This window comes from Streptomyces diastaticus subsp. diastaticus (assembly GCF_011170125.1).
GTDB classification, from domain to species: Bacteria; Actinomycetota; Actinomycetes; order Streptomycetales; family Streptomycetaceae; genus Streptomyces; species Streptomyces diastaticus.
Map to the genome: position 1 here is coordinate 1,824,851 of NZ_BLLN01000003.1, position 57,671 is coordinate 1,882,521.

Here is a 57,671-nt window from a genome sequence, read left to right on the forward strand (position 1 = left end):
CCCCGCCCTCCCGATCCGCCGCGTGACGAGCGTCACCACGGGTGGGGGGATTGCGGCCGCACCGCCCCGCCTCTTCCCCTGCGACAACACACGTGTGTGGCCGGGACCGGCGGACGGCCGCGGCTGAGCGAAGAGGAGAAGGCATGAGCACCATCAGGGAGTTGCTGGTCGAGCTCACGGGCACCACCGAGTACGCCGAGACCCTCGGTGACGACGCCGAACTGGCCGGCAGCGGCATCGACTCGGGCGACCTGGTGCGCCTGGTCCTGCTGGTCGAGCAGCGCACGGGGGTGGAGATCACCGGGGACGACATGGAGGAGCTGCGCACCATCGCCGACTACGAACGGTTCGTCGCCGAGCGCACGACGGCCGGGACGGCCGGCGGTGCCTGATGTGGCTGACCCAGTTGGCGGAGCGCAACCGCCAGTGCCACCCCGGCCGCACCGCCTTCGTCGACGAGCGGCGCAGCGTCACCTGGGCCCAGTTCCACGACCGCACGGTCGAACTGGCCCACGGTCTGGCCGCTCTCGGCATCGGACGCGGTGACCGGGTCGCCATCCTCGCCCAGGACCGGATCGAGGTGCTGGAGAGCTACTTCGCCCTCGCCCGGCTCGGCGCGCTGTTCGTGCCGCTGAACCACAGCCTGGCCGTCCCCGAGGTCGCCGGCATCATCGAGCGCGTCGGCGCCGTCGCCGTCCTCGGGGAGTCCGGCCTGCTCGACCGGCACACCACGCTCCCCGCCTCGGTGCGCGTCCGGATGGCGCTGGACGAGCCCGCCTTCGAGGCCCTCGGGACCGTGGACGAGCCCGGGGACCTGCCGGAGGTCGCCGACACCGACCCCATCGCGATCCTGCACACCTCCGCGACCACCGGGCAGGCCAAGGGCGTCACCGTCGACGGCGCCTCCTTCCGCGCCATCGCCCTCGGCTGGCTGGTCCTCGCCCGCCCCACGGACGACATCGTGATGGTCAACTGCTGCCCGCTGTACCACGGCAGCATGGTCGTCTCCCTGACCTACATGGCCGCGGGCGCCACCATCGTGCTGATGCCCGGCTTCACTCCGCAACGTGCCCTCGCGGCGGTGGAGAAGAACCGGGCCACCCACATGTGGATGGTCCCGCAGATGGTGCGGTTCATGCTCCAGGCCAAGGGCTCCCACCGCACCGACCTCGGCTGTCTGCGGGAGATCCTGTACGGCGCCGCGCCCATGCCGCTGGACGTGTACGCGGAGGCCGTCGAACGGCTCGGCTGCGGCTTCCGCCAGGTGTACGGCATGACCGAGGTCGGCGGCCCCTTCGTCACCCTCGGCCCCGACGAACACCCCGAGCCCGGTGACGTCACCGCGCGCATCCCCTGCGGCCGCGTCATCCCCGGCATGTCCGCCCGCGCCGTGGACCGGGACGGGCAGGAGGTGCCGGTCGGCGAGATCGGCCAGATCGTGGTCCGCGGCCCCGGCGTCATGCAGGGGTACTGGAACGACCCGGAGGCCACCGAGGAGGTCACGGCCGGCGGCTGGACCCTCACCGGCGACCTGGGCTTCATCGACGAGAACGGCCGCGTCCACCTCGTGGACCGCACCAAGGACGTCATCATCCGGGCCGGGCAGAACGTCTACCCCTCGGAGATCGAGCGCGCCCTGATAACCCACCCTGGCGTCCGCGACGCGGCCGTCGTCGGCGTGCCCGACGAGGACTACGGCGAGGTCCCGCTCGCCCACGTCGTCGTCGAGGAGGGAACCACCACGACCGCGCTGCTCGCCCATGTCCGCGAGAACCTGGCCCCGTACAAGCGGCCCCGGTCCTTCACGTTCATCGAGCGGGTGCCCCGCAACCCCGCCGGGAAGATCCTGAAGAAGGAGCTGCGCGTCTGACAGCCGGGCCGTCCCGGCGGCGGGGTGCCTCTCCCGAGCGCGCGCCAGGGCACCCCGCCCGGTGCGCGCTCGCGCGCGGACGGCGCACAGCTCCCCGCCACGTACCACGAGGGCCGGCGTCCCGTCCGGGAGCCGGCCCTCGTGCGTCCCGGACGGTGCTACTCGGCGGCGTTGACCAGGACCGCCATGTTGCCCGCGGGATGCTTGTTGTCGTGGATCAGCTGATGGGCCAGTCCGATCTCCTCGAAGCCGAACGTGCGCGACAGGCACGGGTCGATCACGCCCTGGTCGATCAGCCGCGTGACCTCGCGCGCCTCCCGGGCGCTCGCGACGTGCGAACCCTGCAGCCGCTTCTGGCGCATCCACAGGAACCGCAGGTCGACGTCGCCGTTGTAGCCGGTCGTGCCGCCGCAGATCACGACCATGCCCGCGTTGTCGGCCATGTAGACCGAGGTCGGGATGGTGTCGGCGCCCGAGTGCTCCAGGACGATGCGCGGCGCCCGGCGCTCCCCGAGGACCTCCCAGAAGCGGCGTCCGAAGGCGCGGGCGCCGTCCAGCCACGTCTTCATCGCCTCCTCGTCGGTGGTGTCCGGCAACCGGCCCCAGTGGTCGAACTCACGCCGGTCGATCCACCCCTTCGCCCCGAGCCGCACGCAGAACTCGCCGCGCTCCTCGCTGGAGACGACGGCCACGGGCACACCCCCGACGTGGCGCACGAGCTGGATGGCGATGCTGCCGAGGCCACCCGCGCCGCCCCAGATCAGTACCGGGTCACCGGGCCGCACGGTGTGCGGCTCCCAGCCGAAGAGCTGACGGTAGGCGGTCGCCGCGGTGGCCATGTAGCAGGAGGCCGCCGCCCACGACAGCCGCCGCGGCTTGGGGTGGCACATGTACTCGTCGACCACGGCGAACTGCGCGAACGAACCGTAGTTCTCCTCGTACCCCCACACCCGCTGCGTGGAGGAGGTCACCGGTTCGGCCCCCAGCCGGATGTCCTGGGCCGTCTCGTCCCAGCGGCAGGCCAGGACGACCACCTCGGCACCGGGCTCGACGCTCCGCACCCCGTCGCCGACCGCCCACACGACGCCCGACAGGTCGGAGCCGCCGATGTGGAAGTCCTCGGTGGCGCCCTGCTTCTGGCGGGCCGCGATCACGTCGAGCGGTTCGCCGAGCGCCGCCCACACGTTGTTGTAGTTGACGCCGGCCGCCATCACCTTGACGAGTACCTGCCCGGGGCCCACGGGCGGTACGTCCACCACCTCGGTGCGGAAGGCGTCGACGGGCTGTCCGTAGCGTTCCTGGCGGATCAGCGAGGCGTACATCCGCTTGGGCACGGTGCCGAGGGCGGGCGCGTCGCCGAGTTCGTAGAGGTCCTTGAGCACGGTCACGGGGAGTCCTTCTGGAGCGGGGCGGACGGGAGACGGGTCCGGGGCAGCGGGTCAGCCGGAGGCCGGGCGAAGGGCCTTGGCGACGACCTCGCCGATGCGGGCGATCGGGTCGGGTTCGGTCATGTCGTAGTGGCCGCAGGGCACGGCGTGGTCCTCGAACGCGCCGCGCACGTACGGGCGCCAGGCGTCGGCCTTGCCCGCCGCGAGCGACAGGTCCCTGGCGTCGGCGGCCGGGACGAGGTCCTGGGTCGCGCTGAAGAACAGCGCGTCGCCGCGGAAGACACCGGGCGTGAACTCCGGTGCGATCCGCAGGTTGTTGCGCATCACGGCGGCGATGGAGGCCGCCTCGTCGCGGGAGACGGGGGAGGAGCCGGCGCGGTGCGCCTCCCCGACCCGGTCGAGCACGTCCTCGACACCGGGCGGGCCGTCGGCACCGGCGGGCAGGCCCGCCACCCGCGACAGCAGACCGGCGACCTGCCTCTCCGCGGTCCCGGCATCGTGCTCGCCGGCGTGCGGCAGCGGGGCGTCGAGCAGCGCCAGCAACTCGACCTCCTCGCCCTGTTCCTGCAACGCGCAGGCCATCGCGTGGGCGACGAAGCCGCCGTACGACCACCCCAGGAGCCGGTACGGGCCGTCGGGCTGGACGGAGCGGACGAGGCCGAGACAGCCCTCGACCATCTCCCGGGCATCGCGCGCCGGCTGCCGGGTGCCGTCCAGACCGGCCGCCTGGATGCCGAACACCGGCTGGTCCGCGCCGAGATGGGGCAGCAGGCCGGTGTACCGCCAGGACACGCCGGCGCCCGGGTGCACACAGAACAGCGGCCGCCGGTCCCCCTCGGCGCGCAGGGGCAGCAGCGGCGCCAGCGCGGCCGGGCCCGCGACGGCGTCCTGCCCGTCCTGGGCGGCCGCGAGCAGGCCCGCCACGGTCGGGGCGGCCAGCAGGGAGGCGGCCGGTACGTCCAGCACGCCCTGCCGGCGCAGCCGCCCGACCAGGAGCACGGCGCGCATCGAGTCGCCGCCCAGGTCGAAGAAGTTGTCGTGGACCCCGATGCCGCCGATCCCGAGGGATTCCTCCCACAACGCGGCGACCGCCCGCTCACGCGGGGTGCTCGGAGCCACGTGCGCGGTCGCCAGGTGCGGACGGGGCGCGAGCCCCGCCCCGCCGCCCGGAGCGGGCGTCCGCGACCGTGGGCCGGACTCCTGTGGGGCGCGGGCCCCGGGCGCGTCGATCCAGTGGCGGTGACGCTCGAACGCGTACCCGGGCAGCGGCACGCGTCCCGCGCTCCGAGGCGGCCGCGGAGCACGGGGCAGCGCGGCGTCCACGCCGGCGCTCCACAGCCGCCCCAGCGCCTCGGCGAAGACGAAACCGTCCGCCGCCCGCGCCTTGGCGTGCCGCATGGTCGTCACGGTCACCGGGTCCTCGCCGTCGAGCCGGGCCCGAGCGAGTTTGGTCAGGCTGTCGCCGGGGCCGATCTCGACGAGGACCGGCCGCTCCCGCTCCCACAGCGCGGCGATGCCGTCGGCGAAGCGGACGGTGCGCCGGGTGTGGTCCACCCAGTGGCCGACACCCGTGGCCTGTGCGGCGGTGGCCCAGTCGCCGGTCACGTTCGTGACGTACGGGATGCGCGGCGGCCGCAGGGTGAGGGTGCGCAGGTGGCCGGCGAAGCTCTCCAGGATCGGGTCGAGGACGTGCGAGTGGGCCGCCGCGGGCATCCGCAGCCGGCGGAACGGCACGTCGCGGCGGGCCAGTTCCGCCTCCAGCCGGTCGACCGCGTCGGTGTCCCCGGCGACCGTGCACGCCGCCGGGCTGTTGACCGCCGCCAGCGACAGCCCCTCGCCCAGCAGCGGGAGGACGGTGTCGGCGGCGGCCGCGACGCCGACGGTGGCACCGCCCGAGGAGGTGATGAGCCGGACGCGCTCGGCCACCACCGGCAGCGCCTCGTCGATCTCCATCACCCCGGCCAGGCAGGCAGCGGTGTACTCGCCCAGCGAGTGCCCGATCAGGGCGTCGGGCCGGACCCCCGCCTCCATCAGGGTGCGGGCCAGCGCGTACTCGGTGACGAACAGCGCCAGGAAGGCCGCCGTGCTGCCCGGCTCCACCTCCTCGAACAGGGCGGTGCGCAGGTCCGCCCCGAGCACCGGCCGTAGCACCGCGGAACACCGGTCGACGGCGTCCCGGTAGACGTCGTTCTCCTGGTACAGCCCGCTGCCCATGCCGACGTACTGGGTGCCGCCGCCCGGCAGCAGGAACGCCACCTTCGGCGCCTCGTCGGGCACCGGCCGCACGTCGGGCACCGCCGCGCGCAGCGCGTCCACCGCCTCCCGCACCGACGTCGCGGAGACGGCGAGCCGGTGCCGCAGCGCGGGCCGGTCCGAGCGCAGCGCGCCCGCCACGTCGTCGAGCCGCAGCCCGGGACGCTCCTCCAGACGACGGGCGAGGGCGCCGGCCTGGCCGCGCAACGCGCCCGGCGTGCGTGCCGACAGCGGCAGGACGAGCCGGCGCCCGTCCTCCTCGGGACGCGGCGGAGCGGCCGGGACCGGCGGAGCCTCTTCCAGGATGACGTGCGCGTTGGTGCCGCCGACCCCGAAGGCGCTGACCGCGGCCCGCCGGGGACGGCCGGTCGACGGCCACTCCTCCAGCGTGGTCGGCACCCGGAACGGTCCCGACGCGAAGTCGATGAGCGGGTTCGGCCGGTCGAAGTGCAGACTGGGCGGAATCTGGCGGTGCTCCAGCGCGAGCACCGCCTTGACGAGCCCCGCCATCCCCGCCGCCGCGCCCAGGTGCCCGATGTTGGTCTTCACCGAGCCCAGGGCGCAGTACCCGCGCCGGTCGGTGCTCTGGCGGAACGCCTCGGTGAGCGCCGCGACCTCGATGGGGTCGCCGATGCGGGTGGCGGTGCCGTGCGCCTCGACGAGTCCGATGGTGTCGGCGTCGATCCCGGCCTGCGCCTGCGCGGCGAGTACCACCTCCGTCTGGCCCTGCGCGCTGGGCGCGGTGAAGCCGACCTTGCGGCGGCCGTCGTTGTTGACGGCCGTGGCGCGCACGACGGCCCGGACACGGTCGCCGTCGGCCAGCGCGTCCTCCAGCCGCTTGAGGACCACCGCGCCCACGCCGTCGCCGGAAGAGGTGCCCGCCGCGTCGTCGGCGAAGGTGCGGCAGTGCCCGTCGGGTGAGAACGGCCCGCCAGGCACGTGGCGGTAGCCCAGGTGGGCCGAGGGGTTCAGGGAGACCGCCGCCGCCAGCGCGGTGTCGCAGCGGTACTCGACGAGGTCCTGGAAAGCGGAGTGCAGCGCGACCAGTCCCGTGGAGCAGGCCGTCTGGAGCGACAGGCTCGGGCCGGTCAGGCCCAGTTCGTAGGAGACGCGGGTGGCGAGCGTGCCCAGCGAGTTGGCGGTGGCCGCGTGGACCAGCGCCACCGATCCGGGCTGCCCGGCGAAACGGGGGTGCACGTGCGCGGGGTAGTAGCGGCTGTCGCCGCTGCCCGCGTACACCCCGGTCGTGCGGGACGGGTTGTCCTCGCCGGGGCAGCCGGCGTCCTCCAGCGCGTGGTAGGCCGTCTCCAGCAGCAGGCGCTGCTGCGGGTCGACGACCGCCGCCTCGGCCGGGCTGTACCCGAAGAAGCCCGAGTCGAAGCGGTCGATGCCCTCGATCACCGACGCCATCCGGATGAGGGACGGGTCGTCGAGGTCCTCCGGATCACCGCCCGCGGCGAGGAACTCCTCGTCGCTGACGGGCCGTACGGACTCGTGGCCCCGGGCGAGGTTGTCCCAGAAGGCGTCGACGTCGTCGGCGCCGGGGAAGCGGGCCGCCATGCCGATCACGGCGACGGCGGGCGCCTCGTCCTCCGGCGTGGCCTGCGACTCATCCATGGCGTCGGTCCTTCCTCTGCTGTGCGGACCGGCGGGCGCTCCGCGCGGCCCGCTGGCGCTCCGCCTGCTGCTTGGCCCGCTCCAGCCCGGAGTGCGCGGGAGCGGGGGCGTCCGGGGCGGGCCCGGACGCGGCGTCCGGCGCCGCGGGTGCGGCAGTGCCCTGCGCGGAGAGGTGCCGGGCCAGTGCGCGCACGGTGGGATGGGTGAAGAGGTCCACGACGCCCAGCTCGCACCCGAGCGCCTTGTTGACCGCGGTCTGCGCCGCGACGAGCAGCAGCGAGTTGCCGCCGAGGTCGAAGAAGTTCTCGTCCCGGCCCACCCGGTCGCGGCCCAGGACCGTGCACCACACCGTGGCGAGCTCGGTCTCCAGCCGCCGCAGTTCCTCGCCGCCGCCCGTCTCGGCACCCCGGTTGGCGGCGCCGGCCGACCGCAGGACGAACGTGCCGTTTGGGCCGGCGGCCCGCGCGGCCGCGCCGTACAGGGCGCCCAGGTCGGTGCCCTCGTCGAGGGCCACCCGGGCCGCCGTGCGACGCACCTGCCGCACCGGTGCGAGGACGTGCGACCGCACCCAGGGGGCGGTGCGGTCGGCGCCGACGAGCAGGTGCGGAAGGTCCAGCGTGCGCGCCAGGTCGAAGGAGCGCAGCGCCGCCTGGGCGTCCAGTACGCGGTAGCCGCGCGCCTCGGTGAGCGAGGTGAGCTGGTAGCCGAGGCTCATCCCCCGCTCGCGCCACATGCTCCAGGCGAGACTCTGCCCGGGCAGGCCCTCGCGCCGGCGCCGGGCGGCGAGGTCGTCCAGCGCGGCGTTGGCAGCCGAGTAGGCCGCGTTCATCGCGCCGCCGAAGAACCCGTTGACGGAGGAGAAGGTGACGAACGAGGTCACCGGGTGGTCGGCGGCGACCTCGTGCAGGCTCCACGCCCCGTCGACCTTCGCCGCCAGCGCCTCGCGCCACTCCTCGGGGGTGAGTTCCCGCACGGGCCGCTCGTCGAAGGCGCCGGCCAGGTGCAGCACCGACACCAGCGGGATCTCCCAGGCGTCCGCGGCACGCCGCACGGCGGCCCGCACCTGGGCGGCGTCGGTGACGTCGGCGGCCTCGTAGCGGACCTCACCGAGCCGGCGCAGCCGCCGGAACGCCTCGATACGGGCCGAGGCGGGCCCCGCGTCGGCCAGGTGCCGCTCCCAGGTGTCCTCGGGGGGCAGCGCGGTGCGGCCGATGAGCAGCAGCCGGGTGCCGGGCTCCGTCAGCAGGTGCGCGGCCACCTCGCCGCCCACACCCCCCAGGCCGCCGCTGAGCAGGTGGAAGCCGTCGGACGGGGCCGGTGCGGCCCGGGGCGGCGGGTCGGGCAACGGGGCCAGCCGCCGTACGTACCGCCGGTCCCCGCGCCGGGCGACCTCGGCGTCGACCGGGAATCCGGACGCCTCCGCCAGTACCGCCCTGGCCTGCTCGCCCGCCTCGCCGACGGAGAGGTCGAGGTGGACGCCGCGCAGCCAGGGCAGCTCCTCGCGCAGCGACTTGAGCAGCGCGCCGGCGGCGGCGTGCGAGCCGCCCGGCCGGTCGTCGGGTGTCACGGCCTGGGCGTCCACGGTGACGAAGAGCAGGTCCACCGGCCGGCCGGTGCCGGCGCGGGCGGCGAGGGCCCGGGCCAGTACCAGCAGGGACTCGGCACTGCCGGCGGCCGCGCCGTCGCCCGCGCCGTGCATCGCGGCGAGGTGCACCACGGTGTCCGGCGCACGTCCGTCCGCGGCCAGCCGGTCGAGCACCGCCGCGAGGTCCTCGGCGTCACCGGGGCGAACGCGGTAGGCGGCCGCGCCGTTCCGCTCGTACCCGGGGCCTTCCCCGACGACCGTGCACAGTCCGCCGGCGGCGCGCACCACCGCGGCGACCTCCCCGGCCAGCGCGTGGCCGCGTGGCGCGCCGCCCGCGAGGACCAGGACGCGGTGGCCTGCCGGGAGGCCGGCCCGGTGCAGGTTCTCGGCGCGCTGCCACACCGGGCGCAGGAACCAGTCCGGCAGGGTGGCGGCGGTGCCGAGCAGCAGTTGCGTCTCGCGCACGACCCCGTCGAAGTCGCCGGCCTCGAAGGACTTGCGCAGCTTGGTCCGCTGGATCTTGCCGATCTCCGTCTTCGGAACGGCGTCGGTCCCGACCGGGATCAGGTACGCGGGGCTCACCCCGATCTCGCGGGTGACCTTGCCGCCGATCTCCCGCAGGGCGGTGGCCGGGTCCCGGCCCGGGGCCAGGTGGAGGAAGAGCGCCAGTTCGTCGGTGGCGGCCGAGGCGTCGGAGCGGACGGCGACCGCGGCCGTGAAGCTGCGCACCACGGTGGGCAGTTCCTCGACGCACGCCTCGATCTCGTGGCTGTAGTGGTTGACGCCGTTGACGATGATGACGTCCTTGGCGCGGCCGGTGATGTACAGCTCGCCCGCGCGCAGGAACGCCAGGTCGCCGGTGTCGAACCAGCCGTCCTCGGTGAACGACTCGGCGTTGGCACGGGCGTTGTCGTGGTAGCCGCGGGTCACGGAGGTGCCGCGGACCTGGAGCCGGCCGACGTCCCCCTCCGCCAGGAGCGTGTCCTGGTCGTCGACGACGCGCATGGCGAAGCCGGGATAGGGGAGCCCGCAGCTCACGAACGCCTCGTCGTGGCCGGGCGCTTCGGGGGCCAGCACACTGTCGGTCACCACCGAACAGGTCTCCGACATGCCCCAGCCGGGGTGCATGACGTCCTGAGGCAGGCCGAACGGCGCGAGGGCGTGCAGGAACCGGCGTGCCGCGGACGCCACGACGACCTCGCCGGCGTTCATCACCAGTCGCATGGGAGAGAGGTCCCAGTCGCGGTCCTGGAAGCGGTGCGCCTGCTCGGCGAGGAGTCCGAACGCGAAGTTCGGAGCCCAGGTGACGCTCACGCGGTGCTGGTCGGCCAGCTCGGGCCACCGCACTGGGTCCTCCAGGATCCAGGGGGTCGGCGCGTGGATCTGCCGGCAGCCCAGGTAGACGTCGCGCAGGTGGAACATGACCACGCCGGTCACGTGGTCCAGCGGGATCCAGTTCAGGGAGACGTCGCGGGCGCTCAGCCCGTTCATCGCCTCGGTGGCCGCGGCCCGGGTCAGCACGTTGCGGTGGGAGAGCCGCACCGCCTTCGGCAGGCCGGTGCTGCCCGAGGTCATCAGCATCAGGAGGAGGTCGTCGGGCCGGGCCGCGTACCAGTCGCGGTCCTCGGGCTCCTCGCGCAGGGCGTCGGCCGTGGTGAGCCGGAGTCCCGGCCACTCGCGCCGCTCGGCCAGCTCCCGCAGTCCCGGCTCACCTGCGGCCGAGGCCACGATCCACGGCCGGTCCAGCATCTCCCGGATGCCTTCGAGCTTGGTGACGGCGGCCGAGGCGGTGGCGTACGAGACGGGCACCGTCAGCGGGACGGCGACGAAGCCGCCGAGGACGCAGCCCCACAGCACGGCGACGAAGTCCTCCGTGTCGTCGCACTGGAGGATGACCCGGTCACCCGGCCGCAGGCCCCGGCGGCGCAGGCCCGCCAGGACGCGCGAGGCTTCGGGGATGAGGCCCGCGTAGGAGCGCCGGGTCTGCGAACCGTCCGCGCGCACGTGCACGATCTCGCCTTCGGACCGGTCAGCGGCCCGCAGCAGCGCCTCGGCCCAGCCGGGGACCGACGGCTCCGGCAGTGCGGGGCCCTCGCTGAGCGCGGGAACGGCCGCCGGGCGGTCGACGGGCGGCTCGTCCGGCCCGGCCGCCGCCTCGGCGGGCCGCGGGCGGCCCACGTGGAGGCGGCCCAGCTCCTCGGGCACCTCCTCCACCACGACCTCCGCCTCGCGCACGCCCGGCAACTGCGCCAGCCGCTCCCGCCAGGCACCCGCCCCGACCGCGTCGACGACCGGCAGGGCCCGCAACGTGTCCTGGTCCAGGGCGCCTTCGGCCGTTCGGGGCAGATCGCTGACCGCGACGACCCGCGTTCCCGGCGCGGCGGCCGCGACCACCTGCTCGGCCTGGTCGGCCGCGCCCGCACGGCTCGGCACCACGTACACCGTGGCGGGCTCCTCGCCCGGGCCGGGCAGGACGACCGCGTCCCGCACCCCCGGCACCTCCAGGACGGCCCGGGTCAGCGCCTCGGTCCCGGCGGTGGTGTCCGCGGCGGCCGGGGAAGGACGGCCGACGCGCGGCAGGGCGCCCGGCCGCACCTCGGGGTCGGCGCAGACGGCGGCCAGCAGGTCGCGCAGCGCGTCGGCGAACGCCTCGGCGGTGGCCGGTTCGTAGAGTTCCGCCGCGTACTCGACGTGCAGGTCTAGCCCGTCGGCGGTGCCGTCCGGGCCGTGCCGCTCCAGGACGTCGACGAAGAGGTCGAACTTGGCGGTGCCGGTCGTGGTGGGGCGCAGCGGCACCCGTTCCTCGCCGAGCGCGAGTACGGCCCGCTCGTTGTTCTGCAGGGCCAGCATCACCTGGAACAGCGGATGCCGGGCCGGGTGGCGGCGCGGATTCACCTCCTCCACCAGCCGGTCGAACGGCAGGTCCTGGTGGTCCAGCGCCTGAACGTCGAACGCCCTTACCCGAGCGAGGAGTTCGCGGAAGGTGGGGTCGCCCGAGGTGTCGGCGCGCAGCACCAGGGTGTTGGTCAGCAGCCCGACGACCTCGTCGAGCGCGGGCTCCGAGCGCCCGGCCACGGGGGTGCCGAGGACGATGTCGTCCCCGGCGCCCCACCGGTTCAGCAGCAGGGCGAGCGCGCTGTGCAGCACCATGAACAGGCTGGCGTTCTCCCGGTCCGCGAGGCGCAGCAGCTTCCGGTGCACCCCGGTGTCCACGGTCACGGTGACGCTGCCGCCCCGGCCGGACGAGGTCCCAGGGCGCGGGTGGTCCGCGGGGGGCGCGCTCTCCTCGGGCAGGGCCTCCAGCGCCTCGCGCCAGAAGGCGGTGAGCCGCTCCAGCCGGCCCGGCCCCTCCGGGGCCGGCGCGAGCACCCGCCGCTGCCACAGCGCGAAGTCGGCGTACTGGAGTGCCGGCGGGGCCCAGTCGGGCGCGGCGCCGGCGCGGCGCGCGGCGTAGGCGGTGCCGAGGTCCTCGGCGAGCGGACGCAGTGACCAGCCGTCGGCCGCGCTGTGGTGCAGCACGAGCAGCAGGGTGCGCGTGCCGCCGGAGCCGAACAGCGCCGCCCACAGCGCGCTGTCACGGGTCAGGTCGAAGGAGCGCCGCATCGCCGCGGCCGCGTGCGCGGCTCGCTCCTCGTCGGGGCAGTCCACCACGTGCAGCGCGGGCCGCAGGGCACCGGGTGGCAGGACCCGCTGGTGGACGGTGCCGTTCTCCTCACCGAAGACGGTGCGCAGGCTCTCGTGGCGGTCGGCGACGTCTCCGAGGGCGGCCCGCAGCGCGTCCAGGTCCAGCGGGTGGCGAAGGGTCACCGGCAACGGGATGTTGTACGTGGCGGCTTCGCCGTCCAGGCGGTCGAGGAACCACATGCGCTCCTGCGCGAAGGAGGCGGGCACCCGGTCCGGGCGTACCGAGGCGCTGAGCGCGGGCAGCCGCGAGCCACCGCCGCGCCCTTCGGTGAGGCGTCCGGCCAGGGCCGCCGGGGTCGGGGTGTCGAAGAGCACCGAGATCGCGATGTCCGTGCCGGACCGTTCCCGCAGCAGGGCCAGGAGCCGGGTCGCCGACAGCGAGTGGCCGCCGAGGCCGAAGAAGTCGTCACCGGTGCCGACGGAGTCGCCGGGCAGCCGCAGCACCTCCTCGAACAGGCCGCAGACCAGCCGCTGTTCCGGCGTCGTGGGCCGGGCGCCGCCCGCGAGGGCGGCGAAGTCGGGAGCGGGCAGGGCCGCGGTGTCGAGCTTGCCGTTGGCGGTCAGGGGAAGCGCGTCGACGAGAACGCAGGCCGCCGGGACCATGTGACCGGGCAGCCGGGCGGCCAGGTGGGACCGCAGCCCGGCGGGGTCCGTCCGGCCGTCCTCGGCGAGCACGGCGTAGGCGACGAGCTGGGTCAGGCCGTCCTTCGCGGCGCGCGGGACGACCGCGCCGCCGACGACCGCCGGGTGCGCCGTGAGCACGGCCTCGATCTCGCCCGGTTCGACGCGGAAGCCGCGGATCTTGACCTGCTGGTCGGCGCGGCCCGCGTGGACGAGGGTGCCGTCGGGCCGCAGCCGGGCCAGGTCGCCCGAGCGGTACATCCGCGTCCCCGGCGGCCCGAAGGGGTCGGGGAGGAACCGCTCCTCGGTCAGCTCCGGCCGGTTCAGGTAGCCGGGTGCCACCCCCGGCCCGGACACGTACATCTCGCCCGTCCCGCCGGGCGGCACCGGCCGGCCGGCCGCGTCCAGGACGTACACCCGCAGGTCCGCGAGGGGCCGGCCGATGACGCCGCGGCGCCGCGGGTCCTCCAGGTCGGCGCGCTCGAGCCGGTGGAAGGTCACGTGCACGGTCGTCTCGGTGATGCCGTACATGTTGACGAGCGCCGGCGCGTCCAGGCCGTGCCGGTCCGCCCACGGCCGCAGCCGCTCCGCGACCAGCGCCTCCCCGCCGAGGATCACGTACCGCAGGGAGCCCGTGGGCCGGTTCGCCTCGGCGTCCGCCCGGATCAGTTGCCCGAAGGCGGACGGCGTCTGGTTGAGGACCGTCACGCCCTCCTCGTCCAGCAGCCGCAGGAACTCCCGAGGCGAACGGCTCACCTCGTAGGGCACCACGACCAGCCGCCCGCCGTGCAGCAGGGGGCCCCAGAGCTCCCACACCGAGAAGTCGAAGGAGTACGAGTGGAACAGCGTCCACACGTCCTCCTCGCCGAAACCGAAGTGCTCACCGGACGCCTCGAAGAGCCGCACCACGTGGGCGTGCGGCACCGGCACCCCCTTGGGGCGGCCCGTCGAGCCGGAGGTGTGGATGATGTAGGCGGTGTCGTAGGGGTCCGCGGCGCCGGTGCGGTCCGCGTCCGTCAGGTCGTCCGCCGAGCGGCCGGCGAGGCCGGCCTCGGTGCCCGCGTCGTCGACCACGACGACCCGCGCCTCGGAGTCCGGCAGCCGCCCGGCCCCGGCGGTGTCGGTGACCACGGCGACGGGTGCCGCGTCCGCCATGACCAGCCGTAGCCGCTCGGCGGGGTGTCCGGGGTCCAGCGGAAGGTACGCGGCGCCGGTCTTGAGGACGGCGAGCAGCGCCGGGACGAGCCGGAGGCCGCGCGGCAGAGCCAGGGCGACGACCCGGCCGGGCCCCGCGCCCCGCTCGACGAGCAGCCGGGCCAGCCGGTTGGCCTCCGCGTTCAGCTCCGCGTAGGTCAGTGTCTGACCGCCGTACGACAGGGCCGTGCGCCCGGGGCCCTCGGTGACGCGGGCCTCGAAGAGCTGGGGGAGGGTCCGCGTGACGCGGGGCGCGGGCTCGGTCCGCCGGCCGGGCTCCTCGCCGGCCAGCAGCACGGGCGTCTCCCCGAGCGGCAGGTCCTCCGGACAGCTCCGCAGTTCGCGCAGGACCTTGAGGAACCGCTCCAGGAACAGGGCGAGTCCGGATTCCTCGTACAGGTCGGGGTGGGCGTCGAAGGCCAGCCAGAGGGTCTGCGGCTCCGCCCCGGGACGCACCGAGATCTGGAGGTCGTCGACGGCGCCGCCGGAGAGGTGGTGGGAGGTCGAGGGGTGTCCGGCGAAGACGAGGTCCTCGCTGAAGGGGACGATGTTGACGACCGGGCCGTGCACCCGGCGGCCGCTGCCCAAGACCCCGAGGTCGCGGCGGACGGACTCGCCGCGGTAGCGCTGGTGGGTGCGCAGGCCGCGCAGGTCCTCCGCGACCGCCCGGACGAAGGTGCCGAGCGGTGTGCCGGGTGCGGCCGCGATCCGCAGCGGCAGGACGTCGGAGGCCGTGCCGGGGGTGCGTAGCGCCGCGCCGCCCAGCCGGCTCATCGTGGCGAGCCCGAGGACCAGGTCCTCGGCGCCGGTCATGCGGTGCAGGAAGGCGGCGACGGCGGCGACCAGCAGATCGGTCCGAGTGACGCCCAGCTTCTCGGCGGCCTCGGTCAGAGCCCGCGTCTCCGCGGGGGAGAGGACCGCCGTGCGGCGCAGGAACGGGGCTCTGGGCGGCGCGGTCCGCTCGGTGAGCCGCGTCGGCTCGGGCAGTCCCGCCAGTCGCTCCGCCCAGTACGCGCGGTCGCGCGTATGCCGGTCGGAGGCGAGGTAGGCGGCCTCCTCGGAGGCGAGCCGGTCCGACGGCTCGAAGCCGGCGGGCGCGGGCTCCTCCCCTGCCACCAACGCCGTGTAGGTGTCGGCCACACGACGCGCCACCAGCTTGTAGCTGTAGCCGTCCAGCAGGATGTGGTGGGCGCGCAGGAACCAGATGACACGGTCGGGGGCGAGCGTCAGCAGGGCGTGCGAGAAGAGCGGCCCCGTCTCGATGTCCACCGGCGTCGCCAGATCGCGGCGTATCCACTCCTCGGCGGCGGCGGCCGGGTCCGCCTCGCCGCTGACGTCCACGCGGTGCACCGGCGTCCCGTCCGCAGCGCCGTTGCGGACGGCTCGCGGTCCGTCGGGTGTGTCGAGGAAGCGCAGGGCGAAGGTGTCGGCCTCGTGGACGGTGCGCCGCAGCGCCGTCTCGAACAGCCCGGTGTCGACCGGCCCGTGTATCTCCACGTACTCACCGGTGTTGTACGCGGCGGTTCCGGGCGCGAGCCGGTGGGCGAACCAGAGCCCTTCCTGCGCTCCGGTCAGCGGCCGACGATCGTCCTCGTTGCCAGACATGACACCAACCCTCGGTTGCGAGCAGGTACTTCTCACGGGGGCGGGGCAAGCGGAGGCGGTCCGGGGACAGGACCCGTCCGGCCGTCGCGGGCCATGCCCCGGTTCACCCTGCCCTCGCCCGGTCGGGCGGAGCAAGCAGGGGCGCCGCTCGGCGGCCCATTCCAGGGAAACACCTAGAGGATGGCGCGATTTCCGTCCGTGAGGGTTGGGGAAATCGACGGGGAAAAAGAGGGTGGGCCGACCGGCCGGAAAGTCCTCAGAGGGGGAGGGCCTCTTGACTTCCGACGAGATGTCGTCCGCCGGAAAGGCCGGCAGGCGCCTTTCCCCTTCTCCGGGGCCGGGTGGGGAGCGGTCGGCCGCATTCTTTGCAGATCCTGTTCATGACAACCGCGACGGCGTGCCGCGCATCCCGTACGCTGCACGGCAACCTGTCGACGGGCGCCCGCCGCGCGACTCCCGGCAAAACCTCGGACCGTTCTTAGGTGAAACCCTAAATCCGCCGCCCATATGGTTCTGTCAAGATCGGGGCCTATCGCTGTCTCTCCTTGACGTGAGGGCGTGACAGGGACTTCGCACTCGTTTTTGAGAACCGCCATCCGTGCGGGTACGGACCGTGCGGTGACGGCTGGAAGGGCTGCCAGAATGCGACGCGCGCTGTGTCCCGTGGAAAACCTCTATGTCGGCCAGCGGAGCCGGGCCTTCCTCTCCTGCGTCCTGCGCGGGGACGTCGACGCCCCGACGCTGGCGAGGGCGTTCGACGCGCTCACGGCCGAGCACCCCACCCTGCGCTCCCGCATCGTCCCTGTGGCCGCCGGTCACGCCCTGGAACTCCTGCCGGAGGACGAGCGCCCGCGCCTGATCCTCAGGGACGGCGGGGAGGAGTCGTACGGGGAGGAACTCAACGTCCCGCTCCCGGTGGGCGGGCCGCTCAGCCGCGCGTCCCTCGTCACCACCGGGCCACGGACACGGCTTCTGACCATGACGATCGACCACACCGTCACCGACGGGCACAGCGCCATCACCCTCCTGAACGCGCTCTGGGACCGCTACCGCGACCTCGTCGGCACCGGTTCGGCCCAGACCCCGGCCGCCCCCGTCACCGAGGAGAGCTGGCCCCGGCCCGTCAGCGAACTGCTGCCCCCGGCCGACGCCGAGGACACCGAGAAGTACCTCCGGCGCCGTATCGAGGAGACGAGCGCCCACCCCGTCGAACTCCTCGCCTACGACACCCCTCGCGACGAGCCGGCCGACGCCGCCGCAGCGGCCCGGCACCGCGTCGAGGTCCGCCGGCTGGTCCTCGGAGCCGAGGAGACCACCCGGCTGCGCGCCGCCGCGCGTGACGCGGGCGTCACGGTGCACGGCCTCGTCGCCGCCGCCCTGATGACGGCGGTCCGCGCCCGCCTGGACGGCACGGGCCCGCGAATCCTGGGCTGCATGTCCCCCGTCGACCTGCGCTCACGGCTCAGCCCGCCCCTCGCGCCGTCCGTGATGGTGGCCTCCGTGACCTCGCACCTCCAGTCCGTCCCGGTCGCCGAGGACGCCGACCCGCTCGCCCTCGCCCGGGAGCTCGGCACACGCCTGCGCGCGTCCGTCGAGCGCGGCGACCACTTCCACGAGATGCGCATCATGCCGAGGGTCCCCGCCCACCCCGCCCTCCAGACGGGCTCGGTGATCGTGACCAACATGGGGGCGACGGCCGGCCCGCGCTTCCCCGAGGGCGTGGAGGGCACCGACGTCCGGCTGGTCCCGGCCCGCGAGACGTACTTCCCGCAGGCCGGCCGCAGTCCGGTCATGGCCTGCGTCGTCTCCTTCGACCACCGGCTCGCCGTCGAACTCCCGCACCACACCGCCTGCTTCAGCCCGGCCTTCATGCGGGCCTTCCGCGACGACGTCCGCTCCGCGCTGCTCGCCTTCACCCAGGACGCCGCCCCGGCGCCGGCGAGCACCGGCTGACCGCACCCCGGCCCGCCCGCACCGTCCTCCTCGCAAGGAGAGCACCCTCCGTGAACACCGCGCACGAACTGCCCGCCCCCGTGGACCGGTTGCTGCCGCGGGCCAGAGCGGGGGACGAGCAGGCCATGAACGACCTGCTGCTGCACATCACCCCGTACGTCACCAGGGTCTGCCGCTCGGTCGCCCACGACAACGGCTCCGACGCCCGGCAGGAGGCCCTCCTCGCGATCTACCGCGGCCTGCCGGGGCTGCGGGAGCCCGCCGCCTTCTACGGCTGGGTCCGCTCGGTCACCGTGCGCGAGGCGGTACGCACGGCAAGGCGCCTGGGCCGGGAGCCGGCCAGTGCGGAGGTCGACCCCCGGCACGAGACCCACTCGCTGGACGCCGTGCACATCAACGACGTCCTGGACCGCATGTCCGAGGCCCACCGCCAGGTGCTGACCCTGCGCGTCTACGGCCTGAACGAGGTGGAGATGGCGGAGACGCTCGCCCTGCCCGTCGGTACGGTCCGCTCCCGGCTCCACCGGGCCCGCCGCCGCTTCCAGGAGGCGTGGCAGCCCACAGCCGCGTGAACGGCACCGGCGCCCCCGCTGCCGTGGCCGAGCTCCGCGACGGCGCGTGGGGCGCGGACCAGCTCGACGCGGGTCACGGACACCGGGCCGTGCGGGCGATGGCCGCGGCGCGGGCCGGGTCACGGGCGGCACTCTCAGCCGCGCGCGGGCGCGGGGTTCGTCCCTGGCATCCGGCGCCGCGCGCGAGCTGACCGGTCGTGAGTTGCTCGCCCACGGTCGAGATCCGGGACCTTCCACCGTCCGGAGACTCATCCGTCACGACGTCACGACGTCACGACGTCACGACGTCACGACGTCACGACGTCACGACGTCACGACGTACGACCGGGCGCCGGGACGGTGGGTGTGGTGCTCGCCGTCCCGGCGCCCCCGGCGCGGCCTCAGCCGCGCGGCTTCACGCGGGGTCGATGCGCTGGATCGCGCCCCCGATGTTGAGCACGTACAGCTCGCCGGCGTCGTCCTGAGCGAAGGAGATGACCTCGCCGGCGGTGACGCCGAGATCGCCCTCGCCGGTCACCTCGCCGTCCTCGATCCGCAGGGTGCGGATCGTGCCGTCGCAGTAGTCGCTGAACACGTACTGCCCCACGAGATCCGGCAGTGCCTCGCCGCGGTAGACGTAGCCGCCGGTCACCGAGCAGCCCAGGCCGCCGCGGCCGTACTCGTGGACCGGCGGGACGTGGTTCGCGGGCTCGGTGCCGCCACGGAAGGGGTGGGTGCCCTCCATCGAGGACCAGCCGTAGTTCTCGCCGCCCGTGCTGCCGGCCGGGGCCCAGTCGATCTCCTCCCAGTCGCTCTGCCCGACGTCGCCGACGAGGAGGTCGCCCGTGCCCTTGTCGAAGGAGAACCGCCAGGGGTTGCGGAGCCCGTACGCCCAGATCTCGTCCCTCGCGTCCGGGTCGTCCACGAACGGGTTGTCCGCCGGGACCGCGTACGGGTCGCCGCCGCCCGGGTCGATGCGCAGGATCTTGCCGAGCAGCGTGTCCAGGCTCTGCCCGTTGCCGTGCGGGTCGCCGCCCGAACCGCCGTCGCCCAGCGCGATGTAGAGATGACCGTCGGGGCCGAACGCGATGCCGCCGCCGTTGTGGTTGGCGTACGGCTGGGTCTGGGTGAGGACGGTGCGCCGGCTGTCCGGCTGGACCGCGCCGTCCTCCACGGCGAACTCGTCGATGGTACTGGTGCCCTCCAGGTCGGTGTACGAGACGTAGAAGTGCGCGGCCGTCTCGTCGAACGCGATGCCCAGCAGGCCGCGTTCGCCGTCCGTCGTGGTCTCGTCGGAGATGTCGAGCACCGGGTCACTCAGGCCCTGGCCGTCCAGGACCCGTACGGTGCCCCCGCGTTCGGCGATCCACAGGGTGTCGCCGGGCCCGGCGGCGCCGGCGGTCGGGTTCTGTGCCTCGGCCACTTCCGTGAGGGTGACCGCGGCCTGCCGGGCCGGTGGTCCGGGCTCGTCGGCCGACGCCGTGGACGGGGCCACGGACGCGACGAGGCAGAGCGTGCCGAGGAGTGCGGAGCATCTGGTGCGAGCGTTCACCGTGGCCTCCTGGAGGCGGCGACATGGGGGGAGTCCACCCGGCTGCCCGGGGCGGAAAGTGCGTCGGGGGGTCCGGGCCAGTACGCGACCTGGGTGGGGGAGTGGTGGGGCGGTGGGTTACCGGTCACAGACGAGGATAGGGGGACGGGAAGGTCTGGCCTAGACCAACGTTCCGGCCATCCGGCCGTGAGAGCGGTACGAAAGACGCGTCGCCGGGCTGGTCCCGGGCGGTCAGCGGCCGGGTGCTCCCGCGCGCAGTCCGTCCATCACGAGGTCCAGGAGGCGGGCGGCGCGCGGCTGCCAGTCCTCCCCCTGGCCGATCTGCCACAGGCCCGCGATGGCGAGGAAGAAGTCGTCCTCGCTCACGCCGGGCCGGATGGTGCCCGCCTCCTCGTTGGCGCGGAGCAGGAGTCCGGCCGCTTCCATGACCGGGGTGGGGCCGGGCTTGTCGGGGCCGCCCGGGGCGCTGGTGACCAGCCGGATCGCGTCCGCCAGGCCGGCCTTGGTCATGGCGAACCGGGCCAGGCGGTCCATCCACTCGCGCAGGGCCTCTCCGGGTTCGCGGGTGTCGAGCAGCGTGCTCGCCGCCCGGGCCACCTGCTGCATCTCGTAGCGGTACACCTCCAGGACGAGCGCTTCCCGATGCGGGAAGTTGCGGTAGAACGTGCCCTGTCCGACGCCCGCCTTCCTGGCGATCGAGCTGAGCGGGGCGTCCGCGCACCGCGTCAGTTCGGCGGTGGCCACCTCAAGGATGCGCTCACGGTTGCGCTGGGCGTCCGAGCGCAGGGGGGCGTCCTTCCTCGGTCGGGACACGCATCCTCCTCACGGGCTCCTGGCCGAATCCCGTCCTTGTTAAGCGGACAGCTGTCCGTTACGTTTTCCAGCAGTGACCGGACAGCTGTCCGGTTAGGTTCACCTTAGCGCCGTCTGCCGTCGGCAGTCACCCCCGGCCCCCGCCGACAGCCCTGATTCCTGACCTCAGACACCAGAGAAGGCTGATCATGGCCCCAGAACCGTCGTCGACCTCCAGCGCGATCACCCTGCACGTCAACGGCGAGCAGCACCGGCTGACCGTCGACCACCGCACCACACTCCTCGACGCCCTGCGCGAACGCCTCGACCTCACCGGTACCAAGAAGGGCTGCGACCAAGGCCAGTGCGGCGCCTGCACCGTCCTGGTCGACCAGCGGCGCGTCGTCTCCTGCCTCAGCCTCGCGGTCGCCGCCGAGGGGCGCGAGGTCACCACCATCGAGGGCATGGCCGACGGCGACGACCTCCACCCCGTCCAGCAGGCGTTCCTCGACCTCGACGGTTACCAGTGCGGCTACTGCACGCCCGGACAGATCTGCTCGGCCGTCGCCCTCATCGAGGAACACGCGGCCGGCTGGCCGAGCGCCGTCACCCCCGACGTGGGTCCGGACACCGCGCCCGCCCCGCTGACCCCCGACGAGATCCGGGAACGGCTGAGCGGCAACCTGTGCCGTTGCGGCGCCTACGTCCCGATCGTCCAGGCCGTCGCCCGCGCGGCCGAAACGCACGCACAGAGCCGGACCCGGGCCGAGGAGGCCGCCGCGTGAAGCAGTTCGACTACCGCCGCGCCCACGACGTCGACGGAGCCCTCGCCCTGCTCGCCGCCGATCCGGACGCCCGGTTCCTCGGCGGCGGCACCAACCTCGTCGACCTGATGAAGACCGGCGTCGAACGCCCCGCCCGCCTCGTCGACCTCCGCGAACTCCCCCTGGACCGCGTCGAGCGCACCCCGGACGGCGGCCTGCGCGTCGGCGCCACCGTCACCAACAGCGACCTCGCCGCCCACCCGTACGTCCGCCGCCACTACCCGGCGCTGACCCAGGCCGTCCTCGCCGGCGCCTCCGGCCAACTGCGCAACATGGCCACCGTCGGCGGCAACCTGCTCCAGCGCACCCGCTGTGGCTACTTCACCGACGTCAGCCGGCCGTGCAACAAGCGCGCCCCGGGCAGCGGCTGCCCGGCCGTCAGCGGCGAGCACCACAACCACGCGGTCCTCGGCGCCTCCGACCACTGTGTGGCCGTCCACCCCTCCGACATGGGCGTCGCCCTCACCGCGTTCGACGCCGTCGTCTCCTACGAGACCCCCGACGGGCCGGGCCGGACGCCGGTCACCGACTTCTACCTCCCCGTCGGCGACACCCCGCACCGGGAGACCACCCTCCCGCCCGGCGCGCTGATCACCCACATCACCCTTCCGCCCGCGCCCGCCGCCCGTTCCCGCTACCGCAAGGTGCGCGAACGCGCCTCGTACGCCTTCGCCATCGGCTCCGTCGCCGCCGCGCTCACCGTCGAGGACGGTCGCGTACGCGAAGCGCGCCTGGCCCTGGGGGCCGTCGCCTCCCGGCCCTGGCGCGCCCGCGCCGCCGAGGCCGTCCTGACCGGCGCGCCGGCCGACGGCACGACCTTCGCCGCCGCCGCCGACGCCGAACTGGCGGCCGCCCGGCCACTGCCCCGCAACGGATACAAGGTGCCCCTCATGCGCAACCTGGTCGTCTCCGTCCTGACCGAACTCGCCGAGGGGGACGCCCGATGACGACGACCACACCCGCCTCGGCAGCCGTGCGCGCGGCCGTCGGCACCGCCCACACCCGCGTGGAAGGCCGCGACAAGGTCACCGGCGCGGCCCGCTACGCGGGAGAGATCCCGTTCGCCGGACTCGCCCACGGCTGGCTGGTGCTGTCCACGATCACCCGCGGCCGCGTCCGCGAGGTCCGCACCGCCCCGGTACTGCGGATGCCGGGCGTCCTGGCCGTGCTGCACCACGGCAACGCCCCGCGGCTGCGGACCGACTACGTCGGCCTGCTCGGCGTCCCGCCGGACCCGGCGGCCTGCGTCTTCCAGGACGACCGGGTGCCGTTCGCCGGCTGGCCCGTGGCGCTCGTCGTCGCAGAGACGCCCGAGCAGGCCAGGGAGGCGGCCGAGGCGCTCGCAGTCACGTACGAGCAGGAGCCGCACGACACCGCGCTCGTCGCCGGCCACCCCGGCGCCTACGCCCCTCAGGGCCACATGCCCGCGGAGACCGCCAAGGGGGACCTGGAGGCGGAACTCGCCGCCTCCGCCGTCGTCGTGGCCGAGGAGTACACCACCCCCGAGGAACAGCACAGCATGATGGAGCCGCACGCGGCCACCGCCCTGTGGGACGGCGGCCGTCTGGAGGTCGTCGACTCCAACCAGGGCGCGGGCTGGGTGCGCGACGAGCTGGCCACCCTGTTCTCGCTCGACCCCTCCGCCGTGCGCGTACGCTCCGAGCACATCGGCGGCGGCTTCGGCAGCAAGGGCCCGCGCGCCCACCAGGTCTGCGCCGTGATGGCCACCACGGCCCTGCACCGGCCGGTGCGCGTGGTGCTGACCCGGCGCCAGCTCTTCTCCCTGGCCGGATACCGCAGCCCCACCACACAGCGCGTCAGGCTCGGCGCCGGTCCCGACGGGCGGCTCCGCGCCCTGGAACACCGCTCGCTCAACCAGACGTCCAGGGTGTACGAGTTCGTCGAGCCCAGCGCCGGCGTGGCCCGCGTGATGTACGACGCCGCCGCACACCGCACCGCCAACCACGTCGTACGGCTCGACGTGCCCTCGCCGACCTGGATGCGGGCACCCGGCGAGGCACCGGGGTCGTTCGCGATCGAAGCGGCCCTGGACGAACTGGCCGAGCGCGCCGGCGTCGACCCGATCGAGCTGCGCGTACGCAACGAACCGCAGGCGGGCCCGGTCTCCGGACTCCCCTTCAGCAGCCGCAACCTGGTCGCCTGTTTCCGCGAGGGCGCGCGCAGGTTCGGCTGGGCGGACCGCGACCCGCGCCCCGGGCTGCGACGCGACGGCCGGTGGCTGCTGGGGACCGGCACGGCGGCCGCCTCCTTCGGTGCCGGGGCCGCCCCCTCCACGGCGCTGGTGACGGCCGAGGCCGACGGCACCTTCACCGTACGGATCGCCGCCGCCGACATCGGTACCGGCGCCCGCACCGCCCTCACCCTCATCGCGGCCGACGCCCTCAGGACCACCCCCGAACGCGTCCGGGTCCGCATCGGCGACAGTGACTTCGGCCAGGCGATGATCGCGGGCGGCTCCATGGGCACCCGCTCCTGGGCCTGGGCGGTCACCGCCGCCGCCGCCGAACTGCTCGAACGCCTCGCCCTGGGTACCGGCATCCCCCCGGAGGGCGTCACCGTGCGGTCCGACACCACCGAGGCCCTGGCCGCCCTCGCCCAGAAGGAGCGGCACTCCTTCGGAGCCCAGTTCGCCGAGGTCGCCGTGGACACCGCCACCGGCGAGGTGCGTGTGCGCCGCATGCTGGGCATCTTCGCGGCGGGCCGCATCGTCAACCCGCTCACCGCCCGCAACCAACTCGTCGGCGGCATGACCTGGGGCATCTCCATGGCTCTGCACGAAGAGGCCGTCCGCGACCACCGCACCGGCGCCCACTACGCCCCCGACCTCGCCGGGTACCACGTGGCCACGCACGCCGACGTCCCGGACATCGAGGCCGACTGGGTGGACGACCACGACCCGGACGACCCGGTCGGCATCAAGGGCATCGGCGAGGTCGGCATCGTCGGCGCGGCGGCGGCCGTCGCCAACGCGGTCTGGCACGCCACCGGCGTGCGCCACCGGGAGCTGCCGATCCGGCCCGACCGGATCATCACGGCGGCGAGGAACCGGCCCGGCGGGGGAGCGGTGGATGCTTGACATCACCGGCGAACTGCACCGGTGGATGGAGGAGGGCCGGGAGTTCGCCGTCGGCACCGTCGTCGCCACCAGCGGCAGCGCCCCGCGCGGCCCCGGTGCCGCCCTCGCCGTCGACAGCGACGGCACGGTCGTCGGATCGGTCTCCGGCGGCTGCGTCGAGGGCGCCGTCCACGAACTGTGCGTCCAGTCCCTCCAGGACGGTACGACCGTGCGCGAACGGTTCGGCTACAGCGACGAGGACGCCTTCGCGGTCGGACTGACCTGCGGTGGGGAGCTCGACGTGATGGTCACCCCGGTCCGCGTGGACACCCCGGACCGGGCGGTGCTGCGTGCCGCGCTCTCCGCCGCCGCGGCCGGCTCCCCGGCCGCCCTCGCCCGGGTCGTCGCCGGCCCCGCCGGGCTACTGGGACGCGCCATGCTCGTCCACGCGGACGGCACCCACGAGGGCGGGTTCGGCGGCCACCCGGCGCTGGACGGTACGGCGGCGGCCGAGGCCCGGGCGCTGCTGGACGCCGGGCGCAACGGAACCGTCGAACTGTCCGAGCACGGTTCGCACTGCCCCGGCGGCCTGACGCTGTTCGTCGAGACCAGCCGACCGCCTCCCCGCATGATCGTCTTCGGTGCCGTCGACTTCGCCGCAGCGCTCGTGCGCGTGGGCAAGTTCCTCGGCCACCACGTGACGGTGTGCGACGCCCGGCCCGTCTTCGCCACCCGGGCCCGGTTCCCCGAGGCCGACGAGGTCGTCGTCGAGTGGCCGCACCACTATCTGCGGCGCACCCCGACCGACGGGCGCACCGTGCTGTGCGTCCTCACCCACGAGGCCCGCTTCGACGTGCCGCTGCTCACGGAGGCCCTGCGCAGGCCCTGCGCCTTCATCGGTGCGATGGGCTCACGCCGTACCCACGAGGAACGGACACGACGGCTGCGCGAGGCGGGCCTGACCACACGTGAACTGGAGCGGCTGCGCTCGCCCGTCGGCCTGGACCTCGGCGCCCGGACCCCGGAGGAGACCGCCTTGTCGATCGCGGCGGAGATCGTCGCGACCCGCCACGGCGGCACCGGTCTGCCCCTCACCGGCCGGGCGGAGCCGATCCACCGCGACCTGTCGCCGACGGGCGTCTGACGGCGCCCGCCGCGGCAGCGCCGAAGGACGCGGAAGGCCGGCCGGACGGCGCGCCGACGTACCCGGCCGGCTTGGCACGGGCCTGAAGCCGTGCGGGCGAGACCTCGGCAGGTACCGAGGGTGCGGGTCCCACCGGGGACGGGGTATAGTCGATCTTGAAGGCGCCCGGTCGTTTCGGCGGGTGGTCGCCCGCGCGTTGGTGGTCCAAGGAAAGACGCCCCGCTTCCTGCGGGGAGATGCAGGTGCAAGGCCTGCCCAGCGCTCCGCGAGAAGGGCCCCGTTCCCGGCACCACAGGAACGGGGCCCTTCGCATGGGCCGCTTCTCCCGGAAACCGAGCCGCCGGCAGGCGGAGCCTGCCGGGGCCGTGACGGTCAGGCCGCTCGATACGGCGGCGGCGTCCTCACTCCTGGTCCCAGTCCGGGTGGACGGTGGGACCGGGGAGCCTGAGGTCGGTGCAGCCCCGGCGTGCGGCCTGGTCCCTCGCGAACGCGCCGAGAAGGCCGCGTACGTCGCTCATCGGAAGCGCTGACCCGGTGTGGTTCCGGGTGTAGCTGGTGGCGAGGAAGTTCGCCGATTCGCCGGCGCACCGGGCCGCGGCGCGGCCGAAGTCCTGGCCGAGAAGCGCGTCGCGGGCGCTGCGCCCCTCCGGCACCTGGAGATTGGACGAGACGAGCCTCTCGAACGGCTTGTCCGTCCAGTCGCCGTACCAGCCCGTGAGGCTCACCGCGGGCAGGCCGCTGCCGGAGTCGATCAGCGAGCAGTGGGTGATCGAGGCGTGCTCGTCCGTGGGCGCGACCACCTGCCATCGCTCACCGGACGGGCTGGCGGGCAGCCTGGTCCCGGCCAGCCACCCGCACATCGTGCCCCTGGCCCCGGCAAGGGACACCCCGCGGACCGGTTCGACCCGCTCCGGCAGCGGCAGGGCATCGGCACCGCACCCGGTCTCCACGTTGGCGCCGTTGGCGATCCGCACCGCCGTACGCAGGGACTCGGGCGAGGGGTCGCTCTCCACGCCGTGGGTGTACACCTTGGTGACCAGGCGCCGCGCCCGGCCCTCCGAATCGGGGCCCAGCTTCGGGCACTCCTGGAGGATCACGGGGCCGAACTTGCCGTAGAAGCCCGGGACGGAGCGGGGATAGGCGAAACGGAGGTCCCTCGGGACGGTGAACTCCATGTCGAGCGGACCCAGCGGCTCGCCGGTGTCCATCTCCGCCCGCACATCGAGGACGAAGTGCCGGCCGTCGCTCTCGTCCACCCCGCACCTGAGCGGACCGCTCCCGGTGCCGAAGGTGTCCTTGGCGCCCTGAAGCCGTTCGGCCGGCAACAGCTCGGCCAGCTCACGGCCCGACAGGTGGCCCCCGCACAGCGTCGCCGCGTACCACCACGGCTGCCACACCGGCTTGGCCAGCCATCCGGCGCCCGCGAGGAGCGCGAGCACCACCCCCACGATTCCCAGCACCCGACCGCCGGGCAGCCACCGCACGCCCCGTATCCCCGCCATGACCTGCAGTCTCCCCCGTCGCCGCCAGTGCTTCCCCGACGCGCGCAGCCTACGCGGTGCCCCGATCCGGCCGGCTCGCGGCCCGAACGTGACGAGGACATCAGTGGTACCCCTGCGCCGGGCGCGCCGACGGGAGAAGTACGGTTGGCGGAAAGGGCCGCCCGGCAGTCCCCTTCGACTGTCCGGCAGGAAAGGAGGAGCGGTGCGCCGAGCACGTACGACCGAGCGGTCGACGAGTTCCTTCCTGCTGCTGTTGGCCGCGCTGCTCTTCGCCCAGCTCTGCGTCCAGGGACACACCGGTCTGCAAGGCGGTTCTGGCCAGCCGGCTGCCCGCGGGCCGGTGACGGGGGTCCCGGTGTCCGCGCCGGCCGGGAGCCCGGCGTCCGCCCCGCAAGACGCCTCCGCTCCCGCGGCCGGCGAGCCCGACACGGACTCGACCGAGGTCTCGCACGGCAAGGGCGGCACCTGCCCTGAGCGTCAGGCCCCGGAGCAGCCGACCAGCCCACACCTGGCCGCACCCGCGGCGGCGGAGTTGCCCTCCGTGGGCGTCGCCCCCGCTTCCTCCGCCGCACGGTGGCCCGCGCACCGCGAGGACTCGTCCGGCAAGGCGCCACCGGCGCACGTCTGCGTGCTGAGGATCTAGACCGGCCCAGGCCGCTCCCCACCTCGTCCCGAGCCTCGTCAGGGCTCCGGAGGCGCGGGAGCGGCTTCGCGTGTCCGTGTCCCTCCTCAGCAACGGAGACTCTCCCATGGGCTCGTCGCCCACCTCTTCCGCGTCTGCCTCCTCCGTCGTGCGCAGCAACCGCTCCCCACGGGCCGCCTTCAGCGCGCTGCGCCTCTGGGGCTTCCGCCAGTGGACGGCCGTGGCTGCCTCCGCCGTCGCCACGGCGCTGATCGTCGGAGTGCCGACCGCCGTCGTCCCCACCCCGTTCTTCGGCCGGGAGATCCCGGTCCAGTGGTGGAACTACCCGGCCCTCGCACTGACCGCGCTGCTCTCGGGGCTGGTCCTCGGCACGTATCTGCGCCCCGGCCCGTCGAGCGCCACCCCTGCCCCCGGTGGCCGGCTCGGCTCGGTCGGCGGCGTGCTGTCCTTCTTCGCGGTGGGCTGCCCGGTCTGCAACAAGATCGTCCTGCTGCTGCTCGGTACCGGCGGCGCGCTCAGCTACTGGGCACCGCTTCAGCCACTGCTCGCCCTCGCCTCGGTGGGGCTGCTCGCGGAGGCGGCCCTGCGCCGACTGGGCGGCCAGGCCGCCTGCCCCGCGCCCAGCGCCTGACGTCTCCCGCCCGGCCCGCCCGCGACGGGCGGGCCCCGGCCCACCCTTCACCCTGCTCACAGGAGCGTGTTCCTCATGCCCGAGAAGTCCCCTTCCTCTTCCCCCTCCGCCTCCCGGACGCCGCGCGCGCGGGCCCGTCGCAGGCGCACCGTGGGGGCCGCCGGCGTACTGGTCGCCGCCACCGCCACAGCGGTGTTCGTCGTCACGTCCGGTTCCGGCGACTCCGCCTCACGCCCCGCCCCCGCCCCTTCCGAGGCCGCGGCGGAGCAGACGCCCGGGGACTCCGTTCCGGCCGGTCCCGACCTGGCACGCCGCGACGCCGACGACGCCCTGGCCGTCGGCCCCGCCGACGCACCCGTGGTGATGATCGAGTACTCCGACTTCCAGTGCCCGTTCTGCGGGCGCTTCGCCCGCGACACCAAGCAGGAACTCCTGCGCACACACGTGGAGAAGGGATCGCTGCGCATCGAGTGGCGCAACTTCCCCATCTTCGGCGAGGAGTCCGAAGCCGCGGCTCGCGCCGCCTGGGCCGCGGGCCGGCAAGGGGTGTTCTGGGAGTTCCACGACCGCCTCTACGCCGAACCGCGCGAGCGCAACAGCGGCGAGTTCACGACGACCAAACTCGTCGCCCACGCGAAGGCGGCCAAGGTGGCGGACCTCGACCGGTTCCGCGAGGACATGGAATCGGACCAGGCGCACCAGGCCGTGGAACGCGACCTCGAGGAGGGGTACGCGCTGGGTGTCACCAGTACCCCCGCCTTCCTCGTGAACGGCACACCCCTGCTCGGAGCCCAACCGACCGAAACCTTCGACCAGGCCGTCCGTGACGCCCTCACCCGGAGCGAAGGCGGGACGAAGTGAGCGACGCCGGTGTCCTCCTCGCCTTCCTCGGCGGGCTCCTCGCCCTGCTCAGCCCGTGCAGCGCGCTCCTCCTGCCCGCCTTCTTCGCCTACTCCTTCACCAACAGGACGAGGCTGCTCCGCCACACCGCCGCCTTCTACGGCGGGCTGTGCCTGACCCTGGTCCCGCTCGGCGCGGCGGGGGCTCTTGCCAGCCGCCTGTTCATCGGTCACCGCGACACCCTGGTCCTCGTCGGCGGCTGGACCATGATCGTCCTCGGGGTGCTGCAACTCCTGGGGCTCGGCTTCGGCTCCCGACGCCTCCAGCAGCGAGCCGGCGCCCCCAGTGGCTCGACACCCTCCACCATCGCGCTGGGAGCGGTGTACGGGCTCGCCGGATTCTGCGCGGGCCCCATCCTGGGCAGCATCCTCACCGTCGCCGCGCTCGGCGGCAGCCCCCTGCGCGGTGGCTTCCTGCTGGCGGTGTACGCCCTCGGCATGGCCGCGCCCCTGTTCGTCCTGGCCCTGCTCTGGGACCGCTGGCAACTGGGCCGGCGTGCCTGGCTGCGCGGACGGGGCTTCCGGCTCGGCCGCCTGCACCTGCACAGCACCTCGGTGATCGGCGGTCTGCTCTTCATCACCCTCGGAGCGGTCTTCCTTCTCTTCGACGGGTCGGCGGCGCTCCCGTCGCTGCTGGACGTGGACACCGAGTACGCGTGGGAGCAGCGGGCCACCGCCCTCGCCGCCGCCGTCCCGGGCAACCTCGTTCTGGCCACGCTGGCCGTCACGGTGGCGGTGGCAGCGAGCGTCGTACTGGTCAGGAACGTCCGCGCGAGCAGCCGCGACCGGAGCTGAACCGGCTTTCGGCCCGCGCCCGCCGAGCAGCCCAGCCGTCAGCACGAGCCCGCACGGCGGCCGGTCCAGTTCGGTGGGCGAGCCCGCGCCCGCAGCCCGCCGGCCCCGTGTCATCCGGGCTCGCCCGGGAGGAGGCCGACGAGGCGGTCGAGCTGGGCCGGGTCGCCGAGAGCGGAGCCCAGGGCCACCACGCGGGCACCCGCTTCGAGGAACGCCGAGGCGTTCCGGAGGTCCAGGCCACCGGTGGCGACGACGCGCAGGCGGGGGAAGGGCGCCCGCACCGCACGTATCCAGGAAGGTCCGAGCGAGGACGCAGGGAACGCCTTGACCCAGTGGAGACCGCGCCTGCGCGCCCTGCCCACCTCGGTGGGAGTGGAGACGCCCGGCAGGTGGGGGAGGCCGGCTTGGAGGCGGGCGTCGAGGGGCGGCACGGTGACGGACGGCGGGAGTGGGGACGTGGAGAGGGGTGGCGGCGGCCGAGAACGGTCCGGAATCCTCACGCGTCCCGCGGCCACGGCCGGAACGGGTGCCCGTGGAGCCGTCAACCTTCGCAGGCGTCACGCGGTCTTGTCCGACGACGTTCACCACGAGGCTGCCGGCGCGTCCGCGTCGGCGGGTGGAGAGAGGATGAGGCGGAGATGGCGGATCTGCGAGCCATGGCGACCTGGGTCGACGTGCGGGAGGGGCGGCCGGAGATCGGGATGCCGGTCGCGGTGGCGATCACCGGGCGGTACCCGGCAGAGGACGACGACGGCGACAGGGCGTCCGGTGAAGCCTTCTGGCTGGTGCGGACGATGTACTACACCGACTGGTTCCGGACGGAGGACGGCGTCACCCACCACGACTGCTTCGTCGACTCCGACGAGGTCATCCGCTTCCCTTACGACCCGGAGAGCGATGACAGCGTGACGCACTGGGCGGAGCTGCCCACCCTGCCCGGGACGAAGACGCACTTCCTCGGCGGGGACGACGTGGCGCCGGCACTGCGCCATGCCTGGGAGGTGCCCGCCGGTGCCTGAACCAGGCTGCCGGACGGCCGCAGGCGCGGCCCGCCGGCAGGCGGGAGAGCCGGCACTTCTCCCGACCGCGGGACCGTCAGCTCGACGGCCCCGCAGTCTCCCTTCCCGGGCCGGGCCGGGCCCGGCTCCGCCGCCGTGCGGCGGACCTCGCGGTGTCCGGCGAGCGCCGCCGGGTGGCGAACCGCGTCACCCGCAGATGATCTCCGGCTGAGTCCTGGCCCGGACGTCCTCGACGGTGACGTCCGGCGCGAGTTCGGCCAGGCGCAGGCCCTCGGTGGTGATGTCCAGGACGCACAGGTCGGTGATGATCCGCTGGACGACCCTCTTGCCGGTGAGGGGCAGGGAACACTCCTCGACGATCTTGAAGTTCCCGTCCCGGGCCACGTGCTCCATGAGGACGACGACCCTCCTGGCGCCGTGCACCAGGTCCATCGCCCCGCCCATCCCCTTGACCATCTTGCCGGGAATCATCCAGTTCGCGATGTCCCCCCGCGCCGACACCTGCATGGCGCCCAGTATCGCGGCGTCGATCTTGCCGCCCCGGATCATGCCGAAGCTGGTCGCGGAGTCGAAGAAGGAGGCACCGGGGCGGACGGTGACGGTTTCCTTGCCGGCGTTGATCAGGTCGGGGTCGACCTGTTCCTCGGCCGGGTAGGGGCCGGTGCCGAGGATGCCGTTCTCGGACTGGAGCACCAGTTCCACGTCCGCCGGGATGTGGTTGGGCACCAGCGTCGGCAGACCGATCCCGAGGTTGACGTAGTCCCCGTCCGACAGCTCCGCCGCCGCACGGGCCGCCATCTGGTCGCGGGTCCAGCTCATCGCACCGTCCTCTTCTCGATCCGCTTGTCGGCGGCCTGTCCGGGCGTCAGCGCGACGACACGGTGGACGTAGACGCCGGGCAGGTGCACGTGGTCGGGGTCGAGTTCGCCGGGCTCGACCAGCTCCTCCACCTCCGCGACGCAGATGCGGCCCGCCATGGCGGCCAGGGGGTTGAAGTTGCGGGCGGCCTTGTCGAAGACCAGGTTGCCGTGCCGGTCGCCACGGGCGGCGCGCACCAGGGCGACGTCCGCCACGATGGCGTGCTCCAGCACGTAGGCTCGGCCGTCGAACTCCTGGGTCTGCTTGGCCGGTGAGGCGATCTCGACGCCGCCCGCGCTGTCGTACTTCCAGGGCAGGCCGCCCTCGGCCACCTGGGTGCCGACACCGGTGGCGGTGAAGAACGCCGGGATGCCGGAGCCGCCGGCCCGCAGCCGTTCGGCCAGCGTGCCCTGGGGCGCCAGCTCGACCTCCAGTTCACCGGCGAGGTACTGCCGGGCGAACTCCTTGTTCTCTCCCACGTAGGAGGCGACGATGCGGCGGATGCGGCCCGCGCCGAGCAGGAGCCCGAGTCCCCAGTCGTCGACACCGGCGTTGTTGGAGACGATCTGGAGCCGGTCGGCGCCCGACCGGAGAACGGCGTCGATCAGCACCGCCGGGATGCCGCACAGGCCGAAGCCGCCCACCGCCAGTGTCGCGCCGGAGCCGACGTCCGCTACCGCCTCGACGGCGGAGGGAACCACCTTGTCCATCAGACCTCCCGGCCTTGTCGCGCGGCGACGACGCGTCCGCGCGCCTCACCGAAGCCGATGCGGGCGCCGCCCGCTCCGGGGGCGGTGGCGCGCAGCACCACCTCGTCCCCGTCCTCCAGGAACGTCCGCTGCTGCCCGGCCACCGTCACCGGTTCCGCGCCGCCCCAGGTCAGCTCGATGAAGGCACCGCGCTGCTCCTTGGCCGGTCCCGAGACGGTGCCCGAGGCGAACAGGTCGCCGGTGCGGGTGGGCGCTCCGTTGACCGTGAGATGGGCCAGCATCTGCGCCGGCGACCAGTACATGGCGGCGTACGGCGGCCGGGAGACCACCTGGCCGTTCCACTCGACCTCCAGGTCGATGTCCAGGCCCCAGGGCTCGTCGAGCGCGAGGTAGGGGAGGACCTCGGGTTCCTGGACCGGGGTGCGCACCTTGGCCTCCGTCAGGGCCAGCAGCGGCACGACCCAGGGGGAGACGGTCGAGGCGAACGACTTGCCGAGGTTGGGGCCGAGCGGCACGTACTCCCAGGCCTGGATGTCCCGGGCGGACCAGTCGTTGAAGAGGACGACGCCGAAGAGGTGCTGCTCCGCCCGCCCGGCCGCGACGGGCTCACCGAGCGTGTTGCCGGTGCCCACCACGAAGCCGAGTTCGGCCTCGATGTCGAGGCGTACCGACGGTCCGAAGACGGGCGCCGGGTCGTTCGGGCCCTTGCGCTGCCCGCAGGGGCGGATGATGTCGGTCCCGGAGACCACGACCGAGGCGGACCGGCCGTGGTAGCCGACCGGGAGGTGCTTCCAGTTCGGCATGAGCGGGTCGGGGTTGTCCGGGCGGAACAGCCGTCCGAGGTTCGCGGCGTGGTGCTCCGAAGCGTAGAAGTCGACGTAGTCGGCCACCTCGAACGGCAGATGGAGGGTCACGTCGGCGGCGGAGTGCACCGCTTGCCGGGGCACGTCCCCGTTGAGCGCGGCGGCGATGGCGGCCCGCACCTGGACCCAGCGGTCATGGCCCTGGGCCATGAACGGATTGAGTGACGGGCCCGCGAACACCTCGTCGCCGAGGAGTGTCGCGAGGTCGACGACGTGCTCGCCGTAACGGGTGCCGACGCGGGGGTCGCGGCCGGGCAGCGAGTACACCCCGTAGGGCAGGTTGTGGATGCCGAACGGGTCGTCCCGGGGCACGTCGAGGCGGACGGTGGTGGATGCGGTCACAGGAGGTCCTTGGTCAGGTCCGGGCCGAGCAGGTCGAGAGCCGCCAGCTCACTGACCGGCCCGGTGAGGGAACAGGTGCCGAAAGAGCGGAAGGTCTTCCGGACTTCCGGGGACAGGGCGCCGACGAGCCCGGCGACCGTGGCGGCGTCGCGTTCGGCCAGGATCGCGACGATGTCCTCTTCGTCGGCGCCGTCGAGCGCGGCGCCGGTGGCCGCGAGCAGGTTGAGGTGCCCGTGCTGCTCGAAGAGGGTCCGCGGATCGGTGTTGCGCACCGCGTGATGCAGCCCCGCGGTCGCCTTGAAGGGGACCTTCGCGCGTACCGCGAGGAGCACGGAGCGCGCGAGTTCCCTCTCGTCGGGATACAGCTCGGCCCGCACACCGCCGGTGCGGAACTTCGCCAGGTAGGGGGAGGTGGCCAGCGAGGCGATCAGCTCGGCCCGGCGTTCGTCGCGCGGCACCTCCACGTACACGGTCACCCGGGCGTGGTCGGGCGCCTCCGCCAGGGTGGCGGTCAGCCGGGGCACGACCTCAGCCGCGGGCACGTCCTCGGGCACGGCGACCTCCAGGAAGCGCAGCCGGGCTGCCGGCAGGGCGCGGACGGAGGCCGGCGCCCGCGCGGCCTCCTCGGGCGAGGGCACCGTGACCGCGAGGTCCAGCGTCCCGGGGCCGTACCCGGCCGTCAGTGCCGCCAGTTCGGACAGCCGGGCCCGCGGCACCACGAGCGGTCCCACCAGCGGCGCGTGGGCGGCGGCGACGTGCCTCAGGTGCGCGGGCACCGCATCGGCCAGCGGCATCTCACCGGGCGGGAACACCGCGGCGTCGTCGCAGAACGAGGCGAACAGGTCCGGCGGGACCCGGACGGCGCCGGGTGCGGCGCTGGTCACTTCCCGGCCTCCTTGCCGCCCTTGGCCCAGGAGTAGGCGTAGACACCGTCGTCGCAGGCGCGGGCCGCCTCACCGAGTTCCAGCGGGCGGAAGGTGTCCACCATGACGGCCAGCTCGTCGAAGAACTCCGCTCCGATGGCACGCTCGTAGGCCCCGGGCTGCGGCCCGTGCGGGTGGCCGCCGGGGTGCAGACTGATCGAGCCCTGCCCGATCCCGGAACCCTTGCGGGCCTCGTAGTCACCGCCGCAGTAGAACATCACCTCGTCCGAGTCGACGTTCGAGTGGTAGTACGGCACCGGGATGGCGAGGGGGTGGTAGTCGACCTTGCGCGGCACGAAGTTGCAGATGACGAAGTTGTGCCCCTCGAACACCTGGTGGGCCGGCGGCGGCTGGTGGACCCGGCCCGTCAGGGGCTCGAAGTCGCGGATGTTGAAGACGTACGGGTAGAGGCAGCCGTCCCAGCCGACCACGTCGAAGGGGTGGTGCGGCAGCGTGTGCACCGTGCCCGCGATCCCCCCGGGGCCGGTGCCGCGGTGCTTGATGTACACCTCGACGTCCTGCTCCGCCACGACCCTGAGGCCCTCGGGCCCGCGGAGGTCCCTCTCACAGAACGGGGCGTGCTCCAGGAGCTGCCCGAAGCGGGAGAGATAGCGCTTGGCGGGGGTGATGTGGGAGTTGGCCTCGATGGCGTACACCCGGACCGGCCCGTCCGGGACGATCCGGTACGTCGTCGCGCGGGGGACGACGACGTAGTCGCCCTCGCCCACCGGCAGATCTCCGAAGACGGTCTCGACCCGAGCCGCGCCGGCCTCCACGTAGAGGCACTCGTCACCGATCGCGTTGCGGTAGTACGGGCTGGTCGTGTCGGCGACGACGTAGGAGAGCCGGACGTCGGCGTTGCCCAGCAGCAGCCTCCGGCCGGTCACCGCGTCGGTGCCCGCAGCGCCCTCGCCGAACAGGTCGTGTGTGGAGAGGTGGCGCGGAGTCAGCGGGTGGTTCGGGACGAGCGACTGGTCCGGCAGCTCCCAGACCCGGTACGCCGCGATCGAGGACGGGATGTTCACGTGGTAGAGCAGCGAGGAGTCGGAGGAGAAACCCTCCTCGCCCATCAACTCCTCGAAGTACAGCGACCCGTCGGGGGCCCGGTGCTGGGTGTGGCGCTTGGGCGGGACGCTCCCCGCCACGCGGTAGTACGGCATGCCTGTCCATCTCCTGTCGGCAGTTCACCCTTGTCGGCCGACACCCGGAGCCATGGACGCCGGTGGCGCCCTAGGCGGGTCCCGACGCGGGGAAGGGCTGCGAGCTGCGCCGGACGGTGTGTGCGGCATACGGCCTGGAGGACGTGGTCAGCGACTTCGTCCCGGAGGGACCGCCGCCACTCCGGCCGCATGTGCGCCTGGCGCACACTTCTGTGCGGTGTCCGCAACTTGTGTGCAACATAGTTCGCGTCCCGGGCGCGGTCAAGAGGTGCCGTGTCGCGGATCGGCCGAGGTGGGAGCCGTGCCTGAGCTGCCGTGGCGACGGCGGGCACCGGCAGTCGTCGGCGGGCCGGGCCGCCGGATGGCTAACCTTCGAGTGGCCGCGCGCCGTGTCCGAAGGCGCGGCGCGCCACGACCCGCGGAGCGAACACAGGAGGATGCCCACGTGGCCACCTTGCAGAGTCTGGACCGTGGCCTGCGGGCCCTGAGCCTCGTCTCCCTCGCCCCCGAGGGGCTCACGGTCGCCGAGATCGCGACGCGGCTCGGCACCGACCGGGCGACCGCCTACCGCATCGTCGACACGCTGGAGCAGCACGCGCTGGTGGCCCGGGGCGTGGGAAAGAGGATCCGGCTGGGGGCCGGCGCGGTCGTCTTCGCCGGCCGCTTCCAGCCCCAGCTCATTCGCGCGGCCGGACCCGTCCTCCAGGAACTCGCCGACGCCGCCGGGGTGGCCGCGTTCCTCTCCCTGGCCCAGGGGGACGACGCGTGTGTCCCCGTGCTGTCCGCGGAACCCGCCCGGCAGACGATCTTCCAGGTCAGCTACCGCATCGGGGCCGGCCACCCGCTGGACAAGGGGGCCAACGGCATCGCCATCCTGGCGCTCCAGCCGGCGGCCCGGGGCGACTCCGAGGCCGTGAGGCAGGCGCGGGACGCCGGCTACAGCGTCACCGCGGGAGAGCTTCAGCAGGGAGCCGTCGGGGTGGCCGCCGGTTTCGAGGTGCCGCACCTGCTCGGCGCCTCCGTCGGCACCGTCGCCATGGGGGAGGTCGACGTCGGCCGTCTCGGCGAGCTGGTGCGGGGGGCGGCCGCCCGGCTCGCACAGCTCAGCCGCGCCTGAACCCGGTCCCACCGGTACGGCGGACGCCGTACCGGTGGGACCGCCTCGCGCGGAGATCGCCGGGGCGGGTGCCAGGCGCGGCGGCCGGTGCCGCCGCGGCCGGCCTCGGGCGTCAGTCGAGCAGTTCGCCCAGGCTCCTCGCCGCGCGGGAGACCATGGTGCCGAGCTGGTCGAGGTCGGTGTACTCGAAGACCGAGACGCCGATGCTGGCCGCCGCCCTCCCGTTGCCCGCCGGGACGGCGGCGGAGACGCCGGTCACGGCGGGGATGACCTCGCCCGTGGTGACCGCGTACCCCTTGGCGCGGGCCTCGGTGACCTCCGCGCGCTCCCCCTCGCGGTGCGGGCCGTGGGCGAGTACGGCGACGCCGCCGGAGCCCTGCTCGATGGAATGGGTCTGCCCGGGCCGGAAGGACACGTGGACCAGGGCGCCGCGCGGTTCCACCACCATGAGCGCGCGCATCTGGGTGTCGCCCTCCCGGACCAGCAGATGCGCGGTGGCCCGAGTGTTTTCGGCCAGCTCGTCCAGGACCGGCCGGGCCAGCGCGCGCAGGTCCTGCTGAACCGGTTCGGCCAGCGACACCAGGCCCGTGCCCAGGACGACCCGGCGCTGGTGGTCGCGGCGGCACAGCTGGTGCGCCTCCAGGGTCCGCACCAGGCGGTGGGCGACTGTGCGGTGGACCGAGATGGCGTCCGCCAGCTCGCTGACGGTCAGGCCCTGCGGATGCTCGGAGACCACTCTGAGCAGCAGCAACCCGTGGTGAAGCGTCTTGGACATGCCCGCGTCGAGTTCGGGGGCCGACCTGGTCGGCGAAGGTGAAGTCACGAATTCATCCCTTGACGGGTTTCAGCCAGCTCCCTATGCTCCCAGTATTCGCACAGGTGGTGCGAATATCGCACACAATCTCGGTGTGTCGCAAGCTCTCCTCTCCAGCGGCCGGACGACTGCCGGAAGAAGGACACGAGCCGAACGGATCTCCCTATGAATCCCCACGCGCCGGCGCCTGCCGCCAGTGCCCGGCTGGCCGAAATCCACCAGCTCTACCACCTCCAGAGTCACCTCATCGACGGTGGCCGTGCCGACGACTGGGCAGCGACCTTCACCGCGGACGGCACCTTCACCTCGCCCACCTATCCCGCCCCCGTGACCGGCACCGCCGCGCTGACCGCGTTCGCGAAACGGTTCTCCGCCGACTGCGCCGCCGACGGCGTGGTGCGCCGGCACGTGGTCAGCAATGTGGCCTTGACCGGCGACGACGGAGCCGGGACGCTCCAGGTGGAGGCGTATCTGCAGATCGTCGCGACCCCCGCCGGCGGGACCCCGCACACCGAGCGGTTCACGACCCTCACCGACCGGGTCGTCCAGGACGGCGGCGACTGGCGGATCGCCGCTCGCGTCGTACACCGCGACGGCGCTCCCACCGCCCCCCAGGTCTGACGCCCGGGGCCCCGCGCCCCGGTCTCTGCCCGCACGCACCCCGACCCTTCCACGACGACACCCGGCCCGGCGGCCACCAGCCCGAAGGCCCCGGAGTGTCGGCGAGGGGCACGGGCGCCGGCCGGCGCTACCTCTGGCTGAGGACACCGGTACCCGCCCCGCCCGCCCCGCACCGCCCGGGACGTCCGACAGCGACCGCGCTCCCCCGTCGCCCCACGACCTCCCGTGCCCCACTCAAGCTTCCGCGCGTTCTAAGGACCGACCCATGGCAGACCTGAGAGCCGAACCGACGCCGTCGAACCACTCAGGGGAGGCGTCACCCAAAGTCGGCGAGAACCCCGCCGCCACACTGAAGGTCATCCGGGCGGCGATCCTCGGAACCGTCGTCGAGTACTACGACTTCGGCATCTACGGCTACATGGCGACCCTGCTCTCGGCGCACTTCTTCGTCGAGAGCGACCCGAACACGGCGCTGCTCTCCACCTTCGCCGCCTTCGCCGTCGCCTTCTTCCTCCGGGCCCCCGGAGGCATCCTCTTCGGCCACATGGGCGACAAGTACGGGCGCAAGAAGGCGCTCACCTGGACCATCCTGCTGATGGCCATCGCCACCACCGGCATCGGCCTGATCCCCTCGTACGCCACGCTCGGCATCTGGGCGACCGTCCTCCTGGTGCTGTGCCGCTGCCTCCAGGGCTTCGCGGCCGGCGGCGAACTCGGCGGCGCCAACGCCTTCGTCTCCGAGCACGCCCCGGCACACCGACGGGCGTTCCACACCTCGTTCGTCAACACCGGCACCTACCTCGGCTCGCTGGTCGCCTCGCTGGTCGCGCTGCTGCTGACCTCGGCCGTCAGCGCGGAGACCCTGCACGACTGGGCCTGGCGCATCCCCTTCCTGCTCAGCGCGGTGATCGGCCTGATCGGCCTCTACATCCGCAGCCAGCTCCCCGAGACCGAGCAGTTCGAGGCCGTCCAGGAGAGCGACTCGGTCGAGGTGGCGAAGTACCCCATCGCCGACGTGTTCACCCACGCGTGGCGCCAGATCGTGCTCGTCATCTTCCTCGGCGCGCTGATCGTCGGCGGCTACTACGTGGCCGGCGTCTACGCCGCCAGCTACCTGCAGACCGAAGGGGGACGCTCCGCCGACTTCGCCTTCACCTCCACCTGCATCGCCATGGTCGCCGCGGTGATCAGCCTGCCCATCGCCGGGTACGTCGGCGACCGCATCGGCCGCCGGCCCGTGTTCTTCTTCGGCAGTGGCGTCACCGCCGTCATCTCCTTCCCGGCCTTCATGGTGATGCGCGACGGCAGCCCGGCGGCCGCCGTCCTCGCCCAGTGCGCGCTGACCTTCTTCATCGGCCTGGTCAACGGTGTCTCGTTCGCCACCTACGCCGAGATCTTCCGGGCGCGCTACCGCTACAGCGGCATCGCGATGAGCAACAACGTCACCAACATGGCGCTGGGAGGCACGGCGCCCTTCATCGCCACACTCCTCATCAGCACCACCGACAACAACCTGGCGCCGGCGGGTTACCTCCTCGCCACCGCGCTCATGACCTTCATCGCCACCTTCTTCCTCAAGGAGACCCGCGGAAAGGAACTGCAACTGTGAGCCCCGCGCAGACCGGCCGACGCAGGTTCGAGAGCCGTACGGTCCTGGTCACCGGCGCCGCCGGCGGCCTGGGCCGGGCCGACTGCCTGGCACTGGCCGCCGAGGGGGCGCACGTCTGGGCCGCCGACATCGACGTGGCCGCCGCCGAGACGCTCGTCCCCGAACTCACGGCGGCCGGCGGGTCGGGGCGGGCCGTTCACCTGGACGTCGCCGACGCCGACTCCTGGCGTGCGCTGGCCGACGAGGTGGAAGCCGCCGGGCCCCTCCACGGCCTGGTCAACAACGCCGGCGTCAGCCTGCGCGCGGGCATCGCCGACACCACCGTCGAACAGTGGCGGCGCGTCATGGACGTCAACCTCTCCAGCGTCTTCTACGGCCTCAAGACACTCACCCCCGCCCTCGCACGAGGGGCCGAGGCCGGTGGCGCCGCGGTCGTGAACGTCTCCTCCATCGCCGGAATGGTCGGCTACTTCTCCGCCACGTACGGCACCAGCAAGTGGGGCGTCCGCGGCCTGTCGAAGGTCGGCGCGCTCGAACTCGCGCCGCACGGCGTCCGCGTGAACTCGCTCCACCCGGGACTCACCTCCACACCCCTGCTCCACCAGGCCCCCGACACCGCCTTCGTGGACGAGAGCGTGCGGTCGGTGCCCGCGGGCCGGCTCGCGACTCCCCAGGAGATCGCGCGCGTGGTCGCGTTCCTGCTGTCCGACGACGCCACCTACATCACGGGCGAGGAGGTCGTCGTCGACGGCGGACTGACCTCCGGCGGTCTCTACCACCGCATCCTCGCCGGACTGGCCGACAGGCCGTGAACCGCCCCACCGAGCCGGTCCGAAGGCCCGCGCGCCGACGCCCGCCGCACGTCGGCGCCGGGTCCACGACCACCCACCCGTCCCACCCACCTGAAGGAACCTTCATGACCAGCACCCAGGCAGCCGACGACAACCCCGGCCGTGTCAACCACGACGCCCTCCCCGCCATCAACCCGGAGCTGGTCGGCCGCACCGTCGTCGTGACCGGCGCCGGCCGGGGCATGGGCGCCCTCTTCCTCGAGGAGCTGGCACGCCGTGGCGTCAACGGCGTCGGCGGCGACCTCGACCAGGAGGAGATGGCCGCCGTGGCCGAGAGGATCAACGCGCGCCTCGCCGGCACCGACGGCGCGGGCCGCGTGGTCGGCGTCGGCGCCGACGTCACCGACCCGGCCGCCGGCGACGAACTGGTGGCCACCGCCCTGCGCGAGTTCGGCCGGCTCGACCTGTGGGTCAACAACGCCGGCGTCTTCCCCCAGGCCGCGTTCACCGACATCACCCCCCAGCAGCTCGCGCTCACCTACGGCGTCAACGTCAACGGCGTCGTGTACGGCGGGCAGGCCGCCGCCCGCCACTTCCGCACCGTCGGGGGCGGCGCGATCGTCAACATGTCCTCGGTCGCCGCCGTCCGGGCACGCCCGACCCGGGCCACGTACAACTCCTCCAAGGCCGCCGTGCGGCACCTCACCACCTGCATGGCCGTCGAGCTCGGCCCCGACAACATCCGCGTCAACTCCATCGCCCCCGGCTACATCGACACCGAGATGACCCGCTGGATCCGCGAGGACCGGGCGGCGATGGACCGGGCACTCACCACCGTCCCGCTCCGCCGGATCGGGGCGCCCATGGAGGTCTTCGCCGCCCTCTACTTCCTCCTCTCGGACAGCGCCCGGTACATCACCGGCGTCAGCATCCCCGTGGACGGCGGTTCGCAGCATGTCTGAGCCCCACGACACCGCCCACGACTACGACGTCATCGTCGTCGGCGCCGGCGGCGCCGGCCTGGCCGCCTCGATCTCAGCCGCCCAGGCGGGCGCACGCGTGCTGCTGCTGGAGGCCGAGGACGAGATCGGCGGCTCCACCCAGCTCTCGGCCGGCCTGCTGACCGCCTCGGCCACCAGCGTCCAGGAGAGCCTCGGCGTCGACGACTCGCCGCTGCGCATGTTCCAGCACTACATGGACCTGAACGGCTGGCGGGTCAGGCCGGGCCCCGTCAGGATGTTCTGCGAGGAGTCCGGCAGCGCCGTCGAGTGGCTGCTCGAACTGGGGGTCGAGATACCCGCCCAGGTCTCGCGCAGCGCCCACGAGCCCGGACTGACCCGGGCCGGTGTGGAGGACGTCTGGCGAGGCCACGTTCCGAAGGACCAGGGCTACGGACTGGTGCAGGTGCTCGACAAGGCCCGCGCACGGCTCCACGTCGACCTGGCCCTCGGCAGCCGGGTGGAGGACCTGGTGGTCCGGGACGGCGCCGTCCAAGGCGTCGTCATCGAGGGCGAGGAGGCCACCGCACCGGCCGTCGTCATCGCCAGCGGCGGCCTCGCCGCCGACGCGGACCTGGTCCGCCGGTTCCTTCCCGACGCCGAGGTCGCGGGCGACGCGCTGTTCGTGGTGGCCGCACCCGGCTGCCGGGGCGACCACGTCGGCATCGCCGAGCGGCACGACCTCGCCCTTTTCGGCCAGGGCTGGGGCCTGCTCCTGGTGACCGCCGAGTTCCAGCGGTACCACCACTGGCAGAGCGGATTCCCGCCCGCCTCCCGCATCCACGTCGGCCTCGACGGCCGGCGCTGCATGGACGAGGACGCCCCGTACGCCGTCAGCCCGGGCATCCTCAAGGACCATGGGGGCTGGGTCTGGTCCGTCTTCGACGACGACGCCCGCACCTCGCTGCCCCCCGGCTACGCCGACTGGGACGCCGACCGGATCCTGGAGGAGGCCGCCAAGGGCGTCGTCCTGCGCGCCGACACCCTCGAGGAACTCGCGGCCCTGATGGACGTGCCCGCGGACCACCTGACCGCGAGCGTCACCCGTTTCAACGCGCTGTTCGCCAACGGGAACGACGAGGACTTCCTGCGCCACGAATCCCTCGCCGCCAAGGGCGTCGACCCGCACCTCGCCCCGATCGCGACCGGACCGTTCCACGCGGTACGGATGCTCCCCGCCGAACTGGTCTGCACCCACACCGGCCTCGAGGTGGACGCCCGCACCCGTGTGCTCGGCACCGACGGCCGGGCCCTGCCGGGCCTGTACGCGGCCGGGGAGGCCGCCGGCGGAATCCTCGGCGAACGCTACGTCGGCGGCGGCAACTCCGTCGCCCACGCGCTGGTACTCGGCCGGGTCGCCGGCCGCGAGGCGGCCGCCCGCGCCGCCGCGTCATCACCCAGGACCGAGGAGGACCCCGCATGAGCCGCGCCGACGACCGATTCGCGATCCAGGACGTCCTGTTCCGGTACGCCCGCGCGGTGGACCGGCTCGACCACGACGCCATCGCCGCCTGCTACTTCGACGACGCGGTCGACGTCCACGGCGGGTACACGGGCGACGCCGCCGGACTCGTCGAGGACATCCGCGCCCGGCACCGCACCATCGACTCCTCCCAGCACTTCATCACCAACGTCCTCGTGGAGTTCACCGGGGAGCACAGCGCCGACGTCGAGTCGTACTGCCTCTGCTTCCTGCGGCAGCAACCCGCCGAGCCCGGCGGGGAGCAGGACCTGGCGGTCATCCGCTGCCGGTACGTCGACCGGTTCGAGCGGCGTGACGGTTCCTGGGGCATCGCCGACCGGGTCGTCGTGTTCGACGAGTCGCGCGTCGTCCCCATGACCGACGGCCTGAACCCCGACTGGGTCGCCTCGCGACGCGACGGCACCGATCCCGTGTACACCTGGGGGCACCGCAGCCCCGCATAGGTGTATTGATCACGAGCGTTGTTGACGCGGGTCAGGTCCTGGGCCGCACCGGGACGGCCGTGCCGCCGTCCCGGTCGGCGTGTTGAGGGCGTCGTGCGGACGCACCGCCGACTTTCGTCGCGGGCCGCGACGACGAAGGGCCACTGCGGCGGCCGGCGGGCGGGGCATAGCGTGGGCGTGTGACTCGTGTGCGATCCATGCCCCCCGCAGCATCCGTCCACCCGGCGCCGCCGACGAGGCCGCGCCGGGTGCTCCAGCCGGCCGCGCTGTGGCGGGCCCTGTCCGCCCCCGGGATGTGGCCTGCCCGGCGCATCGTGGGGGAATCGGCGCTGTCCCTGCTCCTGATGCTGGTGGCGGCCGGTTTCGGAGTGCTGGGCGACCGGGGCGTGGTCGAGACCGTCGGCGTCGCGCTGGGCGTCGGGCTGCTGTCGGTGCTGCGCCGGGTGCTTCCCGCGACCGTACTGCTGGTGTCCTCGGTCGGTTCGGTGACGCTCCCGGGCGCCGGCCCGCTCATAGTGATCGCCGCGTGGTCGGCCGGGCGGCGGATCGGCGGCCTCGGCAGGGCGGCCGGGGTCTTCGCCCTCGCGTACGGCCTGTCCCTGGGGCTGTCCGTGGCGTGGGAACCGACGCTGCTCTCCCCGTCGCTCCTGGCACTCAGCGGGCTGTGGCTGCTGGTCTCGCTCATCGTGCCCGGCCTCGCCGGACGCTACTGGTCGCAACGCCGGACGCTGACCGACACCCTCTACGAGTACAACGCCCAGCTCATCCGCGAACGCGCGATGATAGCCGGGCACGCCCGGATCCGGGAGCGTCAGCGCATCGCCCAGGACATGCACGACAGCCTCGGCCACCAGCTCGCGCTGATCGCGGTCCACACCGGCGCACTGGAAGTCGACCAGGAGCTGACCGGACGGCAACGCGAGGCCGTCGGGGTGCTGCGGGCGGCCTCCGTGGCCGCGATGCACGAACTACGCGACGTGGTCGGTCTCCTGCGGGACGGCACCGAGACTCCCGGCCCCGACGGCGCCGAGCCTGCCCCGGACGGGGACGGCGAGGACCCCGGCACCCCGTCACGCGGGGTCGCCGGCGTCGACAGCCTGGTGGACACCTCCCGGCGGGCCGGTACGCCGGTGGAGCTGCGACGCTCCGGCGAGGTGCGCCCGCTCGCCCCGACCGCGGACCACGCCGCCTACCGGGTGGTCCAGGAGGGCCTGACCAACGCCCACAAGCACGCCCCCGGCGCCTCGATCACGGTCGGCCTCCGGTACGAGGAGGACTCCCTGGTCGTCGAGGTCACCAACCGCCCGGCGGCGGAACCGGCACCCGGCAGCGTGGCCCACGGCGGCCAGGGGCTGACCGGGCTGGAGGAGCGGGCCCGGCTCGTCGGCGGCATGGTGCACGCGGGCCGTACGGCGGACGGCGGGTTCCGCCTCGCGGGCGTTCTGCCGTACACCTCGCCGGGCGTGGCCCAAGCGACGTTCGTCGCTGCCCCGGACGACTTTCGCCCACAGATTCCGGCCGGCTCCTTCGGTGAGATGGGACCCGTCATCGACGGGAACGGTCTTCCGAAGGAGCTGGCCAAGGCAATGAGCAGGAACAAGAGGGGCAGCGGCATAGCCATCGGCTGCGGAGTGGCGGCTCTGATCGCCGTACTGCTGTTGGCCGCGCTGATCGTCGGCGGTGTCTTCCTCTTCCGCGAGGCCGACGAGGCCATGATCGAACCGAAGCAGTACGACGCGGTGAAGGTCGGCCAGTCCGAGGCGGAGGTCCGGCGGCAACTCCCCGACGGGGACTCCTTCCTCACCAGTGGCGTGGAGAAGGGCGCACCGCCCGTTCCGGAGGGAGCGCGGTGCCTCACCCTGCTCTCCACGGAGTTCGGCAGCAGCTGGGACGCCGAACCGGTCTTCCGTTTCTGCTTCAAGGACGGTGAACTGGTGGAGAAGAAGTCCTTCGAGGTCGAGAGCTGAGCACGGACGGCGCCCGGCTTCGTGACCGCCGGCCCGATCGGGGATGATGGTCCGATGCTCGCAGGTACGACGCACCGCACGGACCGCACAGGAGAGTCGTGATCAGGGTTCTGGTGACGGATGACGAGCCGCTGATCCGGGCGGGCATCCGGATGATCCTCTCCTCGGCAGAGGACATCGAGGTCGTCGCCGAGGCGGCGAACGGCCGCGAGGCCGTCGAACTCGCCCGGACCCACCACATCGACGTGGCGCTGCTCGACATCCAGATGCCGGTCATGGACGGCCTGACCGCCCTGGCCGAACTGCGGCGGGCGGCGCCACGGGTGCACGTGCTGATCCTGACCACGTTCGGCGAACGGCAGAACGTCCTCCGCGCCCTGAGCGGCGGCGGCGCGGGCTTCCTCCTGAAGGACTCGGCACCCGCGGAACTCCTGCGCGCGGTACGGGCGGCAGCGGCGGGCGAGGCGTACCTGTCACCCGGCGCCACCCGCCACGTGGTGGATTCCCTGGCATCCGGCGGCACCGCCCACCGCGAGGAACAGGCCCGCCGCCGACTGGAGAAGCTGACGGACCGGGAGCGGGAGGTCCTGGCGCTGCTGGGCGAGGGCCTGTCGAACGCGGACGCCGGCCAGCGCATCCACATGAGCGAGGCCACGGTCAAGACCTACGTGAGCCGCATCCTCGCCAAGCTGGAGTGCGAGAACAGGGTGCAGGCCGCGTTGCTGGCGCGGGACGCGGGGCTGGGGGAGTGACCGCGGCGGCGAAGATCTCGTACGGGGGCCGTCGCTCCGTCACGGCCGGTTCGCCACCCCGGGAGCACCGTCCCTGCCCGCCGGTCGCGCACCACCTGGGTCGCCCCGCTACTTGAGCGGGAATCGGGCACCGGTGCCCTGGCGGCGCCCCGTTCGCGGGGTGCCGTCCGTCCGGGAGGACCGGGCGACTCCCACGCATCCCAGGCCGGTGCGCCGAGGAGGGACGATGCGGTGGGCTGCTCGTGGACGAACTCCTGGACGCCCCTACGTGCCGCTGTAGACCGGAAAGGCGCTGTTCTCGCCGTAGTCCCGTGCGTGCATCCCCCGGAGTGTGGCCATGTCGTCCTCGGAGATGACGAAGTCCACCTCCGCGTTGCTCCGCATGTGCTCGGGATCGGCGGTCTTCGGCAGCGACACGGTGCCCAGCTGGAGGGTGTAGCGGATGCACAGCTGCGGAATGGTCACCGAGTACTGGTCGGCCATCGCCCGGACGTCCGGATTCTTGAGGATCTCCCCGTGAGCGATCGGCGAGTACGCCTCGACGAGGACGCCCTTCTCCTCGCAGTACGCCATGAGTTCGACCGGGGTGTTGCCCGCGTGCACCAGCAACTGGTTCACCTGCGGGGCGACGGTGCAGGCGGAGAGGATGTTCTCCACATCCCGCCGCTGGAAGTTGGAGACGCCGATCGCACGGAGCCTGCCCGCCTGGTACGCCTCTTCCAACGCCTTCCACGCCTGGCGGTTGCCCTCGGCGTAGTCTCCGCCGCGGAAGTCGGCCCAGGGCTGCGGGCTGTGGATCAGCATCAGGTCGATGTGGTCCAGGCCCAGCGTCACCAGAGACTCGTCGATCGCGGCGACCGCGTCGTCGTAGTTCTTGATCTCGGCGGCCAGCTTGCTGGACACGAACAGCTCGTCCCGGGCGATGCCGCCGGCGCGCACGCCCTCTCCGACTCCCCGCTCGTTCCCGTACGCCTGTGCGGTGTCGATGTTGCGGTACCCGATCCCGACGGCGTCGCGAACCGCCTGTGCGGCCTTGTCGTCGTCGATGAACCAGGTGCCCAGGCCCAGCTTGGGGATGCCAACGCCGTTGGAGAGGGTGTAGCTCTCGTTCAGGACCATGTGTCTCTCTTCTTTCGGTCGTCGTGCCGGCGGCCGGCGCACGCGACGTCGACAGCCCCTCCGGGCCACCTGGAGGTCGCGGCCGGGTCGCCGGCGTTCCCCAGCATGGCGAGACGCACCGCGCAACGGGCAGGGGACACGCCACACCAGCGGACCTCTTCGGCGCGGGTGAGTCGCCCGGCCGGTGAAGCCCGCTGATCTCGCGCTACGGCGCTGCGTGCGGCAGCCGTGCCCGCGTGCACCGCCGGTCACGGCGGGAGCCACCGCGGACGCGGAAGGATCCAGGATCCGCGAGCGCCGGCATCACGACCCGCTCGACGCCCGCGGCAGACCAGGTACGGAGAGCCCCGGGCGTCAGGTCCAGGCAGCGGCACAGCGCGGTGCGCCGCGCGCTCCGGGAGCGCGGGCGACGCGTACCCGCTGGGGCGACCTGCGAAGGGCGGCTCGGCCCTGACCACCACCGCTGTCGCACCGGACGCGGAGGCCACCACCGATCGGCCGGTCCCGCGCGGGCGGCGCCGAGGCCCCGGTCAAACCGGACAGGACGACCGGAGGGATGTATGGCACTGTGGGAACGGAATGCCCCAGGGGCCGCGCGACCGGATGACGGGAATGTCCTGGCACGGCTGCTTCGCCCGGACCGCGACCGGTGCTGCACGGCCCTCGGGTCCGCCCTGGTTGTCCGCAGCGGACCGGGCTCTCTCGGTGTGCCGGTGGTACCGGCACACCCGGCGACCCCGGCCTTCCGGGCGGGAGACGGGCTCGGCGCCAGGCGGACGTCAGTCTCCTGCGCAGGAAGGAACGCGAACGTCAGGGCCAGGTGTCCGGCCCACGTCGTCGGGCCCGTTTCGGCAACACCTCTCCAGCCGGAAGAGCCCCCGCCGCTCGCGGCGACCGGACCGGCTGGGCCGGTCGTCTGGCCGGTACGCGGCCGAGTCGGAGGACGGCGCGAGCAGCGTCAGCACTGTCCCGGTGGAAGGAGCACAGCATGAAGGCCGTCGTGTACAAGGAACCGTTCAAGGTCGCCGTCGAACAGGTCGAGGACCCCCGCATCCAGGACCCCACCGACGCGTTGGTCCGGATCACCTCCACCGCGATCTGCGGCTCAGACCTCCACATGTACGAGGGGCGCACGGCCGCAGAAGCCGGCATCGTCTTCGGACACGAGAACATGGGGATCGTCGAGGAGGTCGGCCAGGGAGTCGCCGGCGTCAAGCCGGGGGACCGGGTCAGCATGCCGTTCAACGTGGCCTGCGGGTTCTGCAGGAACTGCCTGGCGGGCCGCACCGCCTTCTGCCTCACCGTCAACCCCGGCTTCGCCGGGGGTGCCTACGGCTATGTGTCCATGGGCCCCTACGGCGGCGGGCAGGCGGAGTACCTGAGGGTGCCGTTCGCCGACTTCAACTGCCTGCGGTTGCCGCCCGGCACCGAGCACGAGGACGATTTCGCCATGCTCGCCGACATCTTCCCCACCGGATACCACGCCACCGAGCTGGCCCAGGTCAGTCCGGGCGAGACGGTGGTGGTCTCCGGCGCCGGGCCGGTCGGGCTGATGGCTGCCTACTCGGCGCTGCTGCGGGGGGCGTCGAAGGTGTTCGTGATCGACAAGGTGCCGAGCCGGCTGGCGCTCGCCGAGCAGATCGGCGCGATACCCGTCGACTACAGCAAGGTGGACGCGGTGGAGCAGATCACCGAGCAGACCGACGGGGACGGGGCCGACAAGGGCATCGACGCTGTCGGCTACCAGGCCACCGCGCAGGAAGGCGAGGAGCAGCCGGCGGTCGTCCTCAACAGCCTCGTGAAGGCCGTCCGGCCCACCGGCATGCTCGGAGTCGTCGGCCTGTACGTGCCTTCCGACCCCGGCGCTCCGAACGAGGACGCCGCACACGGCCGGCTGCTGTTCAACATCGGCGAGTTCTGGGAGAAGGGGCTGCGGATGGCCACCGGGCAGGCCAACGTCAAGGCGTACAACCAGCAGTTGCGCGACCTCATCATCGCCGGCCGCGCCTCACCGAGCTTCGTCGTCTCCAAGCGGCTGCCCCTGGAGGACGCTCCGGACGCCTACCGGCGTTTCGACAAGCGGGAGGACGGCTACTCGAAGGTCGTGCTCCAGCCCGGCCTGAGCGCTGCCTGACCGACGCCGCGGGCCGGAGCGCGACCGAGGTCCTGCGGCCCGGACGGGCCGGCGGTCCCCTGAGGAACGCCCCCGGTGCCACGGCCCGCCCGCACCCAGCTTCCGTGCACCCCGTCCACCGTCCGGCAGTGCGGAGGTGAGCATCCCGCCGCCTGGCGCGTCCGGCCGGCCGGGGACGCGCGAGCCCGGTGCGGGCGGGGCGCCGGCCGGGGGAGCGGCGCCCCGCCCGCACCGGTCACCCGCGACGAGCGGACTTCGCCAGCATCTTGCGCTGCACCCGTCTGCCGCGCGCGACCGCGAGGGGCAGGGCGCGCAGCCCGAACGAGGGAAGGGCGTCCGCCAGACGCACCTGCAGCCCGCGCCAGGCCGGCGTCGCGGTGACCGGGCGCGGGCGGTCCAGGACCTTGCCGACGGCGTCGACGACTTCCTCGGGTTCGAGCAGCTTGCCGGAGAAGGAGAGCGCGGAGGCGGGATCGTCGAGTCTGTCGTGGAGCATCGGGGTCCAGATGCCGTCGGGGCAGACGCAGGAGATGTCGATCTCCTTGATCCCGGCGAGGCGCAGGTCGGCGAGGGTGCTCAGGCTGAAGCCGATCGCGGCGTGCTTGGAGGCGGCGTAGACCGCCTCACCCGGTACCGGGGTCAGACCGGCGAGCGACACGACGTTGAGGATGTGCCCGCCCGTGCCCCGCATCGCCTCGATCGCGGCGACCGTGCCGTTGACCGTGCCGAGGGCGTTCACCTCCAGCATCAGGCGCCGCACGTCCGGCGCCTGTTCCCAGGCCGGCCCGGTCGCGAGGACGCCGGCGTTGTTGACCCACAGGTCCAGGCGTCCCGCCTCGGCCGCGATGCGGTCCCGCGCCGCGTCGACCTGGGCCTCGTCACGCACGTCGACGCCGGCCCACAGCACATCGGGCCCGAGCCCGGTGGCCGTGGTGCGCGCCGCGTCCTCGTCGATGTCGGTGACCAGCACGCGGTGGCCGCGTCCGACCAGCAGTGCCGCGAGCATCCGGCCCAGCCCCCGGCCCGCTCCGGTGACCACCGCCCCGGCGGGGGAGCGCCTCATCGCCGTCCGCCCTTGATCTCGCCGTATCCGATGCCCCCGTGGACGTAGGTGGGGACCACCGGCCAGAACCGCTTCCACGGGGCGAGTTCGGTGGAGGGCAGGATCTGCAGCCAGCGCGGGTCCGCCTTGCACCGGTCGGCGAGGGTCTTCTCCTTGACCATCGAGTCGTACTGGTCGAGGGAGTCCTCCAGGGTGTTGGCGTTGGGGCAGACCTCCCGGCCGAAGTTCCGGTGGTAGCGCCGCACGCCGGGGATCCTGGACAGTTCCGGCTGCCAGTTGTCCAGCGAGATGCCGTTCTCCGAGGACACCCACACCCCGTCGGGGGTGTTGAGCGCCAGGGAGTGGTTGCCGTCGGTGTGCCCCGGGGTCCACAGCAGCGTGACACCGGGGCCGAGTTCGATGTCGCCGTCGAAGGTGACGAACCGGGCCGGGTCGACGCCGTCCAGGCCGCCGTCGACGTACCACGCCCACTGCATCGGGTGCAGGGACTGCAACGTCGCCAGTTCACGACGGTGTACGAGCATCCGCGCCCCGCCGAACAGCGGTCCGCGGGGAGCCGACTCCCCCTCGATGACCTCGGTGGACCCGAGGATCATCCGCGGGTCCTGCACGTGCAGGTGGTCGAAGGTGCAGAAATCGATGTCGTCGGGGGCGAGCCCGAGCCGACGCAGGACATCACCGGGCTCGGCGTAGTACCTCAGCACGGTCCGCTCCAGCACCTTGCCGCCGGGGACCTTGTCCATCATCTTCTGCAGGTTGCGGTAGAAGGGCGCTTCCGCGGAGCCGTCCGGCACCGTCGGCTCGAAGACGAGGGTGCGTGCCCGGCCGTCGAAGTCCTCGTACTGCACGACGATCATGCGGTTGATCATCGAGATCAGAGGGAGGCTCGGCACCGACACGGCGTTGTGGAAGGCGTACTTGACCGGGTACGGCGCCGCGGCGATGTCGACCGACTTCACCGCGTGCACCCGCCCCTGGGCCTTGAAGCGCTCCTTGTACGCCGAGGCGGCCTCGCGGACCGCCCGCAACCGCTCGCCGCGCGGCCACACGTCGTGCACACCGTCGAACTCGGGGATCGGCCGTGCACCGATCCCGGCCAGCTGGTCGGTTCCGGCAGTCGCCATGGGCTGCTCCTCGCTCTCGGTCGTCGGGGCAGCAGGATGCCCTCCCCGGCAGGCCGGAACTTGTTTCAGCGCGACAATCTCAGAAGGTGCCGCGCGTGCGGCGCCGGAGCCGGGACGGGCTGGTGCCCTCCCACCGCCGTACGGCGTGACTGAGGCCGGACTGCTCGGCGAACCCCGCCATCGCCGCGATCTGGCCGAGCGGCAGGTCCGTGGTGGTGATGTGGCGCAGCGCGATGTCCCGCCGCACGTCGTCCACGATCGCCTCGAGGCTGGTCGACTCCGCGGCGAGCCGTCGCTGCAACGTGCGGGGGTGCATCGAGAGGAGCCGAGCGATCTGGCCGAGTACGGCGGGGGTGGCGCCGATGCTCGCGGCCAGGGCTCGGCGGACGTGAGTGGAGACCAGACGCTCCGGATCGGTGTGGTGGCCGGTCAGGTAGTCCACGGCGAGCCGGCGGATCGCCGCGTCCGCGCCGCGGAACTCCTGGTCGAGCAGTCGCCGCTCCACCCGGAGCGCGGCGGCGGGGCACCCGAAGCTCACCCCCACACCGAAGTACTCGGCGTACCGGGACACCGGCGAGAGGGGCTGGTGGGGCAGTTCGACCGACCGGAGACCGGCCAGCCCACCGGTCAGCGCCACCGCCACCCGGTGGAAGAGCGCGAGCCCGAGTTCCATGGCCTGGGGGGAGTACGGCGACTCACGCAGATCCTTCCGGTAGGTCAGCGCCACCACCTCCCGGCGCCCTCGCGGGTCCGGTTCCACGCCGACGCTCAGAGCGGGGCTGTGCACGAACATGAAGCGCGAGGCGCACTCCAGCGCCTCCGCCACCGTGGACGACGCCTGGATGGCCAGCGCCAGCCGGCCGAGGACGCTGAGATCCTGGCCGCAGGCCAGACGGAGGCCGAAGTCGGCGCACCGCAGATCGACGGAGACCGCGTCGAGCATCAGGTCGTGCGCGGTGATCGGGACGAGCCCCTCCTCGGAGGTGAGCGCGTCCGGGGAGATCGCGAACCGCTCGGTGAATGCCACCGGGTCGCCACCGAGTTCCTCGACGAGACGTGCGAATCCGCGCAGGCTGGCTCCCCGGATCATCGCTCCCACGGGGGCGATGCTAGCTCCGGCCGACCATCGCCGGCCCGCGGGCCCAAGCGCCCGTCGGCCGTGAAAAGGGGGCACGCGCCGGTTGTCCGCCATCCCCGACCTGCCGCCGGCGTGGAGTGCGACGGCGCGGCGATCGGGAGCGCGGAGGTATTGACCGGGGAGGGGCCGGTCCTTAAGGTAATCGCTGACCCCAACGCTTACCCATGTTTCCCACGACAATCCGGGTAAACGTTTACCTCCATGATGGTCACCCACGGGAAGGGCACACGATGCCGGCTGGCGGACGCGTGACACTCAAGACAATCGCCGACTCGCTCGGGGTTTCCGTGAAGACCGTGTCGCGTGCCCTGGCGGGCAAGGACTCGGTCGGCGAGGAGCTGCGCGCACGCATCCGCGCCGAGGCCGACCGGCTCGGCTACGTGCCCAACTCGATCGCCAGGTCACTGGTGTCCGGCTCGGCGATGACGCTGGGCATGGTCATCACCCACCCGGCCAACCCGTTCTACTCACTGCTGATCAGCGCCGTCGAGGAGCGCTGCCGGGCGAACGGCTACTCGCTGCTGCTCATGGTCACCGAGGAGGACCTGGCCACGGAGCGGAACGCGGCCGAGGCACTCCTGCGGTGGGGCGTGGACGGTGCCGTGGTGATTCCCGTCCAGGAGGGCGCGGAGCACTGGCAGCGACTGCGGGACTCCGGGGTGCCGATCGTTCTGGTCAACCGTGGACTGGAGGGCTTCGCCTGCGATTTCGTCGGTGTCGACCACGAGCGGGGGGCGTACGAAGCCGCCGGCCATCTGCTCGACTCCGGTGCTTCCAGCGTCCACCTGCTGGAGGAGGACGTGCCGTTCTCCTCGGCGGCCGACCGGCGCGCGGGCTTCCGGCGCGCACTCACCGAACGCGGCCTCCCGGAGGACGACGCCGTCACCCTGGTGCCGCAGTCCGTGGAGGGGCGGCGCGTACTGCCGTGGGAGCCCGATGCCGCCTACCGGTGCGCCCAGCAGTTGGTGAGCAGGCTCGAACCGGGTGCGGCGGTACTGGCGGGCAGTGACTACTTCGCCCTTGGCCTGTACCGCGCACTGGCGGAGAAGGGCATCGACGTACCCGCCCACGTCGCGGTGATCGGTCACGGCGACATGCCCTTCGCCGCCTACCTCCGACCGGCGCTGGCCAGCGTCCGCCCGCCGGCCGACGAGATCGGAGCGCGCGCCGCGGACCTGCTGTTCGAGCGCATCCAGGGCTCGACGGCACCAGAAACGAGCATCTGGCTTCCGCCGGAGCTGAAGGTCCGCGCCTCGGCCGGTGGCCGGAACCCCCATGGATCGAACTGAGAGGACCACGATCATGCCGAATGCGGCGGAACGACAGATGACGGTGTATGAACAGGGCCGGGAGATCCCGGTGGTGGCCGACGTGGATGTCCTGGTCGTCGGCGGCGGACCGGCCGGGGTGTGCGCCGCCGTCGCCGCGGCGCGGGCCGGGGCGAGCACCTTCCTCGTGGAGCGGCACGGCTTCCTCGGCGGCATGTGGACCGCGGGCATGGTCCTCACGCTCGCCGGATACAACTCCTGGCTGCGGCCGTACCAGCGGTGCGTGGAGGGCGTCCCCGCGGAATGGCTGGCCCGCGCCGCGGAGCAGAACGGCGCGGTCGACGGCGACGGCTGGGTGCTGAACTCCGATCCGGAGGTCATGAAGCGCGTCGCCGACGAGATGATCGAGGCCGAGGGCATCGGCCTCCTGCTGCACAGCTGGGGCGCCCGCCCCATCGTCGAGGACGGCGCCGTGCGGGGCGTGTACGTCGAGAACGTCGACGGCCGACGTGCCGTCCGGGCCTCGGTCACCGTGGACTGCACCGGCAACGGCGACGTCGTGGCCGGCGCGGGCTCCGACTGGGTCAAGGGCAACACCCTGCAGCCCATGACCATGCCGTTCCGGGTGGGCAACGTGAGCCCGGACCCCGAACGCGAGCACAACGCGTCGGTGCGGATACCCATCGGCCCCGAGGCGACGCTGCTGAAGCAGCCGCTGCTGGGACGGTACGCCTCCACCCGCAGGGACATCGACCTGGACGTGGACGCCATGAGGGAGGCCAGGACCCGCGGTGAGCTGCCGCCGTTCGGCGGCCCGTGGTTCGGCGGCATGGAGAAGGACATCGCCTGGGTCAACACCACCCGGGTGGTGGGCGACGCGTCCGACGCGGACGAACTCACCCGCGCGGAGATCACCGGCCGCAAGGACTCCGTCGTCCTCCTCGAAGCCCTGCGCGAGCACAGCCCCGCCTTCGCTGAGGGACGGCTGCTGCACACGAGCACCCAGATCGGCGTCCGCGAGACCCGGCGCCTCGTCGGCGCCTACACGCTCACCGGCGAGGACATACGCGCCAACACCCGGTTCGACGACAGCATCGCCGTCGGCTGCTGGCCGATCGACGTGCACCAGGCCGGCGACGTCGGCGTCCACGCCATGTACGTACCGCTCCCGTACGAGATTCCCTACCGCACCCTGCTGCCGCAGAAGACCGACGGCCTGCTCGTGGCCGGCCGGTGCATCTCGGTGGACCGCGAGGCGCTCGGATCGGCACGGGTGGGTGCCACCTGCGCAGCCACCGGCCAGGCCGCCGGTGTGGCCGCCGCCCTCGCGGCGACCGGCAAGAAGCAGCCGCGGGAGCTGGACACCAATGAGATCAGGACAGCGATCCGCGACCAGGGCGGCCGCGTGACACCGCCGGCACACGCGGACTCGGCGGGAGGACCCGATGCGCGACTGTGACGAGGCGGAAGACCAGAGAATCAGCCCGCAGGCCCGCAAGGTGCTCGTGGCGGCGGGCATAGGGCACTTCATCGAGTGGTACGACGTCGGAACCTACGGGCTGCTGGCCGCCTACCTCGCCGCGAACTTCTTCGTCTCCGACAATCCGACGGCCGGCCTGCTAGCCACTTTCGCCGTCTCCGCCGTCGGGTTCGTTCTCCGACCGCTCGGCGGCCTCTTCTTCGGGCCGCTCGGAGACCGCATCGGGCGGCAGCGCACTCTGGTCATCGTCGTCCTGCTCACGTCGGGCTCCACCTTCGCGATGGGCGCGCTGCCCACCTACGACAGCGTGGGCATCCTCGCGCCCGTGCTGCTGGTGATCGCCAGGATGCTGCAGGGCTTCGGGGCCGGCGGTGAGACGTCCAACGCGGTGGCCCTGCTCTTCGAGCACTCGCCGCGCACCCGCCGCGGGTACATGACCAGCTGGATGGACGGCATCGGTTTCGTCGCGTCCGTCGCAGGTTCCGCGCTCGCGCTCGTCCTGATCAACGTGCTCGGCGACGGGGCGATGACGGAGTGGGGCTGGCGCATCCCGTTCCTCCTCGCGCTTCCGCTCGGCCTGGTCGGTCTCTACCTCAGGGTCCAGTTGGCGGACTCCCCGGAGTTCCGCGAACTGGAGGCCGAGGGCGACGTCGCGGAATCGCCGACCAAGGAGGCGTTCCGCACCGGGTACAAGGCGATGCTGGTGCTCTGCGGCATTCTCCTCCTCAAGGCGATCGGGCACTGGGCGCTGGTCTCCTTCCTGCCGAGTTTCCTCAGCGGGGACCTCGGGTTCAGCAGTAGTGAGACCTTCACGACCACGACCATCGCCATCGGCATCACCGCGATCGCGGTACCCGTCATGGGCGCCGTCTCCGACCGCGTGGGCCGCAAGCCCATGCTCATCGCGGCAGCGCGGGCTTCGTCGTGTGCAGTTGGCCGGCGTTCTACCTCATGTCGCTCGGCAACCTCGTGGCGGCCATCAGCGCCATGTTGCTGCTCGGCCTCCTGATCGCCGTGTTCGACGGTGCGCTGAGCGCGATGATGGCCGAGCAGTTCCCCGCCCGGATCCGCAGTGGCGCGATGGCCATTCCCTACAACCTGGTGGTCTCGGCGTTCGGCGGCACGGTGCCCTACGTGGCCACATGGATGGTCGCCAGCACCGGCAGCAAGCTCGCCCCGTCCTTCTACGTGATGTTCCTGGCCGCCGTCACCCTGGTCGTCGCGATCACCGCGATCCGCGAAACCGCTCCTCGGAGGACCCGGGCCGCCGGGGGCCGGGACCCCGAACCGACGCGGCAGCCGTAGTCAGCGGACGGAGCCGGTCCCCGTCGCCGTCCCGAGCAGGCCGGCGGCACCCCGGGCCAAGGACGGCGCACAGGCCCGGGGCGGCCCGACGGGCGGAGCCCCGGGCCTGTGCGCGTCGTGCCGACGGTCCACCGCGGCCGTACGCAGGCGACCCTGTACGCACCGCCTCCCGCCCAGCGATCCCGGCTGCGGGAGGCGGCGCGGCGGCCACGGTCCACGCCCACCACCGGACGACCCGGTCAACCCCTTCACGACCGCCAGCCCCGCCCCGACCCGCTCCGCCCCGACCTGCTCCGCCCCCCACGCGAAGCCACGCCACACCGAAAGGAACCCACCAGCATGTACCGACCGAACCGCCGTGTGCTCGTCCGGTCCATCGACGACATCAGCC

45 protein-coding genes (1 of these 45 cut by a window edge) are annotated in these 57,671 nt (G+C 73.2%); 28 read left to right on the top strand and 17 right to left on the bottom strand.

Going from position 1 to position 57,671, the window contains the following annotated elements:
* Positions 1-143: 143 nt before the first annotated feature.
* Together Sdia_RS16135 and Sdia_RS16140 are read left to right on the top strand one after the other, a co-directional pair.
* The gene (locus Sdia_RS16135) at positions 144-392 is read left to right on the top strand and encodes an acyl carrier protein (RefSeq protein WP_100457026.1); all 249 of its coding nucleotides are present in this window, start codon (positions 144-146) and stop codon (positions 390-392) included.
* On the top strand, positions 392-1,870 hold the full coding sequence (locus Sdia_RS16140) for a class I adenylate-forming enzyme family protein (RefSeq protein WP_189500188.1): 1,479 nt from the start codon (positions 392-394) through the stop codon (positions 1,868-1,870). The genes Sdia_RS16135 and Sdia_RS16140 overlap by 1 nt, the downstream gene beginning before the upstream one ends.
* A gap of 158 nt (positions 1,871-2,028) precedes the next feature.
* Here Sdia_RS16140 and ccrA read toward each other — a convergent pair whose 3' ends face one another.
* The 3 genes from ccrA to Sdia_RS16155 are packed head-to-tail and all read right to left on the bottom strand — an operon-like array spanning position 2,029 to position 15,817.
* Positions 2,029-3,258, bottom strand: coding sequence for a crotonyl-CoA carboxylase/reductase (ccrA, locus tag Sdia_RS16145; protein WP_100457028.1), 1,230 nt, complete (start codon positions 3,256-3,258; stop codon positions 2,029-2,031).
* A 51-nt stretch (positions 3,259-3,309) separates the two neighbouring features.
* Positions 3,310-7,128: a type I polyketide synthase gene (locus tag Sdia_RS16150; RefSeq protein WP_189500189.1), complete on the bottom strand. Its 3,819-nt coding sequence runs from the start codon at positions 7,126-7,128 to the stop codon at positions 3,310-3,312.
* On the bottom strand, positions 7,121-15,817 hold the full coding sequence (locus Sdia_RS16155; RefSeq protein WP_189500190.1) for a non-ribosomal peptide synthetase: 8,697 nt from the start codon (positions 15,815-15,817) through the stop codon (positions 7,121-7,123). Before Sdia_RS16155 ends, Sdia_RS16150 begins: the two co-directional genes overlap by 8 nt.
* Positions 15,818-16,480: 663 nt before the next feature.
* On the opposite strand from Sdia_RS16155, the gene Sdia_RS16160 reads away from it, so the two are divergent.
* Both Sdia_RS16160 and Sdia_RS16165 read left to right on the top strand, forming a co-directional pair.
* The gene (locus Sdia_RS16160; protein WP_435843123.1) at positions 16,481-17,770 is read left to right on the top strand and encodes a phthiocerol/phthiodiolone dimycocerosyl transferase family protein; all 1,290 of its coding nucleotides are present in this window, start codon (positions 16,481-16,483) and stop codon (positions 17,768-17,770) included.
* A 50-nt stretch (positions 17,771-17,820) separates the two neighbouring features.
* On the top strand, positions 17,821-18,342 hold the full coding sequence (locus Sdia_RS16165; protein WP_100457032.1) for an RNA polymerase sigma factor: 522 nt from the start codon (positions 17,821-17,823) through the stop codon (positions 18,340-18,342).
* Between the two features lie 394 nt (positions 18,343-18,736).
* On the opposite strand, the gene Sdia_RS16170 is transcribed toward Sdia_RS16165, so the two are convergent.
* Together Sdia_RS16170 and Sdia_RS16175 are read right to left on the bottom strand one after the other, a co-directional pair.
* Entirely contained in the window at positions 18,737-19,873 is a 1,137-nt protein-coding gene (locus tag Sdia_RS16170) for a PQQ-dependent sugar dehydrogenase (RefSeq protein ID WP_189500191.1), read from the bottom strand.
* 231 nt (positions 19,874-20,104) lie between these two features.
* On the bottom strand, positions 20,105-20,686 hold the full coding sequence (locus Sdia_RS16175) for a TetR/AcrR family transcriptional regulator (protein ID WP_100457034.1): 582 nt from the start codon (positions 20,684-20,686) through the stop codon (positions 20,105-20,107).
* A gap of 188 nt (positions 20,687-20,874) precedes the next feature.
* Between Sdia_RS16175 and Sdia_RS16180 the strand changes: the two genes are divergently transcribed.
* Genes Sdia_RS16180 through Sdia_RS16195 form a run of 4 tightly spaced genes read left to right on the top strand, consistent with a single transcriptional unit; the run spans position 20,875 to position 25,709 of the window.
* Positions 20,875-21,450 (top strand): (2Fe-2S)-binding protein, encoded by a 576-nt coding sequence (locus tag Sdia_RS16180; protein ID WP_100457035.1) that lies wholly within the window; start codon positions 20,875-20,877, stop codon positions 21,448-21,450.
* Positions 21,447-22,436: an FAD binding domain-containing protein gene (locus tag Sdia_RS16185; protein ID WP_100457036.1), complete on the top strand. Its 990-nt coding sequence runs from the start codon at positions 21,447-21,449 to the stop codon at positions 22,434-22,436. The genes Sdia_RS16180 and Sdia_RS16185 overlap by 4 nt, the downstream gene beginning before the upstream one ends.
* Positions 22,433-24,586, top strand: coding sequence for a xanthine dehydrogenase family protein molybdopterin-binding subunit (locus tag Sdia_RS16190; protein ID WP_189500192.1), 2,154 nt, complete (start codon positions 22,433-22,435; stop codon positions 24,584-24,586). Before Sdia_RS16185 ends, Sdia_RS16190 begins: the two co-directional genes overlap by 4 nt.
* A complete protein-coding gene (locus Sdia_RS16195; protein ID WP_100457038.1) occupies positions 24,579-25,709 on the top strand; it encodes an XdhC family protein in 1,131 nt (376 codons plus the stop codon). Before Sdia_RS16190 ends, Sdia_RS16195 begins: the two co-directional genes overlap by 8 nt.
* A gap of 401 nt (positions 25,710-26,110) precedes the next feature.
* On the opposite strand, the gene Sdia_RS16200 is transcribed toward Sdia_RS16195, so the two are convergent.
* Positions 26,111-27,211, bottom strand: coding sequence for a hypothetical protein (locus tag Sdia_RS16200; RefSeq protein ID WP_100457039.1), 1,101 nt, complete (start codon positions 27,209-27,211; stop codon positions 26,111-26,113).
* A gap of 202 nt (positions 27,212-27,413) precedes the next feature.
* On the opposite strand from Sdia_RS16200, the gene Sdia_RS16205 reads away from it, so the two are divergent.
* From Sdia_RS16205 to Sdia_RS16220, 4 genes are all read left to right on the top strand, one after another.
* The gene (locus tag Sdia_RS16205) at positions 27,414-27,854 is read left to right on the top strand and encodes a hypothetical protein (protein ID WP_124288331.1); all 441 of its coding nucleotides are present in this window, start codon (positions 27,414-27,416) and stop codon (positions 27,852-27,854) included.
* A gap of 106 nt (positions 27,855-27,960) precedes the next feature.
* Positions 27,961-28,485 carry a hypothetical protein gene (locus Sdia_RS16210; protein WP_189500193.1) on the top strand — a complete coding sequence of 175 codons (525 nt, stop codon included), beginning with the start codon at positions 27,961-27,963 and terminating at the stop codon, positions 28,483-28,485.
* Positions 28,486-28,560: 75 nt separating this feature from the next.
* On the top strand, positions 28,561-29,346 hold the full coding sequence (locus tag Sdia_RS16215) for a DsbA family protein (RefSeq protein ID WP_189500194.1): 786 nt from the start codon (positions 28,561-28,563) through the stop codon (positions 29,344-29,346).
* A complete protein-coding gene (locus Sdia_RS16220) occupies positions 29,343-30,179 on the top strand; it encodes a cytochrome c biogenesis CcdA family protein (RefSeq protein ID WP_100457042.1) in 837 nt (278 codons plus the stop codon). The genes Sdia_RS16215 and Sdia_RS16220 overlap by 4 nt, the downstream gene beginning before the upstream one ends.
* 110 nt (positions 30,180-30,289) lie before the next feature.
* Here the strand turns inward: Sdia_RS16220 and Sdia_RS16225 are convergent, their stop codons facing one another.
* Positions 30,290-30,610: a bifunctional 4-hydroxy-2-oxoglutarate aldolase/2-dehydro-3-deoxy-phosphogluconate aldolase gene (locus Sdia_RS16225; protein ID WP_229831152.1), complete on the bottom strand. Its 321-nt coding sequence runs from the start codon at positions 30,608-30,610 to the stop codon at positions 30,290-30,292.
* A 207-nt stretch (positions 30,611-30,817) separates the two neighbouring features.
* Here Sdia_RS16225 and Sdia_RS16230 point away from each other — a divergent pair, with 207 nt between their 5' ends.
* Positions 30,818-31,198 (top strand): AQJ64_40280 family protein, encoded by a 381-nt coding sequence (locus Sdia_RS16230; RefSeq protein ID WP_115069665.1) that lies wholly within the window; start codon positions 30,818-30,820, stop codon positions 31,196-31,198.
* 186 nt (positions 31,199-31,384) lie between these two features.
* Here Sdia_RS16230 and Sdia_RS16235 read toward each other — a convergent pair whose 3' ends face one another.
* Genes Sdia_RS16235 through Sdia_RS16255 form a run of 5 tightly spaced genes read right to left on the bottom strand, consistent with a single transcriptional unit; the run spans position 31,385 to position 36,054 of the window.
* Positions 31,385-32,017 (bottom strand): CoA transferase subunit B, encoded by a 633-nt coding sequence (locus Sdia_RS16235; protein ID WP_115069664.1) that lies wholly within the window; start codon positions 32,015-32,017, stop codon positions 31,385-31,387.
* Complete coding sequence (locus Sdia_RS16240) at positions 32,014-32,766, bottom strand: CoA transferase subunit A (protein ID WP_100457045.1); 753 nt, start codon at positions 32,764-32,766, stop codon at positions 32,014-32,016. Before Sdia_RS16240 ends, Sdia_RS16235 begins: the two co-directional genes overlap by 4 nt.
* Positions 32,766-33,971: a fumarylacetoacetase gene (gene fahA, locus Sdia_RS16245; RefSeq protein WP_100457046.1), complete on the bottom strand. Its 1,206-nt coding sequence runs from the start codon at positions 33,969-33,971 to the stop codon at positions 32,766-32,768. Before fahA ends, Sdia_RS16240 begins: the two co-directional genes overlap by 1 nt.
* Complete coding sequence (locus Sdia_RS16250) at positions 33,968-34,855, bottom strand: hypothetical protein (RefSeq protein WP_124288333.1); 888 nt, start codon at positions 34,853-34,855, stop codon at positions 33,968-33,970. Before Sdia_RS16250 ends, fahA begins: the two co-directional genes overlap by 4 nt.
* Positions 34,852-36,054 carry a homogentisate 1,2-dioxygenase gene (locus Sdia_RS16255; protein WP_100457048.1) on the bottom strand — a complete coding sequence of 401 codons (1,203 nt, stop codon included), beginning with the start codon at positions 36,052-36,054 and terminating at the stop codon, positions 34,852-34,854. The genes Sdia_RS16250 and Sdia_RS16255 overlap by 4 nt, the downstream gene beginning before the upstream one ends.
* Before the next feature lie 445 nt (positions 36,055-36,499).
* Between Sdia_RS16255 and Sdia_RS16260 the strand changes: the two genes are divergently transcribed.
* Positions 36,500-37,171, top strand: a complete 672-nt coding sequence (locus tag Sdia_RS16260; protein WP_100457049.1) for an IclR family transcriptional regulator — start codon at positions 36,500-36,502, stop codon at positions 37,169-37,171.
* A 112-nt stretch (positions 37,172-37,283) separates the two neighbouring features.
* Here Sdia_RS16260 and Sdia_RS16265 read toward each other — a convergent pair whose 3' ends face one another.
* The gene (locus Sdia_RS16265) at positions 37,284-37,946 is read right to left on the bottom strand and encodes an IclR family transcriptional regulator (protein WP_100457050.1); all 663 of its coding nucleotides are present in this window, start codon (positions 37,944-37,946) and stop codon (positions 37,284-37,286) included.
* Between the two features lie 204 nt (positions 37,947-38,150).
* Between Sdia_RS16265 and Sdia_RS16270 the strand changes: the two genes are divergently transcribed.
* The 8 genes from Sdia_RS16270 (at position 38,151) to Sdia_RS16305 (ending at position 46,649) form a co-directional block, all read left to right on the top strand.
* Positions 38,151-38,606: a nuclear transport factor 2 family protein gene (locus Sdia_RS16270; protein ID WP_100457051.1), complete on the top strand. Its 456-nt coding sequence runs from the start codon at positions 38,151-38,153 to the stop codon at positions 38,604-38,606.
* A gap of 265 nt (positions 38,607-38,871) precedes the next feature.
* Entirely contained in the window at positions 38,872-40,215 is a 1,344-nt protein-coding gene (locus Sdia_RS16275; protein WP_100457052.1) for an MFS transporter, read from the top strand.
* Positions 40,212-41,027 (top strand): SDR family NAD(P)-dependent oxidoreductase, encoded by an 816-nt coding sequence (locus Sdia_RS16280; protein ID WP_100457053.1) that lies wholly within the window; start codon positions 40,212-40,214, stop codon positions 41,025-41,027. The genes Sdia_RS16275 and Sdia_RS16280 overlap by 4 nt, the downstream gene beginning before the upstream one ends.
* Positions 41,028-41,131: 104 nt before the next feature.
* Positions 41,132-41,968, top strand: coding sequence for an SDR family NAD(P)-dependent oxidoreductase (locus Sdia_RS16285; RefSeq protein ID WP_100457054.1), 837 nt, complete (start codon positions 41,132-41,134; stop codon positions 41,966-41,968).
* On the top strand, positions 41,961-43,427 hold the full coding sequence (locus Sdia_RS16290; protein ID WP_100457055.1) for an FAD-dependent oxidoreductase: 1,467 nt from the start codon (positions 41,961-41,963) through the stop codon (positions 43,425-43,427). Before Sdia_RS16285 ends, Sdia_RS16290 begins: the two co-directional genes overlap by 8 nt.
* The gene (locus tag Sdia_RS16295; protein ID WP_100457056.1) at positions 43,424-43,930 is read left to right on the top strand and encodes a nuclear transport factor 2 family protein; all 507 of its coding nucleotides are present in this window, start codon (positions 43,424-43,426) and stop codon (positions 43,928-43,930) included. Before Sdia_RS16290 ends, Sdia_RS16295 begins: the two co-directional genes overlap by 4 nt.
* A gap of 293 nt (positions 43,931-44,223) precedes the next feature.
* Positions 44,224-45,897 (top strand): sensor histidine kinase, encoded by a 1,674-nt coding sequence (locus Sdia_RS16300; protein ID WP_124288433.1) that lies wholly within the window; start codon positions 44,224-44,226, stop codon positions 45,895-45,897.
* Positions 45,898-45,995: 98 nt separating this feature from the next.
* The gene (locus Sdia_RS16305) at positions 45,996-46,649 is read left to right on the top strand and encodes a response regulator transcription factor (RefSeq protein WP_100457057.1); all 654 of its coding nucleotides are present in this window, start codon (positions 45,996-45,998) and stop codon (positions 46,647-46,649) included.
* Positions 46,650-46,913: 264 nt separating this feature from the next.
* Here the strand turns inward: Sdia_RS16305 and Sdia_RS16310 are convergent, their stop codons facing one another.
* Entirely contained in the window at positions 46,914-47,768 is an 855-nt protein-coding gene (locus tag Sdia_RS16310; RefSeq protein ID WP_124288334.1) for an aldo/keto reductase, read from the bottom strand.
* 988 nt (positions 47,769-48,756) lie between these two features.
* On the opposite strand from Sdia_RS16310, the gene Sdia_RS16315 reads away from it, so the two are divergent.
* Positions 48,757-49,902 carry a glutathione-independent formaldehyde dehydrogenase gene (locus Sdia_RS16315; RefSeq protein ID WP_100457059.1) on the top strand — a complete coding sequence of 382 codons (1,146 nt, stop codon included), beginning with the start codon at positions 48,757-48,759 and terminating at the stop codon, positions 49,900-49,902.
* 235 nt (positions 49,903-50,137) lie between these two features.
* Here the strand turns inward: Sdia_RS16315 and Sdia_RS16320 are convergent, their stop codons facing one another.
* From Sdia_RS16320 to Sdia_RS16330, 3 genes are all read right to left on the bottom strand, one after another.
* Entirely contained in the window at positions 50,138-50,965 is an 828-nt protein-coding gene (locus Sdia_RS16320; protein ID WP_115069660.1) for an SDR family oxidoreductase, read from the bottom strand.
* Entirely contained in the window at positions 50,962-52,089 is a 1,128-nt protein-coding gene (locus tag Sdia_RS16325; RefSeq protein WP_115069659.1) for an MBL fold metallo-hydrolase, read from the bottom strand. Before Sdia_RS16325 ends, Sdia_RS16320 begins: the two co-directional genes overlap by 4 nt.
* Before the next feature lie 79 nt (positions 52,090-52,168).
* On the bottom strand, positions 52,169-53,179 hold the full coding sequence (locus tag Sdia_RS16330; protein WP_100457062.1) for an AraC family transcriptional regulator: 1,011 nt from the start codon (positions 53,177-53,179) through the stop codon (positions 52,169-52,171).
* Positions 53,180-53,475: 296 nt separating this feature from the next.
* Here Sdia_RS16330 and Sdia_RS16335 point away from each other — a divergent pair, with 296 nt between their 5' ends.
* The 5 genes from Sdia_RS16335 to Sdia_RS16350 all read left to right on the top strand — a co-directional run.
* Positions 53,476-54,516 carry a LacI family DNA-binding transcriptional regulator gene (locus Sdia_RS16335; protein ID WP_229831158.1) on the top strand — a complete coding sequence of 347 codons (1,041 nt, stop codon included), beginning with the start codon at positions 53,476-53,478 and terminating at the stop codon, positions 54,514-54,516.
* A 37-nt stretch (positions 54,517-54,553) separates the two neighbouring features.
* Positions 54,554-55,954 carry an FAD-dependent oxidoreductase gene (locus Sdia_RS16340; RefSeq protein WP_229831160.1) on the top strand — a complete coding sequence of 467 codons (1,401 nt, stop codon included), beginning with the start codon at positions 54,554-54,556 and terminating at the stop codon, positions 55,952-55,954.
* Positions 55,941-56,984: an MFS transporter gene (locus Sdia_RS16345; protein ID WP_206432885.1), complete on the top strand. Its 1,044-nt coding sequence runs from the start codon at positions 55,941-55,943 to the stop codon at positions 56,982-56,984. Before Sdia_RS16340 ends, Sdia_RS16345 begins: the two co-directional genes overlap by 14 nt.
* On the top strand, positions 56,927-57,280 hold the full coding sequence (locus Sdia_RS29770; protein ID WP_206432886.1) for an MFS transporter: 354 nt from the start codon (positions 56,927-56,929) through the stop codon (positions 57,278-57,280). Before Sdia_RS16345 ends, Sdia_RS29770 begins: the two co-directional genes overlap by 58 nt.
* Before the next feature lie 339 nt (positions 57,281-57,619).
* Positions 57,620-57,671, top strand: partial view of a zinc-dependent alcohol dehydrogenase gene (locus tag Sdia_RS16350; protein WP_100457065.1) — the beginning only. The gene runs 983 nt beyond the window's last position; only the first 52 of its 1,035 coding nucleotides appear in the window; its start codon is at positions 57,620-57,622; its stop codon lies beyond the right edge, outside the window.

Excerpts from the sequence above, each read along its gene's own strand:
- Sdia_RS16135 (WP_100457026.1), top strand. The coding sequence starts at position 144 with ATGAGCACCATCAGGGAGTTGCTGGTCGAGCTCACGGGCACCACCGAG.
- Sdia_RS16140 (WP_189500188.1), top strand. The coding sequence starts at position 392 with ATGTGGCTGACCCAGTTGGCGGAGCGCAACCGCCAGTGCCACCCCGGC.
- Sdia_RS16150 (WP_189500189.1), bottom strand. The coding sequence starts at position 7,128 with ATGGATGAGTCGCAGGCCACGCCGGAGGACGAGGCGCCCGCCGTCGCC.
- Sdia_RS16155 (WP_189500190.1), bottom strand. The coding sequence starts at position 15,817 with ATGTCTGGCAACGAGGACGATCGTCGGCCGCTGACCGGAGCGCAGGAA.
- Sdia_RS16180 (WP_100457035.1), top strand. The coding sequence starts at position 20,875 with ATGGCCCCAGAACCGTCGTCGACCTCCAGCGCGATCACCCTGCACGTC.
- Sdia_RS16190 (WP_189500192.1), top strand. The coding sequence starts at position 22,433 with ATGACGACGACCACACCCGCCTCGGCAGCCGTGCGCGCGGCCGTCGGC.
- Sdia_RS16195 (WP_100457038.1), top strand. The coding sequence starts at position 24,579 with ATGCTTGACATCACCGGCGAACTGCACCGGTGGATGGAGGAGGGCCGG.
- Sdia_RS16200 (WP_100457039.1), bottom strand. The coding sequence starts at position 27,211 with ATGGCGGGGATACGGGGCGTGCGGTGGCTGCCCGGCGGTCGGGTGCTG.
- Sdia_RS16210 (WP_189500193.1), top strand. The coding sequence starts at position 27,961 with ATGGGCTCGTCGCCCACCTCTTCCGCGTCTGCCTCCTCCGTCGTGCGC.
- Sdia_RS16215 (WP_189500194.1), top strand. The coding sequence starts at position 28,561 with ATGCCCGAGAAGTCCCCTTCCTCTTCCCCCTCCGCCTCCCGGACGCCG.
- Sdia_RS16230 (WP_115069665.1), top strand. The coding sequence starts at position 30,818 with ATGGCGGATCTGCGAGCCATGGCGACCTGGGTCGACGTGCGGGAGGGG.
- Sdia_RS16235 (WP_115069664.1), bottom strand. The coding sequence starts at position 32,017 with ATGAGCTGGACCCGCGACCAGATGGCGGCCCGTGCGGCGGCGGAGCTG.
- Sdia_RS16240 (WP_100457045.1), bottom strand. The coding sequence starts at position 32,766 with ATGGACAAGGTGGTTCCCTCCGCCGTCGAGGCGGTAGCGGACGTCGGC.
- Sdia_RS16255 (WP_100457048.1), bottom strand. The coding sequence starts at position 36,054 with ATGCCGTACTACCGCGTGGCGGGGAGCGTCCCGCCCAAGCGCCACACC.
- Sdia_RS16265 (WP_100457050.1), bottom strand. The coding sequence starts at position 37,946 with ATGTCCAAGACGCTTCACCACGGGTTGCTGCTGCTCAGAGTGGTCTCC.
- Sdia_RS16270 (WP_100457051.1), top strand. The coding sequence starts at position 38,151 with ATGAATCCCCACGCGCCGGCGCCTGCCGCCAGTGCCCGGCTGGCCGAA.
- Sdia_RS16275 (WP_100457052.1), top strand. The coding sequence starts at position 38,872 with ATGGCAGACCTGAGAGCCGAACCGACGCCGTCGAACCACTCAGGGGAG.
- Sdia_RS16285 (WP_100457054.1), top strand. The coding sequence starts at position 41,132 with ATGACCAGCACCCAGGCAGCCGACGACAACCCCGGCCGTGTCAACCAC.
- Sdia_RS16290 (WP_100457055.1), top strand. The coding sequence starts at position 41,961 with ATGTCTGAGCCCCACGACACCGCCCACGACTACGACGTCATCGTCGTC.
- Sdia_RS16295 (WP_100457056.1), top strand. The coding sequence starts at position 43,424 with ATGAGCCGCGCCGACGACCGATTCGCGATCCAGGACGTCCTGTTCCGG.
- Sdia_RS16300 (WP_124288433.1), top strand. The coding sequence starts at position 44,224 with ATGTGGCCTGCCCGGCGCATCGTGGGGGAATCGGCGCTGTCCCTGCTC.
- Sdia_RS16310 (WP_124288334.1), bottom strand. The coding sequence starts at position 47,768 with ATGGTCCTGAACGAGAGCTACACCCTCTCCAACGGCGTTGGCATCCCC.
- Sdia_RS16315 (WP_100457059.1), top strand. The coding sequence starts at position 48,757 with ATGAAGGCCGTCGTGTACAAGGAACCGTTCAAGGTCGCCGTCGAACAG.
- Sdia_RS16320 (WP_115069660.1), bottom strand. The coding sequence starts at position 50,965 with ATGAGGCGCTCCCCCGCCGGGGCGGTGGTCACCGGAGCGGGCCGGGGG.
- Sdia_RS16325 (WP_115069659.1), bottom strand. The coding sequence starts at position 52,089 with ATGGCGACTGCCGGAACCGACCAGCTGGCCGGGATCGGTGCACGGCCG.
- Sdia_RS16330 (WP_100457062.1), bottom strand. The coding sequence starts at position 53,179 with ATGATCCGGGGAGCCAGCCTGCGCGGATTCGCACGTCTCGTCGAGGAA.
- Sdia_RS16340 (WP_229831160.1), top strand. The coding sequence starts at position 54,554 with ATGACGGTGTATGAACAGGGCCGGGAGATCCCGGTGGTGGCCGACGTG.
- Sdia_RS16345 (WP_206432885.1), top strand. The coding sequence starts at position 55,941 with ATGCGCGACTGTGACGAGGCGGAAGACCAGAGAATCAGCCCGCAGGCC.
- Sdia_RS29770 (WP_206432886.1), top strand. The coding sequence starts at position 56,927 with ATGTCGCTCGGCAACCTCGTGGCGGCCATCAGCGCCATGTTGCTGCTC.